The sequence below is a fragment of the uncultured Tateyamaria sp. genome (assembly GCF_947504105.1).
In the GTDB taxonomy this organism is placed as follows: Bacteria; Pseudomonadota; Alphaproteobacteria; order Rhodobacterales; family Rhodobacteraceae; genus Tateyamaria.
Genome location: NZ_CANNGP010000006.1, coordinates 56,691 through 114,361, shown reverse-complemented (window position 1 = coordinate 114,361; position 57,671 = coordinate 56,691). Strand labels below are relative to the sequence as shown.

Here is a 57,671-nt window from a genome sequence, read left to right as displayed (position 1 = left end):
TGACTTCGTTTTTTGCAGTTGGCAAAATCTCAAAGTCGGTTTGCGTCTCGATCATGCGCATCGGTAGGGCTGCGGGTCTGTCACCCAGTCGTTTGTCGGCTTCCTGCAAGGCGATGACGTCCGCCTGTAATCCGTTCAGAACGTCCAGAATTCGTCCAGGATTCCTGCGGCCGTCCAATCCTCTTGCCTTGCGAATGTTATAGCTGGCAAAACGCAATGTCCGGGGGGTTCTAAGCAGGGCCATAACACTTACGTATGCAGTGATCTCCGAAAAGGAATAGGCCCTTGAAACGGCTCAGATACCAAAACCCTATCTTGTTGATCCTATGGAGTATCCTGCTCGCGCCATCCTTTGTCGCTCTTTTCGTTGGCTTTTGGGAACTGGCATTTGTCGCTTTGTTGACCTTGGGGCTTAGCATCGCGCCCGTTTTCCTGGCCTCCCGATATTCCATTTCCGTGCCGGTTCCGTTTCTGCTTGCCGCGACACTCTTTATCGGTGGCTCCATTATTATGGGCGAGGCATTTGGTTTTTATGAACGTGTCTGGTGGTGGGACCTTGCACTGCACGGATCCTCGGCCATTGGGTTCGGCTTGATTGGCTTTTTGTTCATCTTCATGTTGTTTGAAGGAGATCGCTTTGCTGCGCCTCCGGTTGCCATTGCGTTTTTGTCCTTCTGCCTTGCAGTGACAGTCGGCAGTATCTGGGAGATTTTCGAGTATGCCATGGACTCGATTTTTGGTCTCAACATGCAGAAAAGCGGCCTCGACGACACGATGGGAGACCTCATCGTAAACGGTTTGGGTGCAATCATCGGCGCTGTCAGTGGCTACTTTTATCTCAGTGGACGTGAAAAGCGCCTTTTCGCCCCATTTATTGGCCAATTTGTTGATGCGAACAGGCGCCTTTATCGCAGGACAAAGGAGAAGTTGCGCCGTTGAGACGTCGGCACACGGATCGGTTACCGTTGCAATCCTGTCTGACTGGCCTTCGATCGGTTCGGAGCATGGGTCAGATCGAATGAAATTGCTCCGCTCGAAGGATCGCCAGTCCCATGTTTGGCACAAAGTGTATGGGTGGCAAAAGCTTACCATTGCGAACAACGTCTTGCCGCTGCTCATGGGTGGCGGCATTTCTGTTATTCAGCCTATTGAAACATCGGTGGTCGGGCATCTAGCCAAGCGCCGTCCCGTTTGCCACTTTCGGCCACTGCGAACACGGCAGCCATTGATCGCAACCCGTCCTCGGCGCGCGGGTAGAGGTTTGCCGCCGGGTCCATCAAACGTCCCTCTTTCCGCGCGTGTATCGCTTCGGCCAAGTCAGTGTAGATGTTGGCAAAGGCCAGCGGCATCCCCTCGGCATGGCCGATGGTCACGCGAGTCGTGCGGTCGGCTTCGGCCGAGAGGTTCGCCTCGCCCCGTTCGATTACCTGCAAACGTTCGTTCAAAGGCATATAATAAAGCTGGTTGGGCTGCTCTTGGCTCCAGCGCAAACCGCCGGTTTCGCCAAAGACCTGAATGCCCAACCCATGTTGCCGACCAATAGCGACGGACGACGTCCACAGTCGACCCACGGCCCCGCCATCCATGCGGAAGTTGACCATCGCGTCATCTTCCAATGTGCGCACGTCGATGCAGGACACCGTGTCGGCGCTTAGTTTTTCGACCTCTTGCCCGGTTACGAATGACGCCATGTGAAGCGCATGGATGCCGCAATCGGCGAACTGCGCCGACACGCCCGCCTGTGCCGGGTCATAGCGCCAGCGCACACGCGGGTTTTCCGCATCTGTCGCATCGGCGTGGTGGCCATGGGCGAACTCAGCCACGACAAGCCTTACCCTGCCGATGTCCCCACGCGCCACCATCGCTCGCATGTGACGAACGAGCGAATAACCGGAATAGCCGTAGTTCACCGCACAGATGTTGCCGGTCTTCTGGGCGATCTCGACGATCTCCTGCCCTTCTTCGACGGTCATGGTCATGGGCTTTTCGCAGAGCACGTTAAAGCCGCCTTCGAGGAAGGCCTTGGTAATTTGGAAATGCGTCGAATTTGGCGTGGCGACAGTTATCAGATCAATCCGATCGTCGCGCTTCTGCTCGCCCGCCAGCATCTCCTGCCAGGATCCGTACGCCCGGTCTCCCAAGCCCATGCGCTGACCATACTCGCGACCCTCTTCGGGGCGGTGGTCCAACGCGCCGGCGGAAAATTCGAACAACCCGTCCAGCCCTGCGCCTAGGCGGTGGGCCGGTCCGATCTGGCTGCCTTCACCGCCGCCGATCATGCCCCATTGTAGCTTTGCCATGATTTAGGCTCCTTTAAATCCGATGGATTGCAGATACGCGCGGTTCAGCTTCGCGTCGTCGATAGGTGACGTATCGCCAGCTGGATCGCAGTCCTGTTCCACTGTGCACCACCCATCAAATCCATTGTCCAGCAGTACTTGGCGCACAGCTGGGAAGTCCACGTCGCCATCCCCCAGGTTACAGAAGATGCCCTGACCGCAGGCGTCATAGAAACCGGTGCGTTTGGCAATCACATCTGCTTTGACCTTGGGATCGATATCTTTGAAATGCATGTAGCTGATCCGCCCGATGTGACGCTTCATGAAGGCCACGGGATCGAACCCAGCATAGGAGTGGTGCCCGGTATCGAAGCAGATTTTCATGATGCCCGCGTCCACCTCATCCAGCAAGCGTTCAAGCTCCGGCTCGAAGTCGATAAAGCCTGCGGCGTGCGCGTGCATGCCGACAGTCAGCCCGTATTCTTCTGCACCCATCTTGGCGATGGTAGCAATGCGCTCGCGAAAGGTGATCCACTCTGCCTTGTCCATCTGTTCCGCCTCGGCAGCGCGGCCTGCAGTTGGCGCGCGGCGTCCGGAAATGCTGTCAATCAGCACAAGATGCTGCGCGCCGTGTGCTTTCAGCGCTTTGCAGGTGCGCACGGCCCCGTCCATCACATCATCCCACGCGTCCGGATCGTGAAAGGGACGGAAAACGACCCCGCCCACTAGTTCCTGTCCAAACTCTTCAAGCGCGTCGCCCAGCACCGCGGGGTCTTCGGGCATAAAGCCCACTGGACCCAACTCAATGCCCGTATAGCCCGCATCTGCGTTTTCCTGGAGGACCTTGCGCCAAGCTGGGTTGCGTGGGTCGTCCGCAAATTCCACGCCCCAGGAACAGGGGGCATTGCCGATCTTGATCATGGTGTTCGCCTTTGTTCAGAAATCCGCCACGTTAACCCATGTCTCCGCACGCGAAGACGCAAGGGCCGCGGCCACAACTTGATTGACGCGCAAGCCTTCCTCGAACGTGGGCCACACGGGATCACCCGTGTTGATCGCGGTCAGAAAGTCCTTGGCCTCGATGATGATCTGATCCTGGTATCCGGTGCCATGGCCGGGACCCTGGCAGAAGGGCAGGTAGTCGGGATGTGCGGGACCGGTCAGGATCTTGCGAAAGCCGCGCTCAGCCTCAGGCCCTTCGGCGGTGTAGAGCCACAGCGCATTCTGATCCTCGCCATCAAATCGGATCGCGCCCTTGGTGCCGTAGATGTCATAGGCATAACCCATCTTGCGGCCCGTCGCGACGCGGCTGATGAACACGCTGCCATTGATGCCTGAGGAAAAGCGGAGCGTCAGGTAAGCCTGATCGTCATTGGTCACTTTAACACCCAGCCGTGTCTTGTGCACGGTCTCGACCCGGGCAAAAAGCGCCTCGATGGACCCCATGATCGCCTGCGCGCAGTTGATGGGGTGAGGAGCCAGATCGCCCATGCAGCCGTTGGCATCCCCTTGTGCCCGCCACGTGCCTGGGCTGTCGGGGTCGGCATAGAAATCTTCGGTCATCTCTCCGCGAAACGAGGTGACCTGTCCGATGCGTCCTTCGGCCACCAGTTGGCGGGCGTATTGGGTGGCCGGTGTCTTGGCGTAGTTGAAACCGATCATGTTGGCGACACCTGCGGCTTTGGCTGCTGCGACCATGTCGCGTGCGTGATCCGGCGTCTCGGCCAGCGGTTTTTCGCACAAGACGGGCTTTCCAGCAGCGAAGGCCGCAAGGGCGATGTCGCGGTGCGTATCCTGCGGAGAGGCAATCACGATCGCGTTGACTTTGGGGTCGGCGACCAGAACACGCCAATTGTCTGTTGCGCGAGCAAACCCATAGGTGGTGCGGTACTTTTCAGCCGAAGCCCGCGATGTTGCACACACCATTTCGAGCCGCGGACGCAGGGCCGTATCGAACACGGCAGCCACAGATCCAAATGCCACTGCATGGGCCTTGCCCATATAGCCACCGCCCACGATACCTATCCCGATCTCCGCCATCCGGGCTCCTCCCAAAAAGTGTTTGCAACCGGTTGCAATACCGGTATCGTCATTGCAACGGACGGGTCAATACAGAATCGTCAAAAAGAATTCGCGCAAGCCTTTGGGAGGATTTTATGGCGGGCAGCGACACAGTGCGTCTGACAACGGCTCAGGCGATTATCCGCTATCTTGCGGCGCAGTACATTGAGATCGACGGACAGGACTGGCGCTTGTGCGGCGGCGGTTTCGGCATATTTGGGCACGGCAACGTGACGTGCCTGGGCGAGGCGCTTTATGATCACAAGGCCGAACTGCCACTCTACCGTGGTCAGAATGAACAAGGCATGGGATTTGCGGCGGCTGCATATGCAAAAACGTGGCTGCGCCAGCGTTTCATGTTTTGTACCGCTTCGGCCGGACCAGGGACTGCAAACCTGCTCACGGCCTCGGCCCTTGCACATGCAAATCGCCTGCCGATGCTGATGTTGTGCGGCGACACGTTCATCACGCGGTTGCCAGACCCCGTCTTGCAACAGCTTGAGCATTTTGGTGATCCGACCTTTGGCGTCAATGACGCGTTCAAACCCGTAACACGCTATTGGGATCGCATCACTCATCCCGCGCAAATCATCCAATCGCTACCTAATGCAATTGCGACGATGCTGGACCCCGCCGATGGCGGGCCTGCTTTCATCGGTCTTCCACAGGACGTTCAAGGGTGGGCCTATGACTACCCGGTAGCGATGTTCCAAAAGACAGTGCATCGTATTCGTCGACAATTCCCGGATGCTGTAGAGGTGGCGGACGCCGCCGCCGCGCTGACAGGCGCCAAGCGCCCGATGATTATCGCCGGGGGTGGGGTGCAATACTCTCGGGCCGTTGAAGAGCTGACCGCCTTTGCCGAAGCACATAGTATCCCAGTGGTCGAAACCATTGCGGGACGCGCCAATATGTTGGAAACGCATCCGCTCAACTGTGGTCCCATCGGGGTCACGGGTTCGGACAGCGCCAACGCCATAGCGGAGAAGGCCGACGTTATCTTGTCAGTGGGCTGTCGCTTGCAGGATTTTACCACCGGCTCATGGACGGCTTTTGCACCCGATGCGCAGATCATTGGCCTGAACGCAGGCCGGCATGATGCGGGCAAGCATAGGTCCCTGCCTGTGGTTGGCGATGCCAAACTTGGTCTTGATGCACTTGGTTCGGCGCTCATGAGCCATACCGCACCGACCGAGTGGACTGATTTTGCAAAGTCAGAACGCGCCAAGTGGGCTGAATATGTCGCTGACAACGTGGCATATGGCAACCGTCCCAACTCTTATGCGCAGGCGATCGGCGTTGTGAATGCTGCTTGTGATGCGCGCGACCGTGTTGTGGCTGCGGCGGGCGGGCTGCCTGCAGAGGTAACCGCCAATTGGCGCACGCGCGACATCGGTACGGTGGATGTCGAGTTTGGTTTTTCCTGCATGGGCTATGAGATTGCGGGCGCTTGGGGCGCGCGAATTGCTCAGGCTGAGCGAGAGCCCGGTCAGGACACCATCACGTTCTGTGGTGACGGGTCTTACCTGTTGATGAACTCGGACATCTATTCCTCGGTCCTGAGCCGCAAGAAGATGATCGTTCTGGTCCTTGATAACGGTGGCTTTGCTGTCATCAACAAGCTGCAGAACAACACCGGCAATGAAAGTTTCAACAACCTGCTCAGCGATGCGCCTACGATCCCGGAGGCGTTTGCCGTGGACTTCGAGGCCCATGCCGCAAGCATGGGTGCGGCGGTCGAAACGGTCAAGAACCCGGCAGAGCTGGGCGAGGCGTTCCAGCGGGCCAAGGCCAGCGACAAGACTTACGTCATCTGCATGAAAGTCGACGCATATGAGGGCTGGACGACCGAGGGTCACGCCTGGTGGGAAGTTGGCACGCCGCATGTGACCGAAAATGAGAAGGTCGCTGCCGCTCATATGGATTGGGAATCCACGCGCGCCAGGCAGCGCAAGGGAGTCTAAGGTATGCAGACCTTCACCGCTGACTCTGCGGACCCGATCAAGATTTGCGACGAGATGTTGAACGGACCCGGTGCAGTGCGCATCACCGGGTTGTTTACCCCAGAACAGATTGCCGATGCGCGGGCGATCATCATGGCCCACTCCGACGGCGATGAAAACAAGGTCACCCATTTCCAGGGCACCGCGATGGAAGAGGGTAAAGCCAACCTGCAACGCCGGGTCTGGAACCTGTTGGCCAAGGGCGCTGTGTTCTCGAAGATGGCCACGCACCCGGTCATCATGGCGACCTTGAGCCGCTGGCTGGGGTCCGAATTCATCATGGGTTCTATCGCCGCCAACCGCATCCTGCCGGGCGGACCGGGCCAAGAGCCGCATATCGACTTTCCATACTGGGATTTTCACCAACCGGCCACGCACCCCATGGGCCTGAACGCCAGCTTTCCGATGAATGCGCAAGTCACCATTGCGCTGGATCCCTTCACTGAAGAAAGCGGGGCGACAGCGTACTTGCCTGGCACGCAGAAGGACATGCGTTATCCCACGGCAAAGGATCACGATCACTTCTACGCCAACTGCGCGCGCATGACCGGAGTGCCTGGCGACACCGTGATTTTCTTTGGTGCGGCGTGGCATTGCGCTATGCCCAACAACGCCGACCACGACCGCAACGCGATCCTGATCAATTACATCCCGAAATTCGTCAAACCGCTCGAAGACATGCCGGGGGCATTGCCCAAAACGTTCCTGGATGCGGCAAGCCCCGAGATGCGGCAACTCTTGGGCTTCAACTACAAGTACCCGGAAACCCTTGATGATGCCGATGCGGTAAATGCGGAGGGTATCAAGTGAGCGCGCTTCTGAACGGCATAAGAGCCAATAATTTTGTCATCGTGGGCCGTGCCGGAATCGATTTCTTTACGGACGTGGGCGTTCGGGCTGAGGATGCTGAACGACTGACCGTGGACCTAGGGGGATCAGCCGCGAACATTGGTGCCGGGATTTGCAAGTTGGGCGGAAAGGCAGCGCTTGTCACGTCCGTGTCCGATGACTCAGTGGGCAGTTACTGCACAAACCGTTTGCAGCACTATGGCGTAGACACCACTCATGTGAACCGGGTGGGCGGAGAATACCGCAACTCGCTGGCCTTCTACGAAAGTGTTTTGGAAGGGCACCGGAACGTCATTTATCGCAATGGTGCTGCCGACTTTCAGATGACGGTCGATGATGTCGAGGCCGTTGATTATTCCAAGTATGGCGCACTCATCACGGCAGGCACGGTCTTCGCTGCGGAACCCTCACGCGCTGCTACGTTCCGGGCGTTCGAGTTGGCCAAGGCGGCTGGACTGCCGATCATCTTTGACGTGGATTACCGCCCCTATTCCTGGCCGTCGCCGCAGGTCGCCGCCGAGATTCTGAGCCGTGCGGCAGAGGCGTCAGACATGATCGTTGGCAATGACGAAGAGTTCGGCTTTATGGCCGGTGGCATGGAGATGGGGCAGGCAAAGGCCAAAATGTTGTCTGAAACAACAGCCGAGATCGTCATATACAAGATGGGCGAGAAGGGTGCTGTGACTTACGCGGACGGGCAAGAGATCAGCACCGGAATCTACCCTGTCACCGCGGTCAAACCCAACGGGGCAGGGGATGCTTTCATGGCGGGCTTGATGACGTCCATTGCCGATGCGCGGGACCTGAAAGCCGCCATCCTGCGCGGTTCGGCCTGCGCCTCGATCACCGTCTCACAACCAGGCTGTGCACCAGCCATGCCAACACCCGATCTGCTGGATGATTTCCTGACCAGTCATCCCGGTCCGACACAAACGTAAAAAGGAGGCACGCCGATGCATATCGCGCCTTACGACAACCAGAACAAACCGATCGTGGATGCCGATGACGCGACCGTCCCGCTCAACTACTTCAACATCGTGAAGCTGAAAAAGGGTGATGCGTTCGAATATGCCGTGCCTGGCTATGAGACCTGCATCGTGCCCGCAACCGGCACCGTCGATGTGAATGTCGAAGGGCTCAAGGCCGGTGGAATCGGCGGGCGGGGCATGGACGTCTGGGACGGGGAGCCGGAGGGCGTCTATGTGCCGACGGCCGCCAAGGCCGAGATGGTTTGCACCTCGGATGAGGCGGAAGTTTTTGTGGCCGGTGCCAAATACGACAAGGTGCTCGACGCCTTTGCCGTGCGGTCGGACGAATTGGATCTCGTGCAATATGGATCTGACGACACCAAGACGCACCGCAAGATCAAGCACATCCTGGGCACCAAGTACCACGGTAAGGTGGGGCGTTTGCTGGTCTCGGAACTGTTCACGGTCGGGCAGGGCGGTTGGTCGGGTTTTCCCAGCCATAAGCATGACACTGACCGCTCCGAGGGCGGCGAAATCATAGAGACCCGCCACGACGAAACCTACAATTTCCGCTTCCGTCCCGACCACGGCTCTGGCGTGCAGATGTTGCAGCGCGCCGATGGGAAGGCGGGTGACGCTTACCACATCGTCGATGGGTCCACGATCTGTCTCGACAACGGATACCACCCCTGCGCGGTTCTGCCGGGATACGAGATGTACTATTTCACGATCCTCGGCGGTCTTAGCCAGCGCAGCCTCGTGCAGTATTTTCAGCCCACCCACGCCTATCAAATCGAAACGATCCCGGGCATCAAGGACATGATCGCGAAGTTCAAATGACCCTGGCGACGCTGGCAGAGGTGCTGGGCCCGGCCAAGGCCCAAGGATATGCCGTTGCCGGTCTGGTGACGCTGGGTTGGGAAGACATGCGTGCCTACGTTGCGGCGGCCGAGGCCGAAGGCTGTCCCGTGATCCTGCAAGCAGGGCCATCCTGCCGGGCGCATACCCCGCTGCGCATACTGGGAAAGATGTTCCGTCATCTGGCCGATGAGGCAAGTGTGCCGATCGTGGCGCATCTGGATCACGGTTACACCTTCGATGAATGCAAGGAGGCTTTGGACAGCGGCTTCACATCCCTGATGTTTGACGGGTCGCGCAAGCCGCTGGACGAAAACATTGCCGAGACAGCGGCCATTGCCGAGATGGCGCACAAGGCGGGCATCTCTTGCGAGGGCGAGATAGGTTTTGTGGGCTACGATAATGGCGAGGCGTCCGCAGGAACCGACCCTGTAGAGGCAGCGCGGTTCGCTGCAGAGACAGGTGTTGACGCCATGGCGATTTCTGTTGGCAACGTGCATTTGCAGACGGATCAGTCGGGTGGATTGGACGGTGACCGCATTGCCGCTATTCAAGCATTGACCGATGTTCCGCTCGTGATCCATGGCGGGTCCGGCGTTCCGGCAGCGCAACGGCGGTCGCTGGCGGCGGGCACGAACATCTGCAAGTTCAACATCGGAACCGAGCTGCGGCAGGCCTTTGGTCATGCTCTGCGCAATGCGGTCAATTGCGATCCGGATCGCTTCGATCGCGTCCAGATACTTCGGGACACGCACGATCCTGTGGTCGCGGCCACCCGTACAGTCCTTCGAACAATGAAAGGCTAGCCCATGATCAACATTGCACTTCTGGGGTGCGGCAGAATTGGGCAGGTGCATGCCCGCAGCCTGGTCGGGATCGAGGGCGCCCAAGTTGCCGCCGTTGCAGATGCCATGCCGGAGGCGGCACAAATGCTGGCAGCCCGGACCGGGGCCAAGGTGATGGACGTCGAGGATATCCTCGCGGCGTCTGACATTGATGCAGTTGTTATCGGTACACCGACAACCACACATTACGACCTGATCCACGGAGCTGCGCGGTCGGGCAAAGCGATTTTTTGCGAAAAACCCATCGACCTGAGTGCTGCGCGCATCCGCGATTGTCTCGCGGTGGTGGATCAGCATGACGTGCCGTTCTTTATCGCCTTCAACCGCCGGTTTGATCCAAATTTCCGCACGCTCAAGGGCCGGATCGACGACGGGCGTGTCGGCAGGGTGGAGATGGTGACGATCCTGTCGCGCGATCCATCTCCGCCGCCCATCGGCTACATCAAGACGTCCGGAGGTCTGTTCCGCGACATGATGATTCATGACCTCGACATGGCGCGGTTCCTGCTGGGCGAAGACCCGGTTGAAATTTTTGCGCACGGCTCCTGCCTTGTGGATCCAGAGATTGGGGAGGCCGGTGATGTGGATACGGCGATGGCGTCGCTGCGGACGGCCTCCGGCAAGCTTTGCCAGATATCGAACTCGCGCCGCGCGACCTATGGCTATGATCAGCGGATCGAAGTGCATGGGGAAAAGGGGATGCTGCGGGCTGACAATGTCCTGACCTCGACTGTTGAAGTGTCGGATGCCCAAGGCTTTACCCGGGCCCCGACTGAACCGTTCTTTCTTGAACGATATGCGGCTGCGTATACTGCGGAAATGCAGCACTTCGTCGATGTGCTGATATCGGGTACAACACCGAATCCAAGCGGCATTGACGGCTACAAGGCACAGGTGATGGCGGACGCAGCTCAGGCTTCGTACGAAGCGGGTGGGCCGCAGGTCTTGGTGTTCGACTAACGGTCAGATTGCTGCGCTGTAGGTCCGATTGTCGGACTGCTCGTTCTGGTCGGTCGTCATAGTGCCTGCGATCATCCGCACCAGTGGATGTGCCCACCGCGCAATGCTGAGCGTCTTGCCATCCCACGTCACGGCGTCGCCAAACCGTTCCACGATGTGCAGAATGGCGGTCAGGACAGTTTGATCCGTCAATTGCGCGTTGGATAGGGTTGCGGTGTGATAGCACATCAGCTGCTCAACCACGTCAGCCTTCAAGTGATCCATGCCGGTCAGTTCATAGCCGCGCCACAAAGCGGATTGCCCCGCCTCCACCTGTGCCGCGTACTTGCCGGTTACCGGGATGTTCTGCGCAAATCCTTGCGGATATGTGGAAATAGCCGAAGCGCCCAACCCGATCAGGTAAGGTGCTTTGTCATCTGTGTACCCTTGGAACGAGCGGGTCAGGCACTTGTCGAAGAAAGCACGGGCCAGCGTATCGTCGGTACGTGCAAAGTGGTCGATGCCAATCTGCACGTATCCTTGTCCCAGAAGCGTCCGGCGCGCGAGGTTGAACAACACCAATCTCTGTTCGGCTTTCGGTAGGGCATCGCTTGGGATCAATGACTGACGCTTGGACATCCACGGCACGTGAGCATAACCAAAGAGTGCGATACGTCTTGGGTGCATTTCCAGTGCAGCATCCAGCGTGGTTGCAAGCGTCTTCTCCGTCTGAAAAGGCAAGCCATACAGCAGATCGAAGTTAAGGGCGTCTACGCCAAGATCGTGCAGCTGTTTCACGACGTCGGCGGTCAGGTCGCGCGATTGTTCGCGGCCAATTGCTTTTTGCACCTTCGGATCGAAGTCCTGAATGCCCAGGCTGGCCCGGGACAGCCCGTGTTCTTTCAACATAGCTAGCCGCTTTGGCCCTACATCCGTTGGGTCCACTTCAACTGAAAACTCTTCAAGTTTACCGAGCCCCCAAATGTCGTTCAGGCCGCTCAACAATCGATCGAGAAGTGTAGAAGACAGGATTGTCGGTGTTCCACCACCCAGATGTAGCCGTCGTGGGCGTACTGCGCCGCCAAAGGCACCGCGAGTGGATCGGGCTTCGGCTAAAATCCGCTCAATATATGGCGCCAGCGGGGCATCACTCCGTGTTCCTTGGGTCCGACAGGCGCAAAACCAGCACAGTCTGCGGCAAAACGGAATGTGGACATAGAGCGAAATCTCTGCATCCTCAGGTGCAGTGGATTGCCAGGCGCGCACGCATTCCTCACCAACAGCATCGCTGAACCAATTGGCAGGCGGGTAGCTGGTAAAGCGTGGCACCTTGGCATTAAAAAGCCCATGACGGCGGAGGTCAGAAACGTGTTTCATGCTCTCAAAATGAGTGGTCTGTCATTGCTGCGCATTGACACAGATCAACGGAGGGTTTGATGAACAAGGTGCTTCCTGTCGTGGAAAATTGCGCCAGCTGCCCCATCCGTCATCGGGCTGTTTGCGCACGTTGTGATGATGACGAACTGGAACAGCTCAACCAGATCAAGTTTTACAAGACATACGCCGCGGGCCAGACCATCGCCATGCGCGGAGACGCACTGGACGTGGTGGCGTCGGTTGTCGCTGGCACTGCCACATTGGAGCGCGCGATCGAGGATGGGCGTACGCAGCTGGTAGGGCTTCTGCTGCCGTCGGACTTTATAGGGCGGCCCGGGCGGGACACGCTGCAATACGATGTCACGGCGGTCACCGATGTGACATTGTGTTGCTTTCAGCGCAAACCGTTTGAGGCACTTCTAACCCGCATTCCGCATGTTCAGGAGCGACTGCTTGAAATGGCGCTGGATGAATTGGATGCAGCGCGCGATTGGATGCTCTTGCTGGGCCGCAAGACTGCACGCGAGAAAATTGCCAGTTTCCTGATGCTGATTGCAAAGCGCACCGTGCATCCGGATGGACAGGTTTTGGGCGATACATCGCGTATCGAATTGCCGATAAGCCGCGAGGCGATGGCAAATTTTCTGGGTCTCACCATTGAGACTGTCAGCCGCCAGTTTACCGGCTTACGCAAAGATGGTGTTATCGCGCTTGATGGCAACCGGAACGTGCGCATCCCTGATCTTGAGACTCTGCTGCTGGAAAGCGGTGACGATTCTGATGGCGGACCGTTGATCTGACAACCTTGGCTTGATCCAAATCAACGCGGTCACGCGTGGCCATTGCTATCCCTTCTGACCGAAAGGCCAAAGGAGGGCTTGCATATGTATTCCAACATCCTGATCCCCGTTTTGTTCGGCGAGGGGCGCGATCACCCGCAGGCTGTGGCCGTCGCCAAGCATCTTGCATCTGAAGCTGCGCGCATAACGTTGCTGCACGTGATGGAACAGTTGCCCATGTACGCCGCTGAATACGTGCCGGCGGATACGGTGGCGGGCAATCGGGAGCGGATTGCAACGCGGTTGAAGATGATGGCCAGTGAGTTGCCAAACGGACAAAGCGCCGTGATCGAAGGCGCAACCGGCCGCAGTATCACCGACTACGCCGAACAAAACGGTGTCGATCTGATCGTCATTGCGTCCCACCAGCCTGCTTTGTCCGATATCCTGCTGGGGTCGACAGCAGCGTGGGTCACGCGTCACGCGAAGTGTGCGGTGCATGTAATTCGGTAAATCGGCCTCTCTTGATCCAGATCAACGCGGCCCGACGCGGGCGCATCTAATCAGCCAACATACGAACAGGTCTGTTGTCCCCGCGGGGACAGCACGCAACCGCGAAGGACGAACCATGTGGGACTATGTTAAATTGATCTTGCTGGGTCTGGTTGCTCTGGTCGCTGCAATTGCAGCGGATTGGGGCCACGATCTGGCCTATAAACTGCATGCCGCGCTGATCATGTTGATCGCTGCAGGCATGTTTATTTGGTAACTACGCCATGTCGGCGAAACGCGCGCTGTCGTTGATGACACCGGTTACATGGATAATGTTGTCCGAGCGGGTGTAATCGCCACTGGCTTCTGGGGTGTCGTCGGATTTCTGGCGGGGGTTTTCATCGCCTTCCAGCTTGCTTTTCCGGGGCTGAATTTTGATTGGGGTCAACCTTTTACCAATTTCGGACGTTTGCGCCCACTGCATACTTCTGCAGTGATTTTTGCTTTTGGCGGCAACGCCCTGATCATGTCGTCTTTCTACATTGTTCAACGCACCTGCGGCGCGCGGCTTTGGGGCGGCAACCTCGCCTGGTTCGTATTCTGGGGTTATCAGCTTTTCATCGTGATGGCGGCCACCGGGTACCTGCTGGGGGCGACGCAATCCAAGGAATATGCCGAACCTGAATGGTATGTGGACATCTGGCTGACATTGGTCTGGGTCGCTTTCCTCGCTGTCTACATGGGCACGATCTTCAAGCGGCAAGAGAAACATATTTACGTCGCCAACTGGTTCCTCTTGGCCTTCATCATCACCGTGGCGATGCTGCACATCGTCAACAACCTGAGCATTCCGGTCTCGCTGCTGGGCTCCAAGTCCGTGCAGGTGTTCTCGGGCGTACAGGATGCCATGACGCAGTGGTGGTATGGCCACAACGCAGTGGGCTTCTTCCTGACTGCCGGGTTCCTGGGCATGATGTACTACTTCGTGCCCAAGCAGGCGGGCCGTCCTGTCTATAGCTACAAGCTGTCGATCATCCACTTCTGGGCGCTGATCTTCCTGTATATCTGGGCGGGTCCGCACCACTTGCACTACACCGCTTTGCCTGACTGGGCGTCGACCCTTGGCATGGTGTTCTCAATCATCCTGTGGATGCCGAGCTGGGGGGCATGATCAACGGCCTGATGACGCTACAAGGCGCATGGGACAAGCTGCGGACTGATCCGATCATTCGGATGATGGTGATTTCGCTGGCCTTCTACGGCATGTCCACCTTCGAAGGACCGATGATGTCCATCAAGGCGGTCAACTCGCTCAGCCACTATACCGACTGGACCATCGGGCACGTGCATTCCGGCGCGCTGGGCTGGAATGGCATGATCACCTTTGGCGCGCTCTACTTCCTGACGCCGCGCCTGTGGGGCGGCAAGCAGATGTATTCCATGGCTGCTATCGACTGGCACTTCTGGCTCGCGACTATTGGTATCGTGCTTTACGCGGCATCCATGTGGGTGACCGGCATCATGGAGGGCCTGATGTGGCGCGAAGTTGATGCCCAAGGGTTCCTGGTGAACTCGTTCGCCGACACTGTGAGCGCGAAGTTCCCGATGTATGTGGTGCGCGGATTGGGTGGGGTTCTGTACCTGACCGGTGCCTGCATCATGGTCTGGAACATGTGGATGACCATTCGGGGTGGGCAACCTGTCCGGGTGGCCCCGCCTGCGGTGCCTATTGCTGCCGCTCAACCTGCACAAGCCGCATAAGGGAGACCGAAACATGGCTTTTCTCAAGCGACACCAGGTTCTGGAACGCAGCCCGACGCTTTTGTTCGTCTTTTCGCTGCTCACTGTCTCGGTCGGCGGCATCGTGGAGATCACGCCGCTCTTCTACCTCGAAAACACGATTGAGGAGGTGGAAGGCGTGCGGCCCTACAGTCCGCTCGAACTGGCGGGGCGCGACATCTACGTGCGCGAGGGGTGCTACGTCTGCCACAGCCAGATGATCCGCCCCATGCGGGACGAGGTTGAACGCTACGGGCACTACTCCCTGGCGGCTGAATCGATGTACGATCATCCACATCAATGGGGATCGAAGCGGACCGGACCCGATTTGGCCCGTGTCGGCGGCAGGTATTCGGATGCCTGGCACGTCGATCACCTGATGGACCCGCAATCGGTTGTGCCTGAATCGATCATGCCGAAATACGCCTTCCTCGCGGATGCGGTGATAGACGGCGAGCATATCGAGGATCTGGTTAAGACCCACCGCTTTGTGGGCGTGCCCTATACCGATGAGATGGTCGCAGCCGCTGCCGACGATTTTCGGGTTCAGGCCGATCCCGACGGCGATTGGGATGGTTTGGTCGAGCGCTACCCCGGCGCGGTCGTATCCAACTTTGACGGCCAGCCTGAACTGACCGAGATGGATGCGCTGATTGCTTACCTGCAGATGCTGGGCACCTTGGTCGATTTCTCGACCTTTACGCCCGATCCGAGCCGATAGGAGGTTTTGATGGACACGTATTCCTTCCTGCGAGAGTTGGCTGATAGCTGGGTGCTTCTGGCGATGGTGATCTTCTACATCACCGCCTGCCTTTGGGCCTTCCGTCCCTCGGCGCGTGCGGCCAATGAAGAGGCGGCCGGTATTCCACTGAGAAACGACACTGATGCGCATCTGGCAGCGCAAGAACCGGAGGCCGACCAAGATGGCTGACAAACAAGACATTGATGATGTCACCGGGACCGATACCACAGGTCACGAATGGGACGGCATCAAGGAACTGAACAACCCGCTGCCGCGGTGGTGGTTGTGGACCTTTTACGGCACGGTTGTCTGGGGGTTGGCATACACGATTGCCTATCCTGCGTGGCCGCTGATCAATTCGGCCACGACGGGTGTATTGGGATACTCCACCCGCGCCGAAGTTGCTGAACGGATTGCAGAAGTGAATGCGCAGAACGCGGAATTGACGGAACGTCTGGCGTCTGCGGATTTGGCGACACTTGCGCCTGACGATCCGGCGCACCGGTTTGGCGTTGCAGGCGGCGCTTCGGTCTTTCTTGCCCATTGCTCGCAATGCCATGGGTCCGGTGCCGCAGGCGTTCAGGCGGCCGGCTATCCCAACCTGCTGGATGATGCCTGGCTGTGGGGCGGCACGCTGGAAGACATCGAGTATACCGTGAGGCACGGTATTCGGAACGAGACCGACCCAGATGCGCGGTGGTCTGAGATGCCTGCGTTCGGCGACATCATGTCAGACGAGGAGATCGACCAAACCGTTGAGTACGTCCTGTCCTTATCGGGCCAGGACCATGATGCGGCCATGGCTGAACAGGGCATGGTTTGGTTCCAAGAGCAGTGCACCGCTTGTCACGGCGACAACGGCGAAGGCATCCGGGAACTAGGCGCGCCTACTCTGAACGATGCGATTTGGCTTTATGGCGGGGATCGCGAAACCCTGATCGAGACGGTGACCTATTCACGCTTCGGCGTGATGCCAGCTTGGGGTCAGCGTTTGGACGAAGAAGAGATCAAGGCAGTCACCTTGTATCTGCACCAGTTGGGCGGCGGCGAGTAACTCTCGCCGTATCGCTCCATGCTGCGTATCGGGCTCGGGCCCATCCAGGAGGGATACGCGGCGCTCCCGGTCTCTGTCCTGTTCGTACCAAGCTGGGACCGGGATTTCCCCTTGGTGCTTGATCCAGATCAAGGTGCTGGCCGTGCAGGCCCTGCAGTTTGAACATACGAACAGGACATTTGACAATGACACAGTCTCCGGCTTCTCCGCCGCCTCTTTACGTGCCGCGTGAACCGATCTTTCCCCGGCGGGTGAGGGGTAAGTTTCGCACGCTCAAATGGTGGATCATGGGTGTCACGCTTGCGATCTACTACCTGACCCCATGGATTCGTTGGGACCGCGGCCCGAACCTGCCGGATCAGGCGGTTCTTGTTGATCTGGCGGGGCGGCGTTTCTACTTCCTATGGATCGAGATCTGGCCACACGAGTTCTATTTTGTGGCGGGGCTGTTGATTATGGCGGGGCTCGGCTTGTTCCTGTTCACCTCTGCCTTGGGTCGCGTTTGGTGTGGCTACACCTGTCCGCAAACTGTTTGGACTGACCTTTTCATTCTTGTTGAACGCTGGATTGAAGGCGATCGCAACGCCCGCGTCCGTCTATGGAACGCAGATTGGTCGCTGAACAAAGTGCGCCTGCGCTTGACCAAGTGGGCGGTATGGTTCCTGATTGCGATGGCGACCGGCGGGGCGTGGGTTTTCTATTTTGCCGATGCTCCGACTTTGGCCCGCGATTTGCTGTCCTTCGGTGCACCGCTCGTGGCCTACTCCACCATCCTGATCTTGACAGCGACCACCTTTGTCTTTGGTGGCTTCATGCGCGAACAGGTCTGCAATTACATGTGCCCATGGCCGCGGATCCAGGCCGCGATGATGGACAATGACACGCTGACGGTTGCCTATCGCCACTGGCGGGGCGAGCCACGGGGCAAGCACCGCAAGGCTAAAGGTGCCGATCAGCTTGGTGACTGCGTAGATTGCATGGCGTGTGTGAACGTTTGTCCGGCGGGCATCGATATCCGTGACGGACAGCAGATGGAGTGCATCACCTGTGCCCTGTGTATCGACGCTTGCGATGAGGTGATGGAGCGTATCGGAAAGCCACGTGGGCTGATCGACTATCTGGCCCTGTCGGATGAAAAGGCCGAGACCAAAGGTGCCAAGCCGCGCCCGATCTGGCGGCACGTGCTGCGCCCCCGTACGATCCTTTATACAGCGATGTGGTCGCTGATCGGTGTGGCGTTGGTCTATGCACTGTTCATCCGCTCGGATATCGACCTAACGATCGAGCCAGTGCGCAATCCGCAGTTCGTAACACTGTCGGATGGAGCGGTGCGCAACACCTATACCCTCCGCATCCGCAACCTGACTGCCGAGGATCGAACATTCCGCGTTATGCTGACGTCCGAAGACATCCTTCGCATTGATGTCGAGACCGACGGTCAGAGTCCCAACCATGTTACCGTCCCCGCGAACGAAACAATGCAGGCCCGCGTCTATGTCATCGCCCGCCCGCAAGATGCGGCTGCAGACAGAGAGATCACGGATTTGCGCCTGTGGGTCGAAGACGTCGAAACTGACGATCGGGCTGGTGTCACCACAATTTTCAACGGAAAGGGTTAAGAGATGCAGGTCAAGGAACTCACCGGCTGGCACGTATTGGCTATCTTTGGATCAGCCTTTGCCATCATCATCAGTGTGAACCTGACACTTGCCTTTCAGGCGGTACACACTTTTCCGGGGCTGGAGACCAAGAATTCCTATGTCGTCAGCCAAGCGTTTGATGGCGATCGCGCCGCGCAAGAAGCATTGGGCTGGAAGGTCTATGCAGATGTGGCGGACGGTGTGCTGGCACTGCACATTGACGATGCAATTGGGCCGGTGGTGCCGACGATCACATCGGCGACCTTGGGCCGCGCGACGCATGTGGGCGAGGATCTCACACCAGATTTCCGGCACGATGGCGTTCAGTTCGTGGCGGATATCCCGACACTAGCGCCGGGAAACTGGAACCTGCGTCTGGCCGCGGTTGCTCATGATGGGACAGACTTCCGGCAGCGCATTGTCCTTCGAGTGTGGCAATGAGTATTGCATCCCGCCCGGGTTGCGTTGCGGCCGGTGACGTTGCCGAGACAGCGGGACGTGATGCGGGACTACCCACTCATGAGCTGATCCTGCCAGGCATCCATTGTATTGCCTGTATCCGGTCGGTTGAAGGGCTGCTCAACTCCCGCCCGGATATCACAGCGGCGCGGGTCAACCTGAGCCGCAAGCGTGTGGCGATCACGGCGGAACCGGGTATTGATCCTGCGCCGTGGATCGCTGCGCTGACCGGCGTCGGGTTCGAGGCACATGAGGCGCGTGACGCTGGCGCCCCCAGTCAGGATGACGGCCTGACTTTGCGCCTTGGCATCGCAGGCTTCGCAATGATGAATGTCATGCTGCTGTCAGTGGCCGTCTGGTCCGGTGCGACAGATGCCACACGCGATTTCTTCCACTGGATCGCTGCCACGATTTCATTGCCCGCCGCGATCTACTGTGCACAGCCGTTCTTTCGTTCGGCTTGGTCTGCATTACGCGGTATGCGGTTGAATATGGACGTGCCCATCGCGCTGGCCATCGTTCTGGCCTGCGGTCTTTCGCTTTATGAAACGTCGCAAGGCGGAGAGCATGCGTATTTCGATGCCGCCCTGTCCCTGACGTTCTTTCTGCTTGCGGGTCGTGTTCTGGAAAAGCGTATGCGTCAGGCCGCACGTTCGGCTGCTGCTGATTTGGCGGCGCTTGAGCCGTTGCGGGTAACGCGCATCGAAGGCGAAACGCGCGTGAGTGTCCCTGTCGATGATGTGGCTGAAGGTGATACGCTGTGGCTGGCTGCTGGGGCGCGGGTGCCTGTGGATGGCGTGCTGGACAGCGGATCGGCACAGGTTGATCGCAGCGCCCTGACTGGGGAAAGTGATGAGATCGCCGTCGAGCAGGGTGCTTCGCTCACTGCCGGAGAGGTTGTTTTGACCGGTCCCGTCACGATGCGTACAACTGTGGCGGCCAAGGGCTCGACCCTGCGCAGGTTGATCCAAATCGCAGCGCATGCCGAAGGTGCGCGCAGCAAGTACACCAGTTTGGCGGACCGTGCTGCTGGCGTGTACGCGCCGTTGGTGCATGGTCTGGCCATTGCCGCCTTTGTCGGATGGTTGATCGCTACGGGTGACATGTACCACGCCCTGACAATCGCGATTGCGACGCTGATCATCACCTGTCCCTGCGCCTTGGGCCTTGCACTGCCAGCAGTTTCCACCGTAGCGACCGGGCGACTTTTCCGCATGGGGTTGCTGGTCAAATCTAAAACGGCATTGGAGCGTCTGGCCGAAGTAGACACGGTCGTTTTCGACAAGACCGGTACTCTGTCAGCTGCCGCGCTTGTCCCACACAAGGACATGCCGGACGAGGCACGCGCCGTTCTCAAGGCATTGGCGCAAGCATCTGCGCACCCGCTCAGCCGTTCGGTTCTATTGTTGTTGAATGATGTCAGACCTGCTGATCTTGAAGGTATAGCGGAGCATCGTGGTAACTGTGTTTCCGCCTCTTGGAATGGCGCATCTGTGCGTTTTGGCAATGCTACGTGGGTAGGGGCAGGCCAAGGCACTGTCTTGCAAATCCGCGATACCGTCTATGCGCTTGAGCGACGCGAACAGCTTTTTGCTGATGCCGTCAACACCGTCGCGCGCCTGAGTGATATGGGGTTTGACGTCCATATTTTGACCGGTGACAGCGCGCGCAACGCAGCACGTGCGGCCAACGAGTTGGGCGTTGACAATGTACACGCCGAGGTGGACCCAGAGGCCAAACAGGACCTGATCGAACGTCTGCAGGTCGAGGGGCACAAGGTCGTCATGGTCGGTGACGGTCTGAACGACACTTTGGCCCTGACCCGCGCTTGGGCGTCCATTGCGCCGGGCACCGCGCTTGAAGCAAGCCAGAACGCGGCCGATGTGGTGCTTTTGGGTCAACACCTGTCTGGAATCCCCGCAGCAATTGGCATTGCGCGCAGCGCAAGGCGGCGCATTCTTGAGAATTTCGGACTGGCTGCTTGTTACAATGCTGTGGCCATTCCGTTATGCTTGGCTGGCTTTGCCACACCTTTGATGGCCGCACTCGCGATGTCTACCAGTTCGATTACCGTTACCCTGAACGCCCTGCGCACGAAGGCACAGACATGAACGTTCTTGTGATCCTCGTCCCCTGTTCGCTCATCCTTGGATTGGGCGCGCTGGTTGCCTTTGTCTGGACGATGAAGAGCGATCAGTATTCGGACCCGGAAGGTGACGCCCGGCGCATCCTACTTGAGGATGACGAGCCGACCTAGAAGGCGACGCGGTCGCCGCCTTTGAGATCAAGAATTTCGCGCGCCTCATCAGGGCTGGCAACCTCGCAGCCCAAGTCTTCGACAATGCGGCGGATTTTGGTGACTTGCTGGGCATTTGACTCGGCAAGCTTTCCGCGTGTGATGAACAGGCTGTCTTCCAACCCGACGCGCACATTGCCACCCATCTGGCTGGCGGTCGTGGCAAGTGGCATCTGTGCGCCGCCTGCGCCAAGAACGGACCAGCGATAGTCATCGCCAAAGAGGCGGTCGGCCGTGCGTTTCATGAAGATCAGGTTGTCGACTTCGGCCCCGATCCCGCCCAGAACGCCGAACACGAATTGCAGGAACACGGGTGCCTTGAACAGGCCGATGTCCATGCAGAACTTCAGGTTATAGAGGTGGCCGACATCGTAGCATTCATGCTCGAACTTTATGTCATGTGGGGCCAAGGCCTTGGCCGCCTGCGTGATGTCGGCAAACGTGTTGCGGAAGATATTCGCTTCGGACCCTGCGATATACTCCTTTTCCCAGTCGTGTTTCCACGTGTCATAGCGGTCGACCAGCGGGTGAAAGGCGAAGTTCATTGACCCCATGTTGAGGGAGCACATCTCGGGGCTGTAGTGGACGGCAGCCTTGATCCGGTCCTCGATCAGCATGGTGGGCGCACCACCCGTTGTGATGTTGAGCACGGCGTCGGTTGATTGCTTTACGCGGCTCAGGATGCCCGTGTAGTGATCTGGATCCACCGATGGGCGTCCATCTTTGGGGTCACGTGTGTGCAGGTGAAGGATAGATGCGCCTGCTTCTGCAGCGGCAATCGCCTGTTCGGCAATGTCGTTGTGTGTGACGGGCAGGTGGTCGGACATCGTTGGTGTGTGGATGGCCCCTGTGACCGCGCAGGTAATGATTGTCTTTTGCTTGGCCATGATCAGATATCCTTTGGATCGTTCAATTTGATGCGGTAGCTGAGCGGGAACAGCTCAAGGTCGTAACGGTCGCGGATCAGGCCCCAGACTCCCTTTGGCGCCTTCAGCATGACCACGATGGCCACCGCGCCCAGCACCATCAAATAGATCGTGCCGAAATCTGCCAGTGTTTCGCGCAGGAGGAAGAAGAGGAGCGTGCCAATGATTGGCCCTTCCAATGTGCCGATGCCGCCGATCACGACAATAAAGATGACGAAGGCGGTCCAGTCGTTGACCGAAAAGGCGGCGTCGGGCGAGATGCGGAGTTTTTGCAGGAAGATCAGGCCGCCGATGATCGCGGTGAAGGCAGAGGTGACGACATAGACCTCAAGCTTGGTGCGCCAGATGTCGATGCCAAGGCCGCTTGCCGCCACTTCGCTGTCGCGGATGGCGGTGAGTGCAAGGCCGCGGCGGGAGCGCAAGAACAAGTACACTGCCGCGATGACTAGGACTGCAGAGCCAAGGGCCAACCAGTAGCTGAGTGCTTCGCGACCCGAGCGTGAGGACGCGAGTGACCTTACGATGCCCACAGGTAATGAAGTTCCCGAGCCGCCGCCGAGCGCTGAAATCTGTGCAAAGGTTAGGCGGAACACTTCGGCCATCACCCATGTGCCGATTGCGAAGTATGCGCCCTTGAGCCTGAAGATGAGCGAGGCGATGGGGACGGAAAGTACAGCCGCCAGCAACCCGGCGAGGAGGATCGCCGTGATCGGATGTAGGCCGCCGAAGATGGTGAGGGCAAAGAGCATGTAGCCGCCGAAGCCGACGAAGGCCTGTTGGCCGACGGACACGAGGCCCGCGTAGCCCGCCATCAGGTTCCACAAACATGCGAGGGAGAGGTAGAGGAAGATCTCGCCCATCAGGCGCAGGTCGGCGCGGCCCGCCCACCAAGGTGCTGCAGCTAGCACAATTAGGGCAAACGCTGCGACGATCATGGCGATGCGGCTGGCGCGGGTGGCGCGGTATACGGTGGGCGTGCTCATCAGTGCTGCACCCTTGGGAAAAGGCCGTTGGGGCGTACAGCAAGGACGACGAGAAAGGCAATGTGGCCGGCCAGCACTTGCCAGCCGGGATCTATCTTGGCCCCTATGGTTTGAGCCACTCCCAAGATCACGCCACCGGCGAGCGTGCCCCACAGGTTCCCAAGCCCACCGATGATGACAGCTTCGAAACCGAAGATTAGGCGCCCCCCGCCGATAGACGGGTCAAAACTGGTGCGGATACCGAGAAGGATGCCTGCGATGCCCGTGACAGCAAGCGCCAGTGCCATTGCAAGACCAAAGACATGCGCTTTGTTCAGTCCCATCAACTGCGCGATGTCCTGATTGTCCGATACGGCGCGGAAGCCGCGCCCAAGCGCTGTGCTGTAGAACATCCATTGCAAACTCGCGATCACCGCGACGGCAACACCAAAGGTCAAGAGCGGCAGGAGGCCGACGGTCAAGCTGCCCACTGACACGCTGGCCGTCTCGATCGCTCCTGCTGACAGTTTCTGTGGGTCGGCGGAGTATCCTTCGAGCAATGCGTTTTGGATGATCACTGATAAACCGAACGTCACCAGGAGCGGCGGTAGGATATCCGGACCCAGCGTCTGGTTCAGGATACCGCGTTGCAGGACATACCCGATCCCGGCCATCACCGGCAGCACCAGCAGAGCAGCTGCAAATGGGTGCACGCCGAACATCATGGTGGTGCTCAAGCCAAGATAGGCGGCGAGGATGATCAGATCGCCATGGGCGATGTTTACCAACCGCATCACGCCAAAGATCAGCGACAACCCCGCGGCGAACAGTGCATATAGGCCACCCAGCAGGACGCCCTGCAAAATCACACCTGTCCATTCGATCATGCGGCAACTCCGAAATAGGCGACTGTGATTTGGTCGCGCGTGACATGGTCTGTCTTGCCGCTGAGTGACACGCGCCCCTCTTGTAGGCAGAACACGCGGGATGAGACTTCGAGCGCTTTGCTGATATCCTGTTCCACAACGAGCGCGGTCATGCCGCCGCCAATGATCCCCGGCAAAGCGTCGTAGATCGTCTTTATGATGACAGGAGCGAGGCCAAGGCTGATCTCGTCAAACAGGATCACTTCGGGGTTCGCCATTAAGGCCCTGCCGATGGCAACCATTTGTTGTTGCCCGCCCGACAAGGAAGTCGAGGCTTGGCTACGCCGTTCTTTCAGTACGGGGAAGAGGTCGTATACGGCATCCAGCGACCATGGACCGGGACGCCCGACTTTGCCACCGAGCAATAGGTTCTCTTCGACCGACAGTGACGGGAACAGCTGTCGTCCCTCTGGCACCAAGGCGACGCCGCGATAGGCGACCTGATCCGCGCGCAGGGTGCCGATTGCTTCACCATTAAGATGCACTTGGTCGGGCGTGTTGCGTATTAGGCCAGAGATGGAGCGCATAAGTGTGCTTTTGCCCGCGCCATTGGCGCCAATGATCGCCACCACTTCACCTGTATGGATGTCCATGTCGATGCCATAAAGCGCCTGGAAGTCGCCATAGTGCGCGTCGAGTTTCGTGAGCGACAGGATCGGGTCAGACATCTGGGTCCACTCCCAAATAGATTTCCTTCACTTCTGCACTATCCATGATCTCTTTCGGGGCGCCTTCGGCGATCTTCTTGCCGAAGTCGATCACGATCAGTCGGTCCACTACGGCCAGTAGCGCATGCACGACATGTTCGATCCAGATGATCGTCGTACCGTGCGCATGCACTGCCTTGATCGTGTCGATCAGGTCTGTGCATTCGGCTTCGGTCAGCCCCCCCGCGATTTCGTCAAGAAGGAGGAGCCTGGGGCGAGCCGATAGTGCCCGCGCCATCTCAAGCCGCTTGCGGTCAAGCAGCGTCAGTGAACCGGCGCGCTGGTTCGCCTTGGCCAACAGGCCAGTGTCAGTCAGTACCTGAAGCGCGTGATCTTTGGCGGCGTGGCCTGAAAGGCCCGCGCCCTGCATTGCGCCTACAAGCGCATTTTCATAAACCGTCATGCCGCCAAAAGGTTGTGGCACCTGGAACGACCGCGCGATGCCTATCTTGCACCGCTTTGCGGCCGAAGCGGTCGTTATGTCCGACCCCTGGAACGTGATCCGGCCCGCGTCGGGGCTGAGCGCGCCAGTGATCAAATTAAAAAGCGATGTCTTGCCCGCGCCATTGGGCCCGAGAATGCCTACGGCATCGCCTTGGGCTATCTCGAACGCGGTGTCATCCGCAACCGTGACGGCCCCGAATGACTTGCTTAGCCCATCGACGGACAAAAGGGCAGACACGCTGCGCCCTAACTCAACAGTTGCAGGTCGCCACCCACCGGGATCTGCGGCGCATGGCTGTTGTTCGTGATGACCAGTTCGACGCCATCTCCGTCCTTTTGCCACTGTCCGGACACAAGCGGTGTCTTGGACACGTTGGGTACTGGACCATTGGCCCAGTTCACATCGCCTACGATGGTCGAGATGTTGGTGCTCTGGATTGCCGTGGCGTTTGCCTCGAAATCGTCCAGATCGTCGGATCGGGAAATGACGTCCGCCACCACTTCGAAGAGCGCATGCTTGAACCCGATCGGTTGGGTCCACGGGCGACCGGTGGCAGCAGTGAAGCCGTTGGCAAGGTCACCTGCAGATGTGCCTGTCAGCGAGGACTTGAATGGGTGGTTCGGGGACCACCATATCTCGGTTGTCAGGCCCGCACCGCGGTCGCCAAGCGCTTCAATGGCGGACGGGAAGAGCAAGGCCTTTCCGATGGTTGCGACCTTGGGGTTGAAACCCTGTTGTGCGGCTTGTGACCAGAAAGTGCCAAAATCCGGTGGGATCATGACGCCCGTAATGATCTCGCAGCCCGCATCTTTGAAGGCCGAGATGTAGTTCGAAAAATCGTCGGTCAACGGTTGGAACCGGCCCGGATCGATCAGCTCAAATCCTTGAGCCGCCAGCGGCTTGGGCAAACCAAGATCGGCGTCACCCCAAGCGTTGCCATCCGCGTCGTTCGGGAAAAGTCCGCCAACCTTCTTGGCGACCCCGCTTCCTTCCCAGAGGCTGGTAAAGTTTGCAATGATATCCTCGAGCCCCCAAAAGAAGTGATAGGTGTATTGGAAGCCTTCGGCCGGGTTGCCGCCACGGCCAAAAAAATAAGGCTGCCACGGTGCGTCGGTGGTGATGCAGGGTACTTCGTTGATTTCCGCCTGATCGGCGACGGGGTTCGTGGTATCGGGCGTGGCGGCGGCCGTGATAATGTCAACTTCGTCCGACAGGATCAGCTCAGCGGCCACTTCGGCAGCACGGTTGGGGTTTGATTGGCTATCTTTCTTGATGATCTCGATATTGTAAGTCTTGCCATTGTTGGTGATGCCGCCCGCGAAATGAGCGCGCAGGCCTTCTAGGATGTAGTCATCAGCTTCGGCAAAGCCCGCGAGGGGGCCGGTCGACGGGGTGACGAAACCCACCTTGATCGTGGGATTGGCGGCATAAGCGCGTGTGGCGCGCAGGATCGCGGGGGCGGCGACGGTTGCGCCCAGCCCTGCCAGTATACGGCGGCGTGTGATATCGGTTTTCATGTTTCTCCTCCCAAAGATGTGGTTCGGTTCTTGGCCGATCCGGTCACGCGGGCCATTTTTGAAATGGCTTGGCGCGGTCTTGTTCTTCAGACCTATCACATGCAAAAGATGATCCTGATCCGATTTGAATGGCTACTTATAACATCGTGTTATGTTTTGGCCTCGTTCTCCAGTATCCCTTCAAGCGCGCCCAGATGATGTGCGATGCGCGCTTTTGTTCGTTCAAGATCGCCCTCGGCCCATTCACGAAGGCCGTGGCCCGCTGCCATGCCCGTTCGCCCGTCATCCAGCAGCGATTGCAGCAGCGGGGACGGAGCCGGACGAGCATCGAGGTCGAACAGAACTTGACTGTGTATGTCTCGGGTTAGAGCTAACCCGACGAGATCGGCGTTTTCCATCGGCCCAAGAACAGCCAGACGGCGGCCAAAGCTGGCCTTCACCACGTCATCCACGGCCTTGGCCGAACAGATACCATTTTCGACCAGACTGATTGCTTCACGCCACAGCGCGTGTTGAAGGCGGTTGCCGATAAAGCCGGGAACGTCTTTTTCCACAAGGGCAGGGGTTTTGCCTGCGTCGGCCAGTAGATCAACCATCTTGTTGGCAGTGTCCGGAGCAGTCCATTCCGTTTTTATCACCTCGACCAGCGGGATCATGTGGGGAGGGTTCCACCAATGGGTTCCGAGCGCGCGTTGGCGCAGCGTGAGCCCTCCCATGATCTTGGTGATCTGGATGACAGACGTGTTCGAGGCGAGAATGGCGTGGTCTGGGGCGTGTGTTTCAACGTCTGCAAAGATCGACCGTTTCAACTCCAGCTTTTCTGGTGCGGCTTCGAAGACGACATCCGCATCGCTCACGGCCGCCTTGATCCCGTCGCACAGCTCGATCCGTTTCAACGTGTGTGCAATATCTTGTTCGGAGGCGTCCAGGAGGCGCAGGCTGTCGGACACCCGGTGAGGCAAGCTTTGCAATACCTCGGGGACCGGATCGGACACTGCCACGTAATGACCAGCACGGGCAAAGGTCAGGGCAATACCATGGCCCATCAGCCCTCCCCCAATTACTGCGATTTGCTGGTTCTTGTCCATGTATCAGCCCGCCGTATAGCCGCCGTCGGCATACAGAATATGCCCGGTGTAGAAGTCCGACGCGGGCGAAGACAGGAACAAGAGAGGGCCCGCGAGATCCTCGGGCTCGCCCAGTCGGCCCTTGGGCACACGGGTTAGAAAACCGTCGCGCACGGTTTTGGCCTCGTCCGTATCCTCGAACATCCAGGCGGTCAGCGGGGATCGGAAGACGGTTGGCGCGATGGCGTTTACCGTGATGCCTGTTGGACCCAATTCGCAGCCAAGCGCCTTGGTGATCCCGTCGACTGCTGCCTTTGATGCGCAGTACGCGGTGTAGCCTGCAGGGTGACCCAAAAGGCCACGGGCCGAGGACATGAGGACAATCTTTCCGCCATCACCCTGGGCCTGCATCTGGGCACTTGCCGTGCGGGCCATCAACCAGCTTTGGGTGACGTTGGCATCCATAACCCCCTCGAATGTTGCGGGTTCCATGTCACCGATCTTGGCAACCTTGTTCATGCCTGATGCAACGACGAGGATGTCGAGGCGTCCGTACGTTTCTACGGTTTCCGCGACAAGCGCGGCGCTGGCTTCTTCGCCGTCGGGCCGTGCGTTGATCTGGTGCGTCTTGCCCTTGCAGGTGGCTGCGACCTCAGCCATGGCGTCGGCATTTCCAGCGGCGAGGACAACCTTTGCGCCTGCGCCCGAAAGACAGCGCGCAGCAACCGCACCAAACGCACCTGAAGCACCGGTAATCAGGGCGACCTTGCCGGAAACATCAAAAAAGGACAGCGGGTTGTCGAGGCTCATGGCCGAACTCCATCGGGGTATGGGATCACGACAAGCATCTTGCAGACATGATTACTGTGGTTCGCGATCTTGCGAACTTCGCCTGGTGGAATGGTGCAACTGTCCATCGCGCGCAGAACCGTGTCTGTGCCATCGATGGTCACGGTCATTTCGCCTTCAAGCACAACGTAAACCTTCTCAAAAGGCGTTGCATCCGGACCCGCACCACCGCCTGGCAGGAACTGTGAGAACCCGATCCATTGATTTTCCGGCCCGTTGTCTTCAAACCCTTGCAGGCGCAGGCCCGCGACACCCCAATGGTTCGGGGCGTCATAAGGCTGGGCATCAGCGAAACGCTTGAGCAACATCAAAAGTCCTCGCCTGCTTCGATCCGGTAGCCTTGGGATTTGTCCATCATGGCCACGAGCCGGATGATGCAACCGTCGCCGCGGTCCCAATTCCAGGGGAAGAACGCAAAGGTGACCCGCTTGCCAGTTACGCGGTCCAGATCACCGCCGACATTCTCAATTCCAAGAATCCCGTTGGTAAACAGCTTTTGGTGCACGGGTTCCCATTCAGGGAAGTCGACCTCCCATGGTGTACCGCCAGACCATTCGAGATATTCCTGCTCAAGATGCGGCAGGATAGGCCCATTGCGCTGCGGTCCGATCGCGGTCGCCAGCGGGTGGTCGTTGGCTTGCGTGTCGTGACCCACAACCTTGACCCCTTTTTCGACCATCCAGTCGGCGGCCGACGGAACCAGCCCGGGACAATAGGCAAAGTAGTCACCGTCTTCATACTGCTTGTGCCAGCCGGTATTGATGATGAGGACATCGTTTTTACGGATCGCATGCCCACAAGCTTTTTCCAGATCATCACCGGTGATCTGTTCCCACTTTTTCTTCGGAATACTGACAACCAGGCCGGACCCAAAGAAGTGTGGCAATGGCACTTCGTCGATGAAGGGCGTCCCCTGAACCACGTGGGCGGGCGCGTCGATGTGAGTGGTGACGTGCATTGTTGTTGTGATCGTCTGGCTCAATACACCGGACTTCGCCATGTAATGCTTGCGATCGATCTGAACGTCTTTGAAATAGGGCCAGTTCGGGCACTGAAAGCCGTAGCGGTGGCTGAGGTTCACGAAATCGAGCCCCATGTCGTTATTTTCGTTTTCCTGGAAATCGATCCCGCGAATATTTACGACCATCGGCTCCTCCCAAAGCTTTGTGTTGCTGTCCCGTATTATGGTGCGTATGTACCGTATACCGGTCAATGTTTGATTGGCGTACTCACGAGCTGCAAATATTTCGGTACTTCTGAGCCGGTAAATGCAGCGCATATTTTAGCGTTGGGGCACTAAAAAATGTCAAAAAATCAAGGTATTCAGGTAATTTCCCGGGCTGCCGAAATCCTGCGTTTGTTAGGTCGTGAGACAGACGGGTTAAGCCTCGGCCAGATTGCGAAAGGGGCCCAACTGCCCCGCTCTACGGTACAGCGCATCGTTGCAGCGCTTGTGGCCGAAGGGTTTGTTTCCACCGAACGGGGGGATGGAGGAATCAGGCTCGGGCGCGAGATTCAAAGCCTCGCCCACGCAGTATCATCGGACATGCGTGCCCGTTTGCGTCCTATAATGGAGCGGCTGTCGGATGAAACGGGTGAGACTGTTGATCTGGCCACTCTGGAGGGGGCTCAGATGTTGTTTGTTGATCAGATAGAAGGCAGCCATCGCCTGCGCACGGTGTCGCGGATCGGAGAACACTTTCCCCTAACCACGACGGCAAACGGGCGGGCCGCTTTGGCTTGCATGCGACCTGAGCGGGCACTCTCTCTGATCCGGGCTGAACATCGTTCACGTGGTCCTTACGCGCCACCCTTGTCCGACATTGTGGATGGGATTGACGCAATCCGGGCGGGTGATCTGGCCTGTGACGAGAACGAACACACCGATGGAATTTGCGCGATGGGGTTTGCAGTGGCGGATCAGGTCGGCGATATCTTTGCTGTGTCTGTTCCGGTTCCAAGCTCACGGTATGACCGGGTCAAACCCGCTTTGGCTGACTCCATTCGGGCGGCAATTGCAATGCTGAAGAGTTAGCGCAAGAGCTGTTGCACTGCTGCAAGACGGAGCATACGCAACGACATGCTTCATATGATCGCTTCACACGTAAATCGTGAGCTGGGATGTGCGGGCGGAAATACTGAAGAGACACTTTGTAGAAGTTTACACAGAGCATCCCGGCGGTATGTAGAGGCGAACAAGCCTGCTGCTATGGGTTACGATCTTTACAAAGATGCAGCTCGCAATCATGGGCTTTGTGGCACTTTATACCATCTGACGACGCACCGGCGGGCTATGACTAAGTCATTATAAAATAGCCACTTTCATCTAATAACGCTCTCAAGAAACCTGAGATGGCGGCAGCCGTGCTGAAACCGTTTCTAAAGGAACCAATTTCCGTGCGTGGTCACCGGTGAACAAGTCAACGGAGCTATTGATGCAGGCGGAATTACGCTTATCGTGTTTGACAGAAATTCCCATCAATGGTTGAATTTTTCTAGTTTTATTTCTTTTGTCGCCGCTTTTTCGCAAATATATTTTGCAGGAGTCTTTGACTCATGTCGTTCGATCTTTCTTTGGTGGATTTGTTCAGACCCTACATTCTCCGGGGCGAGGCGACCACATGGCACGCAGTGCTGTCAGTCATCTATGTCGAAGGTTATGAAACCGCGGCAGGACCCGGCGGGACGGTGGTCCGCGGCGTAGCGCGGTTTTCCGGTGATGTTGATCTACCCAGCTTTGATCCATCGACGGGCACGCTGACTGCTGGTGCCGCCAATGCAGAAGGGCACCCTCGTAACCAACCCGACAGGTCCGAACCCTGGCTCGACATCACCGACACCCGCGTTGAATTCTCGATGACTGTGCCGCGCGTCGCGGGCACAATCATTGCAAATGGTGTTGCGACCGTCCCGGGTGGCGATGCAGATTTCCAACCGTTGCGCGACATTCTTGACGCACTGGACACACCGCCGATTGACCCACCGCCATCTGACTACCCGAATACAGGCTTCACGCTGGATCTGATCCTTGCGGGCATCGAGTTGCGGCCACCGTTCCTGCAACCGGCAGAGATGCGGCCAGACGGGTTGCTCATTCCACATACCACGCGCACGGACGTGGTGTTCCACCTGCCCAAGATCAAGCTTCGCTTAACCCAGGGCTCGGACGCCAACGCGCAGGTGCAGGTTTGCCTGGTGTCTCTTGGTGCGTCAGGCCTCGATGACCCCGGCGCATTGGCGGCAGCAGAGCTTGTCACGATGGAGCCCAGCCATGCCTTTATCGGGCTGGGACGTGTGGTCGGGTTCGGGTTCCGCTCGGCGTACCTTGATCTGTCAGACGGCTATACGCCACCCGAAATCCTGTCGCAATTTGGGTTTGATGAGGCGTGGACCGGACTTTACCTGCCCGAAATCCGTATCTTCTTTGCCCCGAACGGCGCCGAAGATTTTGCAGTCAATGCCGGCGTCGAAAACCTGTTGATCGGGCTTGGCGGTTCGAATGGGGTCACGGGCGACTTCGATGTTGCGGTGATCAACCAGGGCAGCGGTGACCTTGTCATAGGCGCGAATTTCTTCACCAGTGATCGGCAGGGCATCGGCATCACAAGAACAAGCCCGGGGGCTGCAACAGCTGCCTTGCCTGAAGCCACGCGACTTGCGGTTGATGTGCGCGGTGGTCGCGCGCCCTACAGCGTAACGGTCGACCAAGGCAGCGGCGCGCAAGCCGGCGTCGTACATGACGTTACAACACCCGCCACCGGCACACGCACCATCACGATCACTGCGACCGATGCCAGTGCACCGTCGAAGCAGGCGACGCTGACCATCACAGCAGCGCGGCGTGCGCCTCCTGCGGTGGCCCCGCCCCCGGGTGAGCCGCTGGCGGCGATCTTGACAACGACGTCGATCACCCGAGAAGCGCAATCCCTGCCAGCACCACCGCTGGTGCTGCTGAATGACAACCGGCAGGCGGGAACAGTGCGCGTCAGTCTGGCCGGCGCGACTGTTCCGCCAAATACCGAATGGGTCATTGACGGAGGACCAGCCAGTGTTGGCAGCTCTGTCGATGTGGATGTTTCCGGTGGCCAAAGCCGCACGATCGAGGCACGCACACCAGATGACAACATCTCGTCTTTGACGGCGTACTTCCGTTACGACACGCCGCCCAAGAATGACCCGCTCAGCTATTCGAAGGTTGCCGGGAACATCCGGGATGATCAGGCCCTTATTGCGGACGAGGATTCGGATTGGCGCACGACCGCCGATCCCTTTGACACGGCTTATGCCGACATTCTGTCACGCATCAATCCCCGCGACATCACGATTACAGGCACAGCCAGCTATGACGGAGATGACGGAAAGGCGCAGTATAACTGGCTGCTAAGCCAGCGTCGGGCCGAGGGGTTGCGTGCGCTTTTGAATGACCGCTTTAACCCTGATTTCACTGGTGTGGATGAACCCAGCGGTGCCAGCTTCCCAATCAGTTGGCGAGAGAATGTCTGGAAGACCCAAGGTGAGCCAAACCGCTCACAGTGGTGGAACGCCGAAATCACCGGGTTCCTTGTTAATCTTCCGGGCGAAGTGATCACCGGAGATGTCCGCCGCCCCGATGTACCAGAGCCACCGCCCCCGCCCGAGGTCACAGACACCCCACCCAGTGAGCCGGCGACGCCGGACTGGTTCCGTTCGGCCCGATTGAAGGTTCGGATCATTCGAAACCAGTTCGTGGCCTTGGAGCTGTCAGGCCAGATCGATTTCCAAACCGGTATCGAGGGCGCGCTGCAGCGTGGCGGGGCAGGGGAAACGCCCGACGATATACGCGGCGTTGGCAATAACCCGGCCGATGGCATCACCGACTTCCTGTTCCTCTACCAGACTGACCCAGCCAGCCAGACTGACGAGGTGAAGCTGTATATTGGGGCGGATCCGGCGGACAAAGATGGGCTTGTGATGACTGGGCAACTGCCCGGGCAGGCGCTGGAACCTAAGAACTTCGGGCGTGACCTATTGGGGATGACGACCATCTTCACCCCGCTGTTGTCCGAGATTGCGCCTGCCAACCCGGCTGATGGCGGTGTGGCACCGATTGTGGCGTCGGCGGCGGTCATCGGAGTGGCCACTGGCCTCGCATCAGCGGGTTTTTTCAACATCGAACGTGTCATTCTGTTTGGTGGCGAAGGGGCGTTCCGCCGACAAGGCGACAGATGGCAGATGAGCTTCCTGTTTGATGTTGAGACTGCGGTTTCGGTCAACATTGCCTTCGGCGGCGGTGATCCGCTGTTGGAAATCCCGCGCGATACGCCCTTGGCCGTGCGGTACAAGGCCATCGGCCTGAGCTTTGGTGAACCACCGGGCGGCGGCGGAAAGTTCGAGTTTCGGCCTGTCTTTGACAGCTCCAAGGGATATTCCATCGATGTGTCCGGCCCCGGAGCAATCCGTGTAGCCGATCCGCTGGGTCAGATCCTTCAGGTGCTTGGCGCTCGCATCGCGCGCACCAACCCGCTGAGTTTCGAGATCGATCTTGGTTTTGCCATCGATCTTGGGGTTGTCTCAGTGGACCGCGCCCGCGTGCGCATGCCGATAGATCCGCTGGGCGCGCCAGAACTAACGGCGTTCGGCGCGGGCCTGAAAGTACCGGGTGTACTGGAAGGCTCCGGCTACATGGAGTTCAACGACGGGGCTGAGGGGACCGAGATCAAGGGCGGGATCGACGTTAGGCTGATCCCGGTCAAGATGCGCATCGCCGCGCAGATTGCTGTTGCGCAAATATCCGAAGCGTCCGGTGGCCCGGCAACAGGCGTCGCCGTTGCATTGGAAGTCGAGTTGCCTGTCGCCATCCCACTCGCCCAGTCAGGGTTCGGCATTTATGGCTTTGTCGGCCTGTTCGCCATGCACTACGCGCGCGACGAAGACGGCATCACATCTCTCACCCCTGCACTGGAATGGCTCAAGAACCGCGCCAACGGGGACCCCACGAACCTGCAAGCTTGGAAAACCAACGTAGATAGCTGGGCCTTCGGTGTCGGCATTACGCTGGGCACAATGGGCAGCCCGATCATTTTCAACGTCAAGGGCATGTTCATGCTGGAGCTGCCCGGCCCGCGCGTTCTGCTGGTGGTTAAGGCGAACCTCTTGGCTGTGCTGCCTGCACTCAAGGACAAGAATGCAGAAGGCACGTTCCTTTGTGTCATCGATCTCGACTTTGGCCGCGGCACGCTGACCATCGGGATTTCCATTGATTTCACCATCGACCCGCTGGTCGAGATCAAGATCCCGATCGAGGCATTCTTCAACCTCAAGGACGGTAAGTTCTGGCATATCTATCTGGGCAGTTTCGAGGGCAGTGACCTGCAAGGCAATCCGCTGCCGGGTCCCATTCGTGCGTCGATCCTCGGGGCCTTTGATGGGTCCGGATATGTCATGTTCTCTGGACATGGCATTCCCAGCTACCAGCCGCCCGGCAATAACCTCCCTGCTCTCAGCCAGGTCAACGGGTTTGGCATCGCTGCAGGCCTTGAGGTGTCGATCATCTGGGGCAACACCTCGATCAACTTGTATCTGAAGGTGACTGCGGGCTTTAACGCCATCATCGGGTTCCAACCTTTCTATGTTGGCGGATTGTTGTATCTGCGGGGCGAGCTAAAGCTGTTCATCATCAGCTTGTCGGCATCCGCTGCCCTGTCAGCGCAGGTTGGCGAACGTGCTGACGGTACGCAGGTCAGCCGCATTGATGGTGAGGTCTGTGGCGAGCTTGACCTGTTCTTCTTCTCGATCAAGGGCTGTGTCGATTTCCATATTGGCGAGGATTCGAAAATCCTGCCGCCACCGCCCGACTTGTTTGCTGGCGCAGTACTGGTCAGCCGTACGCCGGCGTTGGCCGAGGGGACGGGCGTGGATCGCGGCATCGACAGCAAGATCGGTGATATGCCGCGTGGTGACAGCCAACCCGCCGACAGCGAAATGCCTGTCGTCCCAATCGATGCAATCCCGGTGCTGAGCCTTGCGATGCCTGCGCTGGACGGTGGAATCATGCCGCTGGGCGACGCACCGGGTGGAAGCACGGGCGCGCCAGCGGGTGGGTTCATCGGGCGGGGTGACTTTGCCTATTGCTACACGATGACCGATGTCACGCTTGAACGTGTCGGATCAGCTGACGCCGTGATGCCGGGCAACACGCCATCAACCTGGTGGACGCTTGAGCCGCCGGATGGTGAAAACTTGACAACACATCTGTCACTGCTCAACTGGACACCGAACCCGGCGCCCAAGGCGCTGGAACGGTCTGAGATCCTGGAAGAAACCATTCGTGAGCGTTGGGGGCGGGTCTGTAACCCTGCCGCGCCGGCAGCGCCTGTGCTCTGGACATTTTCCAATGAACGGCTTGGGCCATCACCGAGCGGATGGGACCTGACCGGTATTGCGTGGCCTGATCCAGAAGATGCAACCCGGTCAGCGGATGCAGACCGGGCGCTGCATGTGCATGAAACGTGGCGGTCCGGGGACCCGAGTTTGGACCAGTTGCGCGGCATCGTTCCGGCGGTCGTCGAGGGCGGGCTTGTGGATTGCGCACCTGAGTTTCAGGATGACGTCCCACCAACGCGCGGTTTTGTCGGCCGTGATATCACCGGACGTCCGCTGGATTTGACCATAGACACGGGTCGTCTGCGTAATTTGTCTGACGCGCTCGATCCGGCGGAATTGGACCTGAATACAGGCATAACAACGCGCCGCCTGAACCCCGCTTTGTCGCTGGGCGCCGGTACATTGAACCGTGGGGCGACAAGCGATGGCGATGTTGCGACCGCGACCTTGACCGGGCGGACGCGTCGTCTGGCCGAGCGCGCCTTGGTGGACCGTGCGGTGATCGGGTCCTTTGGCTCTGCAGCCACAGTAGACACCCTGACTGCCGAACGTCTTGACTTGGGCGAAGCTGCACGACGTGTGGCACAAGGGATATCGATCACCCGCAGCACGTTGCTGAGTGTTACGAACGGCCCCGCAACACATGCTACCCATGTGCCCGGCGGGCCTCAGGTAGATGAGCCGCAATGCCCGGGGCGCGTGCTGGCGTCACCGTTTTGGGATACCGGAGAACCGGTGATCTTTGGCGATGTCAGCCGCGCGGGTGAGGTCGCCGACAGACTGTCCGAAATGGGCGTCAAACACGGGCCATTGTCGGACGTCATTGAGGTCGACAGCGGTGCCATCCTCGCGGGCCATGTGCTGATGTGGGTCAACCGCGGTCTTTTGAACGATGATCAGGGAACAGGCCGCGGCCTGATGATCCACTTCCTTGATGACGGCGGCAACGTCCTGGACGTACGTCCTGTACGGGTGTCTGATCTGCTGTCCGTAACCAGCGTCCCGCCGCGCTGGGCAGATGTGAATGGCCCATGGTTCGAGGATGTGTACCACACCGTTCTTTACGGCCAATCGCGCCTGTCACCACGCCAACCGGTCTGTGTTAAGCTGGAACCGCCAGAAGGAACGGATCGGTTCCGGATTGGTGTTTTGTATCTGGATGAGAAGCAAGCCAGCCGCTTCGAACAGCAAGGTCGTCCGTTTTATGTCGGCGCGATCGAGTTGACCCGCCTAAGTGAGGCTGAGCGCGAAGAATATGACACGACGGAAATTCAAAAAGATCGCGATGCAATCGAAGAATTCCTAGGGCCACAAAGCGCCGATGTCGCGCTGTTGTTCCCCGACTCCGTCTACCGCGTAACGTGCCGAAGTGATGTGCGCATCCGTGACGATGAAGGTGCGGAAAGCGACGCGGCCGAGCAGACGGCGGAGTTCTGGTTCCGCACAGATGCAGAGGCGCCCAAGCGGCTTGATCCATGGATTCTTTGCACCTTGCCTGCCGAGGGAGAAGCACATGTGTTCGGCCTTGATGCACCCCGCGTCGTCTTTGCAACGAACGCCGTGGATCAACTGTTCGCAGCCTATGGCAAGGAATTGCGGGTGCGGCTCAAGGCGGCATCGTTCAAGCAAGTGGACGAACCCGGTCTGCCACACCCTGTGCCGATTGACGCTGGAACGCTTGAAAACGTTCAGGCTCACGTCCTGTCGCCGTTCGAAGCCGTGCTACAGGATGTGATCACGGAAACCGGCCCCTGCGTTCCGGTGGATGGGGAAAGGGTGCGCCATTCGATGGTCAAGCTGCCCATCCCGCTTGATCCCTACACCGACTATGTCATGAACATTGAGTCCGTCGATATCGGTGCGGATGCGGGCACAGTCGGCGATCGGGTGTACCGGCTGAACTTCTCGACCGGGCAATTCGGTCTGACCGAGGATTTTGCCCGCGATGTTCAGGCAACGGTGACAGAGCACAGATTTGTCGAAGCGGGCATGTTGCAGGCAATTGGCAACAATCCACGTTTTGCGGGTCGTGCGCTTGATGGAATCGTGCCGGGGCAAACCCTGCTCACGACCATGGGGCCAGAACTGGACGAAGAACTGATCGGCGCGGGGCTGGAACCGATGGATGTACCCGGAGCGGCTCGCGTGATTGTCTTCTGGGAACAAGCGAACCCGGCGGCCGATCCGCAACCGGCAGCAATCATTCTGGACGCGAGCGAGCCGATGCACCGGACACGTCCGCTGCCTCAGGAAGTAACAGAAGAAGATCCCGATGGCATTGCAACAACCCGTTGGAAGCTGGAAGCGACGCCGTGGCTGTCCATCGCGGAAAGCGCCTCTTCGGATGATCTCGTGGACAAGATTCTGTTTTCACCCGGCACGCAGCGCGCCTTGATCACTCTCAAACCGGGTGCGCGGGGCCAGAGCTTGCGGCTGAACATGGTGCGCAAGGCCTTTGCCGAGCCGTATCTCGACGAAGGGTTCGCCAGCGATGTTGAGATCGAGATCGTTGCTACCGATCTGACCCGCGCACCTTGGGAAGAGGATTAGGAGGGACCGATGAACCGCACATTCAGCCCCTATTTGTTCCGTGGTCAGGGTGCGATGATCACTGCGGATTCTTTGCTGCGTCCCTTTGCGGATGAAAATGAGGTGGTAACAGGCACTTCTGGGCCATCTGTTAACTCCTTCGCCACGCACGAGACATTCCGGCCCACGCGCTCCGCGCCGCAGGGCCTTGACCTCAAGGACTTTGGCAATCGTGTTCTGGCGGTGTTTCTGCGTTGGCAGGTCAACCCCGGTGTCGGTTTACCTTCTGAACCGTTCAAGGTCTGGCGTCGGGTCGCTTTCCCATTGTTGCAGAGCCCTGAACCAGTGCTGACAAACAGGATCACACTTCCTCCATTGGGCACGGTGCATCAATTCACCGAACCGGTCATGTCGATTACCGTCCGGGTCAAAAGCACGGGCCCCGCATTGGGCGTTACAATCGTGCCCTTGGCGAACGGCGTCGGGTTCGAAAACATGCTCGGGTTCGAAAGCCTGAACATTCCAGCAAATGGTGAGCGCACGTATCGCTTTTATGCGCCATTCATTACGGCCGTTCTGATCGGCGGCGCGGACGGTCAGGAGGTGTCTGCATTTGGCGAAGGCTTGTCGCAGGCGGAAAAGGTCGACGGATGGGAGCTGATTGAAACGGTTGGATTGCCCGTTGATCCAAGTGAGTTCAGCGATCTCGACGGTCAAGTGCATGGCAAGGATCAGGGTCTTGTCGGGGCGGAATTACCGGCGCAAGAGGCTGCAAAACAGCGATTTTCGCGCGGAATTAACCCGTTTGGTTGGTATCCAACCTTTCCCACGGGCGACACTGCCCCGGCATGGGAGGTGCCGGACCTTGATGGTATGATCGACGATGCCAACAAGACGCTGCTCGATATGTTGCACACGGCCATGCAGGCGCCGCCAAACCAGCAGGCCGACGTTCTGGACCGCCACGCCATCAACCCACCGCAAAACGCGAATGGTGATACGATGCCCGCGGATGATGGCGAGGCGCGGATATCGTCTGTCAAGTTGATGCAGATGGCTGTTGCAACCGATCCGATGCAATCCGTGCTGATGGGGTTCGGTACGGGCTATCCTTACGTTGATCTGGACCCGATCAACCTTGGCGCAATAAGCTTGCTCGGTTCGCCGGACATGGCCGACTATGATTTCATGGTGACCGGCCTTTGGCATCGTGGGCTGGACGGGCAAAGCGAACCGCTGGAACTGGCCACGATCATTCCCCGCCCGCGGCGTGTGACCCGCCCCATTCCACCCACCGATCTGCGCCTGCATTTCCTTGCTCATCAAAGACCGGTCGCGCCAGATGGGGATTGGACCGCCACCAGCCGTGCAAGTTGGGAACGCCTGCCTCTCGACAACTTCAACTCTGTCTCGAGCTTTGCGTTTGGACGTGCCGAGGGGGGTGTTGTCGGCCCTGCCACCCCGTTGATGGAACGACGCCCGTCCGGCAAGGGTCTTATGCCCATTGGAAACAACGAGAACCGCCAGGATCCGGAGTATCCTCGGCAATCGGCATCGGATACTGGCTTTGTCATTCCGAACGCGCCGGGCTCGGTTAGCGCACAATATGGTTTGGCCAACCAGAACCTTTTTGGGATCTGGAGCCCGTGGTCCACGCAGCCGTTTTCGACCACGCAACCTGAACCTGACACCGTCAACATCATATCAGCGGAACTGCGGCCCATTGATACTGGCAGCGGTACAGTGTGCCCGGCGGACCTTGTTGTTGAATTTGTCGTGGATTGGCGTGTGCGTTCAGTCGCCCGGGTCGATTTTGTCGGGCGTTTGTTTGCGGCGGCAACACGCCACGATCCCGAGCCGGGTGGTTTACCAGGTGGGTTGCAAAAAACCATCGGCGGTGCGGCACAGAACGTGTTCATCACCTTCGCGGGTGATGTGCCTTCTCTCAACGATCCCAGCGTTCCGGGTCTTGACGGGGCCGCCAACGTCATCAGCTTAGACGCCCAAGGCGATGCAGAGGTCGCCGCACCGGGATTTTCCAGCCAGGGGCACGCGCGCAGGTACCGCGTGACGATCCCGGGATTCTCGCTCGACTACAATGGTACGCGGCATGTCGGACTGGCGATGCGGGCGCGGCTGCGCGAGGCGTTAGCACCGGGCCGTGTCGGTAGCTTTGGACCGCGCAGCAAACTGACCTACGCATCTGATCCACGCTCGCGACCAACGCAGGTGATCGATGTTGTACGACTGGCCAGCCTGCCGGATGCGAAGGGCGAATGCCATGCGATTGTTGAATGGCAATCCGTGCCCGGTGCAGAAGGCTACGTGCTGTATCAAAGCACTGAAACCCGGATGCTGGCGGCCCGTGACATACCCGAAGCACTGCCGGGTGTGACCCTCAGCACGCGCCTCACCACGCTCAAGAATGCTTTCACTGCTTCCCCCGACCGCCGGGATTTCAACCGCGTGAACAAGACTTTGCTGACCGGTACCAATCTGGATGTTGCCTTGCCACGTGGATCGCAGGCTATTCACCTCTTTGTGGTGATCCCGGTCAGCGCTGGCGGTGTCGAAGGTCCGTGGCCCGCTGGCTCAGACGCAGACAAAGCGATGGTTCCCTTTGTGGCACCACGCATCGCAACACCGGCCCCTCCAACGATCGAGGCGCAAAGGATCGAAACACCCGGAGGTTTTGCCGCTCGTATTCGGGTCGAAACGCGGGCAAGTTCAGGTGCGCGTCCAGGGGGTATCGATCTCTATCGCACGCGGGTCGCGGATGCGGCACGCCAGATTGACAGCATGGGACCGCCAATGGTGTCGCTTACTGGTAGCACTGCCGATTGGATGGTGGGGACTGACACGAATGGCACCGAAACGTGGATCACGGGCATCACCGGTGAGGACGCTCCGGGCGGCTCATGGAAGCCGCAATGGTATCGGGCGATTGCGTGGGGGTTGGACGACGCACAACGCGGCGTCCGCAAGGGTCGCGGGCGGTCATCTCCGGCGGTTCCGGTTGTAATCCCACCGAACGATCCGCCACAGCTCACACCGCCAATCCTGACATGGCCAGGCGGGGGCAATCTGGGTGACATACTTGTATCGATGGCCTCCAATGCGCCGATCACACCCACCACGCTTGGCCCGCATACCCTGTCAGCCGAGGTGCGTTTGGAGGGCGAACCGCATCTCCATTACTACACAATCGCGCCGGATGCTGGCGAAGATCCTTTGAACCCGGGCCAAAAGCAGCCCGGTGCCACGCCGCTCGAACTTGTTCCCGAAGTGCCCGAGATGACGCAAACTGCGCTTTGGCGCGTGCCGGACGGGCTTGATCGCAACTATCGCTTGTTCGTACGGCGACCGAATACGCTGCCCGCAGGCAGCATACTTCTGCGGATGACTGATCCTCTCGGACGGGTGACTGAACGTGCCGTCAGCTTTGGCGAAGGGTCGATTGTTCCGCTACCTGATCTTAGCGAAGTCGACAGTTTCAGCATATCAGGCCGGGGCACTGTGTATTTCGTGACCACCGATGCGCCGGTGGCAGGACCGCTGGAGCACCGCGTGCGGATCGTTATTCGGCCGACATCGGGTGGCGGTGGTATCCTTGGAACGGATCGGTTCCGCGATCTGCGCGAGTTGCCCGGCGGACTGGGCCGTTTTGGCAGACTGCCTGATGACACACCAGAGCCGACTCCGGGCTTCCGCATTCCACGACCGTTCGAACCACGTCCGGGCCCGATTCTGGATCTTGGAACGAACCGGCCAGCGTCTCAGTTCAAGACCGATGGGCGGAACCTGGTATACGAAGCGCCGCTGGATGAGGTGCCCATCGGTGGTCTGCCGTCCACGTCTGGCGCGCAGGCACCGCTTTACGTCGCAAACCGTCAGAAGGTTGGCGCCCGCACCGGGATCACCGTGTTTGCCCGCAAGGACATCCGCAGCATCACGTTTGAGATCATAGCGCCGGACGGGCGACGCGTCTCAAGTTCTGACCGGGATTGACCGCCATGACACAGTTGAACGTCTTCACTCTAACCCCGCAAGCTGCTGCACAAGCTCTGCAAGACAATGGTCTGGATGCGCTTGGTTTGACGATGCCGCACCTGTCGAATGCTTGGGGTGCCGCAGACCCTACGTTCAACGCCGCCACCCTTCAGCTGACACCGTCAGGCAATGCCTTGGCGCCATTTCGTGGCACGTTGGAGTATCTTGATCAAGGTCACGAGTTTCGCGATGTAAGTGGGGCAGGCATCGCCGGCCCAGTCGCCGCGTTTCGTCTCCACCCGCAGGCTGTTGCCCGACTGTCCAGCCTGATGGCGCGATACGCGGTTGCACCTGCACCGCATCATCGCCCCGTGCCTGAAACACTGGTGTTTGCCGGGGCCGTACCTGTGCCGGATCGGTCGCCACAGACATACGAACCCGGCGAAAACCTTGGTCGTTCAGAGCCAATGAGTTTTCATGACCATCGCGGTTTGATCATTGATCCCGTGTCGGTGGCCGCCTTGTTTGATGACCTCATTACAGCCTTCCCGGCCCTCGATTTTTCGGACGGTGGCGGAACGGGTGGAGCAGGTGGCGTTGCCACCATTGCCGGGCTTGCCTCGGGCGTCATTGTGCAGGTTGTGGACTTGCACGGGAACCCGTTTGTCGCCGCCCTTGGGGGGGTCGGCGTTGAGAAGCAAGATGGCTCTGACACGCCCACCGGCAACCTTGACGGGTCCGGGATGGTAACACTCGCGGCGAGCGAGGTGCTTGCGGCGACGGGTGACGATGCCGATGGCCGCATTCGGGTGGGGTGGGCCACGGGCGGAACAATGACGCAGGGACCACTTGCACAGCCGGGCCTTCCGGGTGGTATTGCGTTGCCCCGTCAGTTTCTGCGGGCCTTTGCCGTGGATCTTGATTGGCACCTTCGGGGAAACCGCACCACAAGTGCCGTGGCTGGGGTCCCTGCCGACGACGGCGACATGCCGGATGATCTGAAGCCGCAAGTGCGGACGGAGGTTGTTGTTGATTACGCGGCTGATGGTCCTGACCTGATGGCCCTGTCCAACGCGGTGCTGACACGCATGGACGGTGCGGCGGGGAACCCTCTGGTTTTTGCGGCGGCACCAGAGCTTGATGACGGTGTGCCGGTCCCACCTGCACCCGGTGCCCCCGCCCGATGGCCTGCTTTCCCGACTGGCGCAGGTGCAGGCGTATTCGGAGCAAACCCAGCGCCTCTTGCTGGTGCCACGGCGACTTGGACAGCAGGTGAAGATGTGGTGGTCGTGCTTGCAGCTGATGCTGTCCCGGACGGGAGCGCTGTGCGACTTTACAATCAGCGTTTCATCTCAATCCCCGCGATCGGCGAAACCCCTTCGTTCAAGCGTGGAGATGGGGGGGCCGCGATCGCAGTTGCGGCCCAACCTACACAGATATTAGTGCACAACCCGTTGGGCCTCGAACCTGGTGACCCCAAGCCCGATCCCGCTACGCTGGTCTTTGACATGGTCGTTGCACCCCGAACTCAGAACCGCAGGCTGTTTGCCGCGCGCACCCTGTCCATTGCTACCGGTCCTGCCACTGTGCCAGTGGACCTTTTTGTGCCTGCGCCCGATCGAATGGCGGCGGTACCGGACACTGTGAAATCCATCGCTCCTGTTCCGCTGTTCGGCACTGATGATGGTCCGGATGACGGCGCTGCCGGAACACCTGTGGATGCAGCGCGCGCGCTTGCGTCCGAAACAGTGCCACGCACCGGGCCGCGCCTCCCGACCATGGGGCGGCTGGAAGCGGTCGTGGTCAGCGGCATCGGTTCGGCCGCAATCAGCGAGGGGCTGGATTGGAGCGGGGTGCTGAGCGGAACCTCGTGGTCGCGCGACGCCCTGTCAGCAAGTCACGGTCAGGGAAATCCCGGTAACCCGCCCGGTCCAGATACGCATTCGTCCGGTGTTCGTGTGGAGGGGTCACTTGCCTACGATCTGGCCCGTCACGCCGTGCGCAGAGTACAGCCCTTCATTCCTCTTCCGGGTGGCCCGCCGCCCGCGCAAGCGCCCGGATGGCTTGCAATGTCGGGCGGGGACAACATGGACCTACCGGAACGGGCAGGGGATCCGCCTGCGGACGCGACCTCGTCTGGCGTACTTCTACAGTCCATCGCAGCTGTCGCGGAAACGCCCGAGCTCTCGCTACTGCCGCCGGGCAATCCGCTCGATTCAGACACACCGATTGACCTGCAGACCGTCATCAATGACATTGCGAGCGCTCTTGGCCTGCCCGCACCAACATTGAACGTCACCAATGGCAACCGTCTGTTGAACGAATTGCGCCGCGAGTACGAGCTTTCAGTGCATGGTGCGCGTGACGCGCTGTGGTCACTCGCCCGGGCGTTCCATCAGGCTGAAGAACTGGTTTACATCGAAACCGCAGGGCTGGCTCGCACGGTGCACGCGGGGGGTAATTCGGATGCGGTTGCGATCGACCTGATACAACTACTGGCCGATCGGCTGGCCGCGCAGCCACGACTGAAGGTGGTGGTGTGTACGCCGCGCGAAACTGATTTCGAACCAGCCCCCTATGTGCGGGCGTCAATCCAGTTGCGGACAGAAGCGCTCCAGGCATTGACCGGCATCGCACCGGACCGCGTTGCGGCCTTTCATCCGAATGCATTTCCGGGACGAGCGGCCAGCTTGCCTGGAACGGCGGTTGTGGTGGACGACGTGTATTCGCTGACGGGGGCCACACATATGCGGCGTCGGGGGATCAGCTTTGATGGAAGTGCTGCCGTTGCCTCTGTCGATCAGGCCATTGCCCAAGGCTACAGTGCAAAGGTGCGTACGCAGCGTGTCTTGTCCATGGCAGCGCGCATGGGAATTGCCCAGCGCGACGGTATGGGTTTGCCAACGTCCGACTTTATCCGCCTCCAGCGCCCGGCGGCCGCCTTTTCGCTTGTGCGCGACCTTGTCGAACAGGGCGGTCTGGGGCGATTGGAACCGAATTGGGATGGTCCAAGTGATGCGACTGTCATTCCTCAGACTGCGGATGTCGCAGATCCGGATGGCAGTGATGGTGCAAATCTGACGCTCTTCCTTGCGGCACTACTGAGCTGAATAAAACAGTGAACGCGTGATTGCCGGACGCTTTTTGAAGTGCCTGGTGCCGCTGAAGGGACTCGAACCCCCGACCCCATCATTACGAATGACGTGCTCTACCAGCTGAGCTACAGCGGCTTGATGGAGCGCGTTATACTGAATGTGCGGGTCCGGGCAAGGGGACGTGAGCACTCCCTGTTGCAGTTAAGCCCACCTTAAGCTCGATCATCTAGATGTCTCAATGATACGGTTTGGATACGATGTGAGTGTCTTGATGAAACTGCTTCTGAAAACAATCCTTGCATTGGGTGTCGCTATGCATGCGACGGCTGGCGAACCAGCAACCGTCCGTGGGTTGGCCGACCAGGCGGTATTGGTACATCGCATAACCAAATCCGTGTGTCTGCTTTTTGTCGGGGCGCAAACGCCCGTACATGCCGAGGATGTGGCCGCATCGGTCAAGGAACTCTCCCTGTTGTCTGCCAGTGTTTCCATGCAATCGCAGGCAAATGCTCACCTTTCGCAAGAGGTGGCGACGCTCACCAAGTCGGCGCAACAGATCGTTGCGGGGGATCGGCACACCGTTCCCGTCACCTTGTTGTTGAAGACCAACCCGACGCTTGCGTTCCACTACAGCCAGATGCGGTATCAGGCTCTGTCGCAGGTGCCGCACAAATATCGTGCTTCATACGCAGTGTTGCATGAACTGCGTGTCGTTTCGCAGGCATTTCAGCGCGATCTGTGTCTCTTTCTTACGGAGCTTGCACCGACGGGTGCAGAGCGTGCGATGATTGAGCGTATTTCCTATTTCAAAGCGTCATTGGATGCCTTGATCGTTGGCAATGCAGTGACCGGCTTGGTCGCTGCACCCAATATTCATATCAAGGTTATTTTGGGCAAGGTCGCCAGCAAGTGGAATACCTTGGAAGCCATTCTATCGGCCGCCGCTTCGGGCGACATGATAGACCCGCGCGATGTGCAACTGGCCTCGGTCCTCGGGGATGCGATCTTGGAAAACCTCGATCAGATTTCTGACCGGTTCCTTGCTTTGTAGGGGGTCAGGCCTGCAAGGCTTTGACGCCTACATCTCCTTGGGCTTGTTCCTGGATGGCCAACGCGGCTGCATAGGCACCCGCTGCGGTCGTAAAATATGGAATCTTGTCATACAATGCGATCGAGCGGATCGACTTGCTGTCCTCGACCGCCTGCGCGCCTTCAGTTGTGTTGAAGACCAATTGGATGCCGTTGTCCTTCATCATGTCGGTGACGTCGGGCCGCCCTTCGTAGACCTTGTTCACAGTCCCGCAAGGCACACCATTTGCTTCAAGCCAGCTGGCTGTCCCACGTGTCGCAACGGCGCTGAAGCCCAGTTTGCGCAGGATCTGAGCCGCCTCAAGCATTTGGGGCGTCTTGTCCATGTCCTTGATCGAGATGAACGTGCATCCCGCATTCGGCAGAACCATACCAGCACCCATCTGTGCCTTGAGGAACGCCCGGGCAAAGGTGCGGTCCCAGCCCATCACCTCACCGGTCGAGCGCATTTCTGGGCCAAGGATGGTGTCCACACCCGGGAAGCGGGCAAAGGGCAAGACGGCTTCCTTGACCGAGAACCATGGCATGTTTGGATCGGCCAAGGTCATCGGGTCAGCCAATGGTAGCACACTGTCGTAGCTGGCGTCGGCGTCATATGCGGGACGCTGCGGGAAGTTCGACAGCGGTTCACCCGCCATAATGCGCGCCGCGATGGACGCAATGGCACTGTCGGTGGACTTGGCAACGAAGGGCACGGTCCGTGACGCGCGGGGGTTTACCTCGATCAGGAAAATATCGTCGCCCTGAATGGCGAATTGGACATTCATCAGCCCCACGACATTCAGTGCTTTCGCCAGCGCATGGGTCTGCGCCTCAATCTCGGAAATCAGGTCCGGGCTCAGCGAGTATGGGGGCAAGGAACACGCGCTGTCGCCCGAATGCACGCCTGCTTCCTCGATGTGCTGCATGATGCCTGCGACATGCACGTCGGTACCGTCGCACAGTGCGTCGACATCCAGTTCGACCGCACCAGCCAAGTAACTGTCCAACAGAACGGGGCTGTCGCCCGACACCACAACAGCTTCCGAGATGTAACGCTCAAGGTTCGCCTGATCGCGCACAATCTCCATCGCGCGACCGCCCAAGACGTACGACGGGCGGATCACTAGCGGGAACCCGATATCACCTGCAATTTCAATTGCTTCCGCGTCAGAATGAGCAATGCCGTTCTTGGGTTGCTTGAGCCCCAGATCGTTCACCAGCGCCTGAAACCGCTCGCGGTCTTCGGCCAAGTCGATGGCATCGGGTGTTGTGCCAAGGATTGGAATTCCCGCCTCTTCCAGCGCATTTGCCAGCTTCAGCGGGGTCTGTCCGCCGAACTGCACGATCACCCCGTGCAGTAGGCCGTTGTCTTGCTCAACACGCAGGATCTCCATCACATGTTCGAAAGTCAGCGGTTCGAAATATAGGCGATCCGACGTGTCGTAGTCGGTGCTGACCGTCTCGGGGTTGCAGTTGATCATGATCGTTTCGTACCCCGCCGCTGTCAGAGCAAAACAGGCATGACAGCAGCAATAGTCAAACTCGATTCCTTGGCCGATGCGGTTCGGTCCGCCCCCAAGAATGACAACCTTCTTGCGGTCAGACGGCCGGGCTTCGCATTCGACTTCGCCGAAAACAGGCGTTTCGTAGGTCGAGTACATATAGGGTGTCTGGGCTTCGAATTCGGCAGCGCAGGTATCGATCCGTTTGAACACGGCGCGAACCCCAAGGTTTTCGCGCGCGCGCCTCACCTGATCCTCGTCGCTGCCGGTCAACTGACCAAGCCTGGCGTCAGTAAAGCCCATCATCTTGAGCGCACGCAGGCCTTCCTCGGTGGCAGGCAGGCCGTCATTGCGCACGTGTTCTTCAGTATTGACGATCTCGCGGATGCGAGCCAGGAACCACGGATCAAACTTGGTTGCGCCAAAGATGTCATCATCGCTTAGACCGTGCCGCATGGCTTGAGCGATCAGGCGCAGTCGGTCCGGGGTTTGGGCCGAGATGGCCTTGACCACAGCTGCCTTGTCGGGTGCGCCGGGGATGTTGATGTCGTCAAGCCCGGTCAGGCCCGATTCCATGGATGCCATCGCCTTTTGCAGGCTTTCATGAAACGTGCGGCCGATGGCCATCACTTCGCCCACGGATTTCATGGCCGTGGTCAGGGATGCCTCGGAGCCTGGGAATTTTTCGAACGCGAATTTTGGGATCTTTGTAACGACATAGTCGATGGTCGGTTCGAACGAGGCCGGTGTGACCTTGGTGATGTCATTGTCCAGCTCGTCCAGCGTGTAGCCGACTGCCAGCTTGGTTGCGATCTTGGCAATAGGGAAGCCTGTCGCCTTGGATGCCAGTGCGGACGACCGCGACACACGCGGGTTCATCTCGATCACCACCATGCGTCCGTCATCCGGGTTGATCGCCCACTGCACGTTGGATCCGCCGGTTTCCACCCCGATTTCGCGCAGTACGGCGATCGAGTGGTTGCGCATGATCTGGTATTCTTTGTCCGTCAGCGTCAGGGCAGGGGCGACGGTGATGCTGTCGCCTGTGTGCACGCCCATGGGGTCCACGTTTTCGATCGAACAAACGATAATGGCGTTGTCGGCGGTGTCGCGCACCACCTCCATCTCGTATTCCTTCCACCCCAGCAGGCTTTCGTCCACAAGGATCTGGCCTACGGGCGACGCGTCCATGCCAGAGTGACAGATCGCCATATAGTCGTCGCGGTTGTAGGCGACGCCGCCGCCCGTGCCGCCAAGGGTGAAGGCTGGGCGGATGATGGCAGGCAGACCAATGTCTTCCAGTGTCTCAAGTGCAATGGCAACACCGGCAGCAAGGTCCTTGTTGCCATTCTCGTCCTTGGGGGCCGTCACGATGGTTGCGCGCGGGTTCTCGATTCCCAGCCGGTCCATCGCCTCGCGGAACAATTTGCGGTCTTCGGCCATCTCGATGGCGTCGCGCTTGGCGCCAATCATTTCGACGCCGTATTTCTCAAGTACACCCATCTCTTCAAGCGCCAGCGATGTGTTCAAACCGGTCTGGCCGCCCATCGTCGGCAGCAGCGCGTCGGGACGCTCTTTCTCGATGATCTTGGCGACGACCTCTGGGGTAATCGGTTCGATATAGGTCGCATCGGCCAATCCGGGATCAGTCATGATGGTGGCGGGGTTCGAGTTGACCAGCACGACCCGGTACCCTTCTTCCCGCAGCGCCTTGCAGGCCTGCGCGCCCGAGTAGTCAAACTCGCAGGCTTGGCCAATCACAATGGGACCCGCGCCGATAATCATGATCGACTTGATGTCGGTACGCTTTGGCATCTTGGCCCCCCGGATGTGATTCAGTCCGCGCCGTCAGGGCGCGAGCAAATTGTCCTGCGTTATAGGGATGGCGCAAGAAGGTGCAAGAGGGGCAAAGCATGCAGATCGCGGAATCTGCAGTCAGGCAGAGACTCTTTCCGGGCTGCCGCCGTCCGATACAGGTGTTGCGGCCTCATACAGATAGTCCCGCGTCAACGGCACCGCGTCGCGTTTGTGCGCCAACTGCAAGTGGTAGACGCCTTGCATCTGATGTTCAAAGGCCAATATGCAAACCGTCAGATAGTAACGGAACATGCGGACAAAGCGTTCATCATATGTACTTCTGACCTCGTCCAGATGGGCGTCGAAGCGATCGCGCCAATGCCGGATGGTCTTGGCATAGTGCAGACGCCAGACTTCGATATCGGTTTGCCACAGGCCAGACCGTTCCATTGCGGGGGCCAACTCGGACAACGATGGAACGTAGCCGCCCGGAAAGATGTACTTGTTGATCCAAGATGAATGCGCAATCGGCGGGGCTGAGCGGCCAATAGTATGGATCAAGGCCACCCCATCCGGGTCCAACAGCCCTGCCACCCGACCGAAATACGTGTCGAAGTTCGGCACGCCTACGTGCTCAAGCATCCCAACGGACACAATCCGGTCAAAGGTTCCCGATGTATGCCGGTAGTCCTGCAAACGGAATTCGATCTGGTTTGACAACCCCGCTGCATCCGCACGCCGCTGGGCCGTCGCCAACTGGTTCTCGCTGAGCGTTATGCCGGTGACCCGGCATCCATAGTCCCGTGCCAATGTCAGCGCCATGCCACCCCAGCCACAGCCGATGTCCAGTATGTGCATTCCCGGCTCCAGACACAGCTTGCCTGCGATATGCGCTTTCTTGGCAATCTGCGCCTGCTCGAGTGTCATGGTGTCATCGCGGAAATAGGCGCAGGAGTACTGCATATCCTTGTCCAGAAAGAGCCGGTAGAGGTCGTCCGAGATGTCATAGTGGTGGGCGACGTTCTTGCGCGACGCGTTGGGCGTATTGTTCTGGATGAAACGACGCATGTGAAACCGAGCACGGTTGGCCAGAAGCATCCAGGGCGGAATGGTGCCTTTGAACCGATTGCGTACGATGACGGTCAGAACATCATCCAACGTACAATTTCTCGGTACTATCTTGCCGTCCATGTACCCTTCGCCCAAGCCAAGATCCGGGTTCAGGATCAGCGCGCGCACGGTGGCGGTATCGGTAATCTCAAGATGAGCCGACGCCCCCGTATCCGGCCCATAGTCCTGTGTTGTTCCATCAGGATAAGTCAGGCTGAGACGGTCCTCGACCATCATGCCTGTCAGAAAACGGTCAAGCAGCTTGCCCCACATGATCGCACCCCTATCAAACTCTCCGACGCTAAAATTGCGGCGGCGGCTAGGGTTACGTCAAGTAACAAGAGCGCCTAAGCATCAAGATATGCGCGCACGGTCCCTTCAAATGCTCGTGGGTCATCCGCATGAAGCCAATGTCCGGCATTTGGGATTTTCACAAATCGTGCACTTGGAAACAGGGTGCGGATGATTGGGCGGTAATCGCGGGTGACGTAGTCGCTTGACCCACCCGAAAGGAAGAGAGTGGGTCCATCGAACGACGCGGTCATTGTAGGAAAATCAAGAATTGCAGGCATGTTTGCAGCCAATGCATCCAGGTTCAGGCGCCACCTTTTCTGTGCCACGTCCAGCGATTGAGTCAGAAAACTGCACAAAGCCGGCTCCACCCCCTGAGCCGCAAGTTGATCATTTGCTTCTGATCGCCGTGCAACATTCGTCAGATCAACGGCGCGCATCGCGTCGATGTATTGCATCTGGCTGTGCCCATACCCCACCGGCGCAATATCGCCGACCACAAGCCTGCGTACAGCATCGGGACGCGTTAGAGCCAGCATCATGGCGGCCTTGCCGCCCATGGAGTGGCCGACAACATCCATTGGTCCGCCCAAGGTATCGATCACCTCCGCCAGATCGGCCGCCAGATCCGCATAGCCATGGGCATCGGACCAGAAACTGTTCCCATGGTTACGCATATCGACCGTGATGACACGTCGCGTGTCCGACAGTCGTTTCGCAATCACGCCCCAGTTTCGGCCCGATCCATACAGACCGTGCGCAATCAAAACAGGAATATCGCTGGTGTCGCCGTGTTCGGAATAGCTGAGCATGCGCACAGGCTTAGTCGTATTGGACGCGCGTCACCAGAGGGATTGAGCACGCAGGAACACAGCGATAGAAAACGGCATGGAAACGCAAGACAGCATTCAGGCCCGTGCCAAACGCGTACAAGATGCGCTGGCCGCAGCTTTCGGTGTCCGCGGTAAATCGCTTGAGACGGCGCTGCGTCGCACGGGGCGCCGTCTGCCCCGGCGCTTGCGGGCAGAGGCGCAAAAGATCGTTGCAGCTCAATCCGTTGGCGGACATCCAAAGTTGATGCGGCAGGTGGATGGTACGGCGCTGTCCTCGGCAGAAGAGCGGATTGTGAGGTTTCTGCAGGGGATAGACCGGGCGGACCGCCGGAAAGGTGTTTGGCTTGGTATTGTGGGGGCCGTCGCGTTCAATATCCTGCTGGTGGCTGCGGTAGTGATCACCTGGATGTGGTGGGCCGGGTACATCTAGTCCGCGCTGGATGTTTGCGGCGCTCTGTGGCAACGCTTTGAGTGCTGTGACGACAAAAAGTGATCAAACATCGACCCATCTGCCCGATCGGATACTCGTTTTGGGCGCAACGGGCACCATTGGTCGCGCGACCACAGCGGCCTTGGTGCGCAGAGGGTATGACGTGACCTGCGTCGTGCGTCCAAGCTTTGATCCCAAAGATGCGTGCACCGATCTGACCGGGGCTGCGATCATGCATGCCGATGTTACTGACCCCGCGTCTTTACGTAACGCCGTACTTGCGGCCAGCCCATTCGACGCTCTCGTCTCATGCCTGGCGTCGCGAAACGGTGCGCCTCAGGATGCCTGGGCCATCGACCATCAAGCGACAGTTCAAGCCATCAAAGTTGCCAAAGCCGCGGGGGTAAAGCACTTCGTCCTGCTGTCTGCGATCTGCGTCCAGAAGCCGCGCCTTGCCTTTCAACACGCCAAACTGGCTGCAGAACAGGCACTTGTTGCGTCTGGTCTGACCTATTCGATCGTGCGCCCCACGGCGTACTTCAAATCCCTCGCCGGTCAGATCTCGCGTGTACAGCAGGGCAAGCCCTATCTGTTGTTCGGGGACGGGGTGTTGACGGCGTGCACACCGATCAGTGACCGAGATCTGGGGGAGTATTTGGCCTCGTGCCTGTCAAACCCTGCGCTCAAGAACCGCATCCTGCCCATTGGTGGACCCGGGCCAGCACTGACACCGCGCACACAGGGGGAGCATCTGTTTTCTCTGTTGGGGTGCCCGGCAAAGTTCAAGCATGTCCCTGTTGGCATGATGCGTGGCATTGCAGGGATGTTGAATGCTGCCAGCCGCGTGGCACCATCGTTGTCGGCAAAGGCCGAATTTGCAAGGATAGGCCTCTATTACGCAACGGAGTCGATGCTGGCCATCGACCCTGACACCGGCCGCTATGACCGGGATGCGACGCCTTCCACGGGGCAGGATACGCTGTTTGACTACTATTCTGCCGTCATCAACGGCGAGGCCACGGTCGAACGTGGAGATCACAGCGTGTTTTGAAAGCCCCCCGCGTGGTGCAGGGGGCTTCGGAAATTACAGGTTCGGATAAAGCGGGAAGCGGGCGCACAGATCGGCCACTTCGGCTTTCACCTTGGCTTCGACCGCGTCGTTGCCGTCCTCGCCGTTTGCAGCCAACCCATCGACCACTTCGATGATCCAGTCACCGATCTGACGGAACTCGCCTTCGCCAAAACCGCGGGTTGTCCCGGCAGGGGACCCCAGGCGAATGCCCGATGTGATTGTCGGCTTTTCGTCGTCAAAGGGCACGCCGTTCTTGTTGCAGGTGATATGTGCCCGGCCCAAAGCGTTCTCGGTCGCGTTGCCTTTGACACCCTTGGGGCGCAGGTCAACCAGCATCACATGCGTATCGGTGCCGTGGGTCACGGTGTCCAATCCACCCTTGTGCAGCTGATCAGCCAAGGCTTGTGCGTTCTTGATCACTTGCTGCTGGTAGGTCTTGAAGGACGGGTCCAGCGCCTCGCCAAAGGCAACGGCCTTGGCGGCGATCACGTGCATCAGCGGGCCACCCTGAATGCCGGGGAAGATGGCCGAATTGAACTTCTTGGCCAGCGTTTCATCATTTGTCAGGATCATACCACCGCGCGGGCCGCGTAGGGTCTTGTGCGTGGTGGTCGTCGCCACATGCACATGCGGGAACGGCGACGGGTACTCGCCTGCTGCGATCAAACCGGCAAAGTGCGCAACATCAGCCAACACATAGGCACCAACCTTGTTGGCAATCTCGCGGATGCGGGCAAAATCAATGACGCGCGGGATGGCCGATCCACCGGCGATGATCATCTGCGGTTTGTGCTCAAGAGCCAATGCTTCGATCTGGTTATAATCGATGTCCAGCGTGTCGCGACGCACACCGTATTGAACGGCGTTGAACCACTTGCCCGACTGGTTGGGGCGCGCACCATGGGTCAGGTGACCACCGGCATCCAGGCTCATGCCAAGGATCGTGTCACCTGGTTGCAGGAGTGCCTGAAATACACCCTGGTTGGCTTGCGAACCCGAATTTGGCTGCACATTGGCAAAGCCGCAGTCGAACAGCTGCTTGGCCCGCTCAATGGCGAGGTTCTCGGCCACATCGACAAATTGGCACCCGCCATAATACCGACGGCCCGGATAGCCTTCGGCATATTTGTTGGTCATCACCGAACCCTGTGCCTCGAGCACTGCGGCGGACACGATGTTTTCCGATGCGATCAGCTCGATCTCGTTCCGCTGGCGGCCCAGCTCGTCACGGATCGAGCCAAACAGCTCGGGATCACGATCGGCAAGGCTCTGGGTGAAAAAACCATCTGTGCGGTGGGGCGCATTCATGGGAACTCTCCTGCGTGGACTGAGTCGATTTGATTTGCCGTTTCCTATCGGAAACCGGCCCTTTGAGCAAAGGATGTATCCCGACCATTTGCGCACTACCAGCGACAAAGCGCGGTCAGCGCTGGTAAGGGGCGAAAAGATATGGTTCTTTCGGCACAATACGTTTGCCATAGGAAACATGAATGCCTCTCAAGATCGCTTTTGCGGCCAGCCGCGCAGCCGTCGCGCAGACCGCGCGGGCGACGTTGATTGGGCGTTATGGCGATGTGGGCCCGGGAAGCGCGGATGTGATTGTCGCGCTGGGCGGGGATGGGTTCATGTTGCAGACCCTGCATGCCTCGCAGCATTTGAACGTGCCAGTTTACGGGATGAACCGGGGCACCATTGGCTTTCTGATGAACGAATACGGCGAGTCCGACCTGGAAGCGCGCCTTAAAGCAGCAGAGGAAGCGGAGCTGAACCCGCTGTCCATGACCGCTCTCGACACGGGTGGGAAAAGTCACAAGGCACTTGCCATCAACGAGGTGTCGCTGCTGCGCGCAGGGCCACAAGCGGCCAAGTTGCGGATCACAGTCGATGGTCGCCTGCGCATGGATGAGCTGGTCTGCGATGGGGCGCTCGTCTCCACGCCTGCAGGGTCAACGGCCTATAACTACTCCGCGCACGGGCCCGTCCTGCCGATCGGGTCAGACGTACTGGCCCTGACCGCAGTTGCTGCATTCCGACCGCGACGCTGGCGTGGTGCGTTGCTGCCAAAAACTGCACGTGTCAGAATTGACGTGCTCGAGGGCGACAAACGCCCGGTGATGGCTGAGGCGGACTCGCGTTCTTTCCGCGATATTGCTGCAGTCGAAATTCAGTCCGAACCGTCCGTCGTACATCGCATCCTCTTCGACCCCGGTCACGGGCTGGAAGAGCGGCTCATTTCCGAACAGTTCAACTGACCTAACCCTGCGGCGTGATGTAGCCCTTGGCGATCTTCGTGGCCTGCGTCACATCCAGAATGGGCGGCAGCAGGGTCAGCAATTCCCCCTCGCCATCAAGCAGGTGCACGAAACTACCGTGCGAATAAATCCATCCGTATTCAGGATCTTCAAACAAAGCCTCAACCTCGACGTTGAAGGCATCATAGGCCGCTTGAAGTGTATCCTCCTTGCCAGTCAACCCAATGAAATCCGGATGAATTTCAGCCAGCGGTGCGCCCATTGTGTCGACCTGATCCTGATCGGGGGCCACCGTGATCATCACCGGGGTTACGTCGATTCCGTCAGCGGCCAATTCGTCCACCACCTGCGCCATCAGGGGCAGGGCCGCAGAACAGATGTTCAGGCAATTGGCATAGCCAAAGAACAACAGCTGGTGCTTGCCCTCGGGATCAGCTTGCGTACGTACCTGCCCGTGTTGATCCAGAAGGGTATAGGGCCCGCCGATATCAACCGGGAAAGGGCTTTGACTTGCGGCAGGCATCCCCGCCACAAGCGCAAGCGCGGTTAGTGCTGCGCGGATCATCTCAGAAATTCTCTGCAATCCAAGCCTCATCCACATCAACCCCCAAACCAAGATATCCTTCTTCAGCGATGATGGATTTGATGCGCGGATCCCGCCGGAACCACGGTCCCTTACCTTTCGCTTCGGGATGCTCGGCGGCCCAGTTCTTGGTCCACTTGTTCGCCTTGATCTTGTCGTCACCACCCGGCGGCACAATGGTTTGCACCAGGTAGACATTGTTGGCCCCAAGCTCGGGGTCATCAATCATCAGCCCGTCGACGGTGATGGTCTGGTTGCAGAAGGGCTGCAATTCGACCGCCGCGCCGGTAAAGGCCGGTTGGCTGTTCTTCATTGGCAGGATCAGCGTGTCATCGGCGGTGCGCAACAGACCGAGCTGGCGCTTGCCTGCACCACAGTCGGCAGGGCAATCGCCTGTGAAAGTGCACAGAAGGTCAACGACCGTTGCCTCGAACTTGGCTGGTACCTCAGCATACAGGTTCCAACTGCGCGCCTCGGATCCTTCCGAGAAATCCTGCGCGGCGAGCGGGCTGGCCATCATGGCCAGAAGGGCAATCAATTTCTTCATTTGTTCGGATCCGGGATCGAAAAGGGGGGTACGTTGCCGTAATCGTCGTGGTTCTGGTTGGTGATATCGAGGTCGGACACCACGTCGGACACAACAAGGTAGTTCAGGCCGTCACGTTCATAGAGCATGCCGTCGGCCTCGACCGTATGCGCCGCCAGCTTCAGCGTTGTGTCACCGCCGGCGGTCTGATCATCCTCTCCGACCTTGAGAACCATGTAGACAGTGCCATCTTCGGCCAGCAGCCCAACGGGGATACCCCCCGCGCTGCACCACAGCGCGCAGGTGTGGTGTGCTGAACCAACCACCGCATCCGGACTGCCCATGACGCCTGAGTAATAACACCAGGTGTCGATAATCTCTCCTGTCACTTGAATGCGCGTGCCTTCCG

At 58.9% G+C, this 57,671-nt stretch carries 46 protein-coding genes, 1 tRNA gene and 1 pseudogene (2 of these 48 cut by a window edge); 25 read left to right on the top strand and 23 right to left on the bottom strand.

Annotated elements, in window-relative coordinates:
• On the bottom strand, positions 1–244 hold the beginning of the coding sequence (locus Q1A75_RS06085; RefSeq protein WP_299550433.1) for an endonuclease/exonuclease/phosphatase family protein. The gene continues 488 nt to the left of window position 1, outside the view; the window shows 244 of its 732 coding nt (coding positions 1–244); the start codon lies at positions 242–244; its stop codon lies off the left edge, out of view.
• Positions 245–405: 161 nt separating this feature from the next.
• On the opposite strand from Q1A75_RS06085, the gene Q1A75_RS06080 reads away from it, so the two are divergent.
• Complete coding sequence (locus Q1A75_RS06080; protein ID WP_299550435.1) at positions 406–939, top strand: hypothetical protein; 534 nt, start codon at positions 406–408, stop codon at positions 937–939.
• Between the two features lie 206 nt (positions 940–1,145).
• Here Q1A75_RS06080 and Q1A75_RS06075 read toward each other — a convergent pair whose 3' ends face one another.
• Genes Q1A75_RS06075 through Q1A75_RS06065 form a run of 3 tightly spaced genes read right to left on the bottom strand, consistent with a single transcriptional unit; the run spans position 1,146 to position 4,319 of the window.
• A complete protein-coding gene (locus Q1A75_RS06075) occupies positions 1,146–2,300 on the bottom strand; it encodes a Gfo/Idh/MocA family oxidoreductase (RefSeq protein WP_299550437.1) in 1,155 nt (384 codons plus the stop codon).
• Between the two features lie 3 nt (positions 2,301–2,303).
• Entirely contained in the window at positions 2,304–3,200 is an 897-nt protein-coding gene (locus Q1A75_RS06070) for a TIM barrel protein (RefSeq protein ID WP_299550439.1), read from the bottom strand.
• 15 nt (positions 3,201–3,215) lie between these two features.
• A complete protein-coding gene (locus Q1A75_RS06065; protein ID WP_299550441.1) occupies positions 3,216–4,319 on the bottom strand; it encodes a Gfo/Idh/MocA family oxidoreductase in 1,104 nt (367 codons plus the stop codon).
• A 116-nt stretch (positions 4,320–4,435) separates the two neighbouring features.
• On the opposite strand from Q1A75_RS06065, the gene iolD reads away from it, so the two are divergent.
• Genes iolD through iolG form a run of 6 tightly spaced genes read left to right on the top strand, consistent with a single transcriptional unit; the run spans position 4,436 to position 10,823 of the window.
• A complete protein-coding gene (gene iolD / locus Q1A75_RS06060) occupies positions 4,436–6,304 on the top strand; it encodes a 3D-(3,5/4)-trihydroxycyclohexane-1,2-dione acylhydrolase (decyclizing) (RefSeq protein ID WP_299550443.1) in 1,869 nt (622 codons plus the stop codon).
• A gap of 3 nt (positions 6,305–6,307) precedes the next feature.
• Positions 6,308–7,153, top strand: coding sequence for a phytanoyl-CoA dioxygenase family protein (locus Q1A75_RS06055; protein WP_299550445.1), 846 nt, complete (start codon positions 6,308–6,310; stop codon positions 7,151–7,153).
• Entirely contained in the window at positions 7,150–8,130 is a 981-nt protein-coding gene (gene iolC / locus Q1A75_RS06050; RefSeq protein ID WP_299550447.1) for a 5-dehydro-2-deoxygluconokinase, read from the top strand. Before Q1A75_RS06055 ends, iolC begins: the two co-directional genes overlap by 4 nt.
• A gap of 15 nt (positions 8,131–8,145) precedes the next feature.
• The gene (locus Q1A75_RS06045) at positions 8,146–9,000 is read left to right on the top strand and encodes a 5-deoxy-glucuronate isomerase (protein WP_299550449.1); all 855 of its coding nucleotides are present in this window, start codon (positions 8,146–8,148) and stop codon (positions 8,998–9,000) included.
• Complete coding sequence (locus Q1A75_RS06040; protein ID WP_299550451.1) at positions 8,997–9,824, top strand: class II fructose-bisphosphate aldolase; 828 nt, start codon at positions 8,997–8,999, stop codon at positions 9,822–9,824. Before Q1A75_RS06045 ends, Q1A75_RS06040 begins: the two co-directional genes overlap by 4 nt.
• 3 nt (positions 9,825–9,827) lie before the next feature.
• The gene (gene iolG / locus Q1A75_RS06035; RefSeq protein WP_299550453.1) at positions 9,828–10,823 is read left to right on the top strand and encodes an inositol 2-dehydrogenase; all 996 of its coding nucleotides are present in this window, start codon (positions 9,828–9,830) and stop codon (positions 10,821–10,823) included.
• A 3-nt stretch (positions 10,824–10,826) separates the two neighbouring features.
• Here the strand turns inward: iolG and hemN are convergent, their stop codons facing one another.
• Positions 10,827–12,179 carry an oxygen-independent coproporphyrinogen III oxidase gene (gene hemN, locus Q1A75_RS06030; RefSeq protein ID WP_299550455.1) on the bottom strand — a complete coding sequence of 451 codons (1,353 nt, stop codon included), beginning with the start codon at positions 12,177–12,179 and terminating at the stop codon, positions 10,827–10,829.
• Positions 12,180–12,238: 59 nt separating this feature from the next.
• On the opposite strand from hemN, the gene fnrL reads away from it, so the two are divergent.
• The 10 genes and pseudogenes from fnrL to ccoS all read left to right on the top strand — a co-directional run bounded on the left by fnrL (position 12,239) and on the right by ccoS (position 21,381).
• Entirely contained in the window at positions 12,239–12,979 is a 741-nt protein-coding gene (gene fnrL / locus Q1A75_RS06025) for a transcriptional regulator FnrL (protein ID WP_299550457.1), read from the top strand.
• An 84-nt stretch (positions 12,980–13,063) separates the two neighbouring features.
• Positions 13,064–13,471, top strand: coding sequence for a universal stress protein (locus Q1A75_RS06020; protein WP_299550459.1), 408 nt, complete (start codon positions 13,064–13,066; stop codon positions 13,469–13,471).
• Between the two features lie 115 nt (positions 13,472–13,586).
• Positions 13,587–15,211: pseudogene (gene ccoN / locus Q1A75_RS06015) on the top strand (cytochrome-c oxidase, cbb3-type subunit I).
• 13 nt (positions 15,212–15,224) lie between these two features.
• Positions 15,225–15,950: a cytochrome-c oxidase, cbb3-type subunit II gene (gene ccoO / locus Q1A75_RS06010; protein ID WP_299550461.1), complete on the top strand. Its 726-nt coding sequence runs from the start codon at positions 15,225–15,227 to the stop codon at positions 15,948–15,950.
• A 9-nt stretch (positions 15,951–15,959) separates the two neighbouring features.
• Positions 15,960–16,160 carry a cbb3-type cytochrome c oxidase subunit 3 gene (locus tag Q1A75_RS06005; RefSeq protein WP_299550463.1) on the top strand — a complete coding sequence of 67 codons (201 nt, stop codon included), beginning with the start codon at positions 15,960–15,962 and terminating at the stop codon, positions 16,158–16,160.
• Positions 16,153–17,025, top strand: coding sequence for a cytochrome-c oxidase, cbb3-type subunit III (gene ccoP / locus Q1A75_RS06000; protein ID WP_299550465.1), 873 nt, complete (start codon positions 16,153–16,155; stop codon positions 17,023–17,025). The genes Q1A75_RS06005 and ccoP overlap by 8 nt, the downstream gene beginning before the upstream one ends.
• A gap of 185 nt (positions 17,026–17,210) precedes the next feature.
• On the top strand, positions 17,211–18,644 hold the full coding sequence (gene ccoG / locus Q1A75_RS05995; protein ID WP_299550467.1) for a cytochrome c oxidase accessory protein CcoG: 1,434 nt from the start codon (positions 17,211–17,213) through the stop codon (positions 18,642–18,644).
• A 3-nt stretch (positions 18,645–18,647) separates the two neighbouring features.
• Positions 18,648–19,106, top strand: coding sequence for a FixH family protein (locus Q1A75_RS05990; RefSeq protein ID WP_299550469.1), 459 nt, complete (start codon positions 18,648–18,650; stop codon positions 19,104–19,106).
• Positions 19,103–21,235: a heavy metal translocating P-type ATPase gene (locus tag Q1A75_RS05985; protein WP_299550471.1), complete on the top strand. Its 2,133-nt coding sequence runs from the start codon at positions 19,103–19,105 to the stop codon at positions 21,233–21,235. The genes Q1A75_RS05990 and Q1A75_RS05985 overlap by 4 nt, the downstream gene beginning before the upstream one ends.
• Positions 21,232–21,381: a cbb3-type cytochrome oxidase assembly protein CcoS gene (ccoS, locus tag Q1A75_RS05980; RefSeq protein ID WP_299550473.1), complete on the top strand. Its 150-nt coding sequence runs from the start codon at positions 21,232–21,234 to the stop codon at positions 21,379–21,381. Before Q1A75_RS05985 ends, ccoS begins: the two co-directional genes overlap by 4 nt.
• Here the strand turns inward: ccoS and Q1A75_RS05975 are convergent.
• From Q1A75_RS05975 to Q1A75_RS05930, 10 genes are all read right to left on the bottom strand, one after another.
• Positions 21,378–22,307, bottom strand: a complete 930-nt coding sequence (locus Q1A75_RS05975; protein WP_299550475.1) for a 3-keto-5-aminohexanoate cleavage protein — start codon at positions 22,305–22,307, stop codon at positions 21,378–21,380. The genes ccoS and Q1A75_RS05975 overlap by 4 nt on opposite strands.
• A gap of 2 nt (positions 22,308–22,309) precedes the next feature.
• On the bottom strand, positions 22,310–23,329 hold the full coding sequence (locus tag Q1A75_RS05970) for a branched-chain amino acid ABC transporter permease (protein ID WP_299550477.1): 1,020 nt from the start codon (positions 23,327–23,329) through the stop codon (positions 22,310–22,312).
• On the bottom strand, positions 23,329–24,195 hold the full coding sequence (locus Q1A75_RS05965; RefSeq protein WP_299550479.1) for a branched-chain amino acid ABC transporter permease: 867 nt from the start codon (positions 24,193–24,195) through the stop codon (positions 23,329–23,331). The genes Q1A75_RS05970 and Q1A75_RS05965 overlap by 1 nt, the downstream gene beginning before the upstream one ends.
• Positions 24,192–24,902, bottom strand: a complete 711-nt coding sequence (locus Q1A75_RS05960; protein WP_299550481.1) for an ABC transporter ATP-binding protein — start codon at positions 24,900–24,902, stop codon at positions 24,192–24,194. Before Q1A75_RS05960 ends, Q1A75_RS05965 begins: the two co-directional genes overlap by 4 nt.
• Positions 24,895–25,623 carry an ABC transporter ATP-binding protein gene (locus tag Q1A75_RS05955; protein ID WP_299550483.1) on the bottom strand — a complete coding sequence of 243 codons (729 nt, stop codon included), beginning with the start codon at positions 25,621–25,623 and terminating at the stop codon, positions 24,895–24,897. Before Q1A75_RS05955 ends, Q1A75_RS05960 begins: the two co-directional genes overlap by 8 nt.
• Before the next feature lie 8 nt (positions 25,624–25,631).
• On the bottom strand, positions 25,632–26,903 hold the full coding sequence (locus Q1A75_RS05950) for an ABC transporter substrate-binding protein (protein ID WP_299550485.1): 1,272 nt from the start codon (positions 26,901–26,903) through the stop codon (positions 25,632–25,634).
• A gap of 149 nt (positions 26,904–27,052) precedes the next feature.
• The gene (locus tag Q1A75_RS05945; RefSeq protein WP_299550486.1) at positions 27,053–27,991 is read right to left on the bottom strand and encodes a 3-hydroxyacyl-CoA dehydrogenase NAD-binding domain-containing protein; all 939 of its coding nucleotides are present in this window, start codon (positions 27,989–27,991) and stop codon (positions 27,053–27,055) included.
• A gap of 3 nt (positions 27,992–27,994) precedes the next feature.
• Positions 27,995–28,780, bottom strand: coding sequence for an SDR family oxidoreductase (locus Q1A75_RS05940; protein ID WP_299550487.1), 786 nt, complete (start codon positions 28,778–28,780; stop codon positions 27,995–27,997).
• Positions 28,777–29,127 (bottom strand): cupin domain-containing protein, encoded by a 351-nt coding sequence (locus tag Q1A75_RS05935; RefSeq protein WP_299550488.1) that lies wholly within the window; start codon positions 29,125–29,127, stop codon positions 28,777–28,779. The genes Q1A75_RS05940 and Q1A75_RS05935 overlap by 4 nt, the downstream gene beginning before the upstream one ends.
• Entirely contained in the window at positions 29,127–29,966 is an 840-nt protein-coding gene (locus Q1A75_RS05930; RefSeq protein ID WP_299550489.1) for a cyclase family protein, read from the bottom strand. Before Q1A75_RS05930 ends, Q1A75_RS05935 begins: the two co-directional genes overlap by 1 nt.
• A gap of 156 nt (positions 29,967–30,122) precedes the next feature.
• On the opposite strand from Q1A75_RS05930, the gene Q1A75_RS05925 reads away from it, so the two are divergent.
• The 4 genes from Q1A75_RS05925 to Q1A75_RS05910 all read left to right on the top strand — a co-directional run bounded on the left by Q1A75_RS05925 (position 30,123) and on the right by Q1A75_RS05910 (position 45,810).
• Positions 30,123–30,854: an IclR family transcriptional regulator gene (locus Q1A75_RS05925; protein ID WP_299550491.1), complete on the top strand. Its 732-nt coding sequence runs from the start codon at positions 30,123–30,125 to the stop codon at positions 30,852–30,854.
• 521 nt (positions 30,855–31,375) lie between these two features.
• Positions 31,376–38,731, top strand: coding sequence for a hypothetical protein (locus Q1A75_RS05920; protein ID WP_299550493.1), 7,356 nt, complete (start codon positions 31,376–31,378; stop codon positions 38,729–38,731).
• A gap of 9 nt (positions 38,732–38,740) precedes the next feature.
• Positions 38,741–42,718 carry a hypothetical protein gene (locus Q1A75_RS05915; protein WP_299550495.1) on the top strand — a complete coding sequence of 1,326 codons (3,978 nt, stop codon included), beginning with the start codon at positions 38,741–38,743 and terminating at the stop codon, positions 42,716–42,718.
• A 5-nt stretch (positions 42,719–42,723) separates the two neighbouring features.
• The gene (locus Q1A75_RS05910; protein ID WP_299550497.1) at positions 42,724–45,810 is read left to right on the top strand and encodes a hypothetical protein; all 3,087 of its coding nucleotides are present in this window, start codon (positions 42,724–42,726) and stop codon (positions 45,808–45,810) included.
• 44 nt (positions 45,811–45,854) lie between these two features.
• Here the strand turns inward: Q1A75_RS05910 and Q1A75_RS05905 are convergent.
• Positions 45,855–45,930 (bottom strand) — tRNA-Thr (locus Q1A75_RS05905).
• Between the two features lie 136 nt (positions 45,931–46,066).
• Between Q1A75_RS05905 and Q1A75_RS05900 the strand changes: the two genes are divergently transcribed.
• Positions 46,067–46,846: a hypothetical protein gene (locus Q1A75_RS05900; protein WP_299550499.1), complete on the top strand. Its 780-nt coding sequence runs from the start codon at positions 46,067–46,069 to the stop codon at positions 46,844–46,846.
• Between the two features lie 4 nt (positions 46,847–46,850).
• Here the strand turns inward: Q1A75_RS05900 and carB are convergent, their stop codons facing one another.
• The 3 genes from carB to Q1A75_RS05885 all read right to left on the bottom strand — a co-directional run bounded on the left by carB (position 46,851) and on the right by Q1A75_RS05885 (position 52,378).
• Positions 46,851–50,183, bottom strand: coding sequence for a carbamoyl-phosphate synthase large subunit (carB, locus tag Q1A75_RS05895; RefSeq protein ID WP_299550501.1), 3,333 nt, complete (start codon positions 50,181–50,183; stop codon positions 46,851–46,853).
• 120 nt (positions 50,184–50,303) lie between these two features.
• Positions 50,304–51,548, bottom strand: coding sequence for a cyclopropane-fatty-acyl-phospholipid synthase family protein (locus Q1A75_RS05890; protein ID WP_299550504.1), 1,245 nt, complete (start codon positions 51,546–51,548; stop codon positions 50,304–50,306).
• Between the two features lie 74 nt (positions 51,549–51,622).
• Positions 51,623–52,378 carry an alpha/beta fold hydrolase gene (locus Q1A75_RS05885; RefSeq protein ID WP_299550506.1) on the bottom strand — a complete coding sequence of 252 codons (756 nt, stop codon included), beginning with the start codon at positions 52,376–52,378 and terminating at the stop codon, positions 51,623–51,625.
• Positions 52,379–52,454: 76 nt separating this feature from the next.
• Here Q1A75_RS05885 and Q1A75_RS05880 point away from each other — a divergent pair, with 76 nt between their 5' ends.
• Complete coding sequence (locus Q1A75_RS05880) at positions 52,455–52,829, top strand: hypothetical protein (protein ID WP_299550508.1); 375 nt, start codon at positions 52,455–52,457, stop codon at positions 52,827–52,829.
• A 46-nt stretch (positions 52,830–52,875) separates the two neighbouring features.
• A complete protein-coding gene (locus Q1A75_RS05875) occupies positions 52,876–53,880 on the top strand; it encodes an NAD(P)H-binding protein (protein WP_299550510.1) in 1,005 nt (334 codons plus the stop codon).
• Between the two features lie 33 nt (positions 53,881–53,913).
• On the opposite strand, the gene glyA is transcribed toward Q1A75_RS05875, so the two are convergent.
• Entirely contained in the window at positions 53,914–55,209 is a 1,296-nt protein-coding gene (gene glyA, locus Q1A75_RS05870; protein ID WP_299550512.1) for a serine hydroxymethyltransferase, read from the bottom strand.
• A 182-nt stretch (positions 55,210–55,391) separates the two neighbouring features.
• Here glyA and Q1A75_RS05865 point away from each other — a divergent pair, with 182 nt between their 5' ends.
• Positions 55,392–56,153 (top strand): NAD kinase, encoded by a 762-nt coding sequence (locus Q1A75_RS05865; protein WP_299550514.1) that lies wholly within the window; start codon positions 55,392–55,394, stop codon positions 56,151–56,153.
• 1 nt (position 56,154) lies between these two features.
• Here Q1A75_RS05865 and Q1A75_RS05860 read toward each other — a convergent pair whose 3' ends face one another.
• The 3 genes in view from Q1A75_RS05860 to Q1A75_RS05850 are tightly spaced (at most 1 nt apart) and all read right to left on the bottom strand, a layout consistent with a single transcriptional unit that may run on beyond the window.
• Entirely contained in the window at positions 56,155–56,718 is a 564-nt protein-coding gene (locus Q1A75_RS05860) for an SCO family protein (protein WP_299639196.1), read from the bottom strand.
• 1 nt (position 56,719) lies between these two features.
• Positions 56,720–57,283 carry a hypothetical protein gene (locus Q1A75_RS05855; protein ID WP_299550518.1) on the bottom strand — a complete coding sequence of 188 codons (564 nt, stop codon included), beginning with the start codon at positions 57,281–57,283 and terminating at the stop codon, positions 56,720–56,722.
• Positions 57,280–57,671 carry the 3' portion of a hypothetical protein gene (locus Q1A75_RS05850; RefSeq protein ID WP_299550520.1) on the bottom strand. The gene runs 61 nt beyond the window's last position, so 392 of the gene's 453 nt are visible here — the last part of the coding sequence; the start codon falls outside the window, past its right edge; its stop codon occupies positions 57,280–57,282. Before Q1A75_RS05850 ends, Q1A75_RS05855 begins: the two co-directional genes overlap by 4 nt.

What these genes read in the sequence shown, in the direction of transcription:
- Q1A75_RS06075 (WP_299550437.1), bottom strand. Translation starts at nt 2,300, where the DNA reads ATGGCAAAGCTACAATGGGGCATGATCGGCGGCGGTGAAGGCAGCCAG.
- Q1A75_RS06070 (WP_299550439.1), bottom strand. Translation starts at nt 3,200, where the DNA reads ATGATCAAGATCGGCAATGCCCCCTGTTCCTGGGGCGTGGAATTTGCG.
- Q1A75_RS06065 (WP_299550441.1), bottom strand. Translation starts at nt 4,319, where the DNA reads ATGGCGGAGATCGGGATAGGTATCGTGGGCGGTGGCTATATGGGCAAG.
- iolD (WP_299550443.1), top strand. Translation starts at nt 4,436, where the DNA reads ATGGCGGGCAGCGACACAGTGCGTCTGACAACGGCTCAGGCGATTATC.
- Q1A75_RS06055 (WP_299550445.1), top strand. Translation starts at nt 6,308, where the DNA reads ATGCAGACCTTCACCGCTGACTCTGCGGACCCGATCAAGATTTGCGAC.
- Q1A75_RS06045 (WP_299550449.1), top strand. Translation starts at nt 8,146, where the DNA reads ATGCATATCGCGCCTTACGACAACCAGAACAAACCGATCGTGGATGCC.
- Q1A75_RS06040 (WP_299550451.1), top strand. Translation starts at nt 8,997, where the DNA reads ATGACCCTGGCGACGCTGGCAGAGGTGCTGGGCCCGGCCAAGGCCCAA.
- iolG (WP_299550453.1), top strand. Translation starts at nt 9,828, where the DNA reads ATGATCAACATTGCACTTCTGGGGTGCGGCAGAATTGGGCAGGTGCAT.
- hemN (WP_299550455.1), bottom strand. Translation starts at nt 12,179, where the DNA reads ATGAAACACGTTTCTGACCTCCGCCGTCATGGGCTTTTTAATGCCAAG.
- fnrL (WP_299550457.1), top strand. Translation starts at nt 12,239, where the DNA reads ATGAACAAGGTGCTTCCTGTCGTGGAAAATTGCGCCAGCTGCCCCATC.
- Q1A75_RS06020 (WP_299550459.1), top strand. Translation starts at nt 13,064, where the DNA reads ATGTATTCCAACATCCTGATCCCCGTTTTGTTCGGCGAGGGGCGCGAT.
- ccoO (WP_299550461.1), top strand. Translation starts at nt 15,225, where the DNA reads ATGGCTTTTCTCAAGCGACACCAGGTTCTGGAACGCAGCCCGACGCTT.
- Q1A75_RS06005 (WP_299550463.1), top strand. Translation starts at nt 15,960, where the DNA reads ATGGACACGTATTCCTTCCTGCGAGAGTTGGCTGATAGCTGGGTGCTT.
- ccoP (WP_299550465.1), top strand. Translation starts at nt 16,153, where the DNA reads ATGGCTGACAAACAAGACATTGATGATGTCACCGGGACCGATACCACA.
- ccoG (WP_299550467.1), top strand. Translation starts at nt 17,211, where the DNA reads ATGACACAGTCTCCGGCTTCTCCGCCGCCTCTTTACGTGCCGCGTGAA.
- Q1A75_RS05990 (WP_299550469.1), top strand. Translation starts at nt 18,648, where the DNA reads ATGCAGGTCAAGGAACTCACCGGCTGGCACGTATTGGCTATCTTTGGA.
- Q1A75_RS05985 (WP_299550471.1), top strand. Translation starts at nt 19,103, where the DNA reads ATGAGTATTGCATCCCGCCCGGGTTGCGTTGCGGCCGGTGACGTTGCC.
- ccoS (WP_299550473.1), top strand. Translation starts at nt 21,232, where the DNA reads ATGAACGTTCTTGTGATCCTCGTCCCCTGTTCGCTCATCCTTGGATTG.
- Q1A75_RS05975 (WP_299550475.1), bottom strand. Translation starts at nt 22,307, where the DNA reads ATGGCCAAGCAAAAGACAATCATTACCTGCGCGGTCACAGGGGCCATC.
- Q1A75_RS05970 (WP_299550477.1), bottom strand. Translation starts at nt 23,329, where the DNA reads ATGAGCACGCCCACCGTATACCGCGCCACCCGCGCCAGCCGCATCGCC.
- Q1A75_RS05965 (WP_299550479.1), bottom strand. Translation starts at nt 24,195, where the DNA reads ATGATCGAATGGACAGGTGTGATTTTGCAGGGCGTCCTGCTGGGTGGC.
- Q1A75_RS05960 (WP_299550481.1), bottom strand. Translation starts at nt 24,902, where the DNA reads ATGTCTGACCCGATCCTGTCGCTCACGAAACTCGACGCGCACTATGGC.
- Q1A75_RS05950 (WP_299550485.1), bottom strand. Translation starts at nt 26,903, where the DNA reads ATGAAAACCGATATCACACGCCGCCGTATACTGGCAGGGCTGGGCGCA.
- Q1A75_RS05945 (WP_299550486.1), bottom strand. Translation starts at nt 27,991, where the DNA reads ATGGACAAGAACCAGCAAATCGCAGTAATTGGGGGAGGGCTGATGGGC.
- Q1A75_RS05940 (WP_299550487.1), bottom strand. Translation starts at nt 28,780, where the DNA reads ATGAGCCTCGACAACCCGCTGTCCTTTTTTGATGTTTCCGGCAAGGTC.
- Q1A75_RS05935 (WP_299550488.1), bottom strand. Translation starts at nt 29,127, where the DNA reads ATGTTGCTCAAGCGTTTCGCTGATGCCCAGCCTTATGACGCCCCGAAC.
- Q1A75_RS05930 (WP_299550489.1), bottom strand. Translation starts at nt 29,966, where the DNA reads ATGGTCGTAAATATTCGCGGGATCGATTTCCAGGAAAACGAAAATAAC.
- Q1A75_RS05925 (WP_299550491.1), top strand. Translation starts at nt 30,123, where the DNA reads ATGTCAAAAAATCAAGGTATTCAGGTAATTTCCCGGGCTGCCGAAATC.
- Q1A75_RS05920 (WP_299550493.1), top strand. Translation starts at nt 31,376, where the DNA reads ATGTCGTTCGATCTTTCTTTGGTGGATTTGTTCAGACCCTACATTCTC.
- Q1A75_RS05915 (WP_299550495.1), top strand. Translation starts at nt 38,741, where the DNA reads ATGAACCGCACATTCAGCCCCTATTTGTTCCGTGGTCAGGGTGCGATG.
- Q1A75_RS05910 (WP_299550497.1), top strand. Translation starts at nt 42,724, where the DNA reads ATGACACAGTTGAACGTCTTCACTCTAACCCCGCAAGCTGCTGCACAA.
- Q1A75_RS05900 (WP_299550499.1), top strand. Translation starts at nt 46,067, where the DNA reads ATGAAACTGCTTCTGAAAACAATCCTTGCATTGGGTGTCGCTATGCAT.
- carB (WP_299550501.1), bottom strand. Translation starts at nt 50,183, where the DNA reads ATGCCAAAGCGTACCGACATCAAGTCGATCATGATTATCGGCGCGGGT.
- Q1A75_RS05890 (WP_299550504.1), bottom strand. Translation starts at nt 51,548, where the DNA reads ATGTGGGGCAAGCTGCTTGACCGTTTTCTGACAGGCATGATGGTCGAG.
- Q1A75_RS05885 (WP_299550506.1), bottom strand. Translation starts at nt 52,378, where the DNA reads ATGCTCAGCTATTCCGAACACGGCGACACCAGCGATATTCCTGTTTTG.
- Q1A75_RS05880 (WP_299550508.1), top strand. Translation starts at nt 52,455, where the DNA reads ATGGAAACGCAAGACAGCATTCAGGCCCGTGCCAAACGCGTACAAGAT.
- glyA (WP_299550512.1), bottom strand. Translation starts at nt 55,209, where the DNA reads ATGAATGCGCCCCACCGCACAGATGGTTTTTTCACCCAGAGCCTTGCC.
- Q1A75_RS05865 (WP_299550514.1), top strand. Translation starts at nt 55,392, where the DNA reads ATGCCTCTCAAGATCGCTTTTGCGGCCAGCCGCGCAGCCGTCGCGCAG.
- Q1A75_RS05860 (WP_299639196.1), bottom strand. Translation starts at nt 56,718, where the DNA reads ATGATCCGCGCAGCACTAACCGCGCTTGCGCTTGTGGCGGGGATGCCT.
- Q1A75_RS05855 (WP_299550518.1), bottom strand. Translation starts at nt 57,283, where the DNA reads ATGAAGAAATTGATTGCCCTTCTGGCCATGATGGCCAGCCCGCTCGCC.